51 protein-coding genes, 1 other RNA gene and 2 pseudogenes (2 of these 54 running past the window's edge) are annotated in these 57245 nt (G+C 56.6%); 20 read left to right on the plus strand and 34 right to left on the minus strand.

Annotation, left to right across the window (positions count from 1 at the left end; translation table 11 throughout):
- Window positions 1-323: the final stretch of a 3-mercaptopyruvate sulfurtransferase gene (gene sseA, locus BBB56_RS08340; RefSeq protein ID WP_123800493.1), read on the plus strand. It extends 520 nt beyond the left edge of the window; only the last 323 of its 843 coding nucleotides appear in the window; its start codon lies off the left edge, out of view; the stop codon is at window positions 321-323.
- Between the two features lie 27 nt (window positions 324-350).
- Here the strand turns inward: sseA and sseB are convergent, their stop codons facing one another.
- From sseB to trmJ, 5 genes are all read right to left on the minus strand, one after another.
- Window positions 351-1115 carry an enhanced serine sensitivity protein SseB gene (gene sseB / locus BBB56_RS08345; RefSeq protein ID WP_123800494.1) on the minus strand — a complete coding sequence of 255 codons (765 nt, stop codon included), beginning with the start codon at window positions 1113-1115 and terminating at the stop codon, window positions 351-353.
- A 47-nt stretch (window positions 1116-1162) separates the two neighbouring features.
- Window positions 1163-2449, minus strand: a complete 1287-nt coding sequence (gene pepB, locus BBB56_RS08350; protein ID WP_123800495.1) for an aminopeptidase PepB — start codon at window positions 2447-2449, stop codon at window positions 1163-1165.
- Window positions 2450-2604: 155 nt separating this feature from the next.
- Window positions 2605-3771, minus strand: a complete 1167-nt coding sequence (locus tag BBB56_RS08355; RefSeq protein ID WP_123800496.1) for an IscS subfamily cysteine desulfurase — start codon at window positions 3769-3771, stop codon at window positions 2605-2607.
- Window positions 3772-3859: 88 nt separating this feature from the next.
- A complete protein-coding gene (iscR, locus tag BBB56_RS08360; protein WP_123800497.1) occupies window positions 3860-4357 on the minus strand; it encodes a Fe-S cluster assembly transcriptional regulator IscR in 498 nt (165 codons plus the stop codon).
- 108 nt (window positions 4358-4465) lie between these two features.
- Entirely contained in the window at window positions 4466-5203 is a 738-nt protein-coding gene (trmJ, locus tag BBB56_RS08365; RefSeq protein WP_123800498.1) for a tRNA (cytosine(32)/uridine(32)-2'-O)-methyltransferase TrmJ, read from the minus strand.
- Window positions 5204-5323: 120 nt separating this feature from the next.
- Here trmJ and suhB point away from each other — a divergent pair, with 120 nt between their 5' ends.
- Window positions 5324-6127, plus strand: a complete 804-nt coding sequence (gene suhB / locus BBB56_RS08370) for an inositol-1-monophosphatase (protein WP_123800499.1) — start codon at window positions 5324-5326, stop codon at window positions 6125-6127.
- Window positions 6128-6363: 236 nt separating this feature from the next.
- Here the strand turns inward: suhB and BBB56_RS08375 are convergent, their stop codons facing one another.
- From BBB56_RS08375 to BBB56_RS08385, 3 genes are all read right to left on the minus strand, one after another.
- Entirely contained in the window at window positions 6364-7377 is a 1014-nt protein-coding gene (locus BBB56_RS08375; protein ID WP_123800500.1) for an MFS transporter, read from the minus strand.
- A gap of 209 nt (window positions 7378-7586) precedes the next feature.
- The gene (locus tag BBB56_RS08380; RefSeq protein ID WP_123800501.1) at window positions 7587-8564 is read right to left on the minus strand and encodes a nickel/cobalt transporter; all 978 of its coding nucleotides are present in this window, start codon (window positions 8562-8564) and stop codon (window positions 7587-7589) included.
- The gene (locus tag BBB56_RS08385; RefSeq protein WP_123800502.1) at window positions 8555-9181 is read right to left on the minus strand and encodes a DUF1007 family protein; all 627 of its coding nucleotides are present in this window, start codon (window positions 9179-9181) and stop codon (window positions 8555-8557) included. Before BBB56_RS08385 ends, BBB56_RS08380 begins: the two co-directional genes overlap by 10 nt.
- Window positions 9182-9337: 156 nt before the next feature.
- Here BBB56_RS08385 and csiE point away from each other — a divergent pair, with 156 nt between their 5' ends.
- The gene (gene csiE / locus BBB56_RS08390) at window positions 9338-10606 is read left to right on the plus strand and encodes a stationary phase inducible protein CsiE (protein WP_123800503.1); all 1269 of its coding nucleotides are present in this window, start codon (window positions 9338-9340) and stop codon (window positions 10604-10606) included.
- On the opposite strand, the gene BBB56_RS08395 is transcribed toward csiE, so the two are convergent.
- A complete protein-coding gene (locus tag BBB56_RS08395) occupies window positions 10603-11742 on the minus strand; it encodes a 3-phenylpropionate MFS transporter (protein ID WP_123800504.1) in 1140 nt (379 codons plus the stop codon). The genes csiE and BBB56_RS08395 overlap by 4 nt on opposite strands.
- Window positions 11743-11857: 115 nt before the next feature.
- Entirely contained in the window at window positions 11858-13111 is a 1254-nt protein-coding gene (gene glyA / locus BBB56_RS08400; protein WP_123800505.1) for a serine hydroxymethyltransferase, read from the minus strand.
- 331 nt (window positions 13112-13442) lie between these two features.
- Here glyA and hmpA point away from each other — a divergent pair, with 331 nt between their 5' ends.
- On the plus strand, window positions 13443-14627 hold the full coding sequence (gene hmpA, locus BBB56_RS08405) for an NO-inducible flavohemoprotein (protein ID WP_123800506.1): 1185 nt from the start codon (window positions 13443-13445) through the stop codon (window positions 14625-14627).
- Between the two features lie 271 nt (window positions 14628-14898).
- Here the strand turns inward: hmpA and glnB are convergent, their stop codons facing one another.
- The 5 genes from glnB to purL all read right to left on the minus strand — a co-directional run bounded on the left by glnB (window position 14899) and on the right by purL (window position 23218).
- Entirely contained in the window at window positions 14899-15237 is a 339-nt protein-coding gene (gene glnB / locus BBB56_RS08410) for a nitrogen regulatory protein P-II (protein ID WP_033753971.1), read from the minus strand.
- An 88-nt stretch (window positions 15238-15325) separates the two neighbouring features.
- Window positions 15326-16660, minus strand: coding sequence for a two-component system response regulator GlrR (gene glrR, locus BBB56_RS08415; protein WP_123800578.1), 1335 nt, complete (start codon window positions 16658-16660; stop codon window positions 15326-15328).
- On the minus strand, window positions 16660-17328 hold the full coding sequence (gene qseG / locus BBB56_RS08420) for a two-component system QseEF-associated lipoprotein QseG (RefSeq protein WP_123800507.1): 669 nt from the start codon (window positions 17326-17328) through the stop codon (window positions 16660-16662). The genes glrR and qseG overlap by 1 nt, the downstream gene beginning before the upstream one ends.
- A gap of 3 nt (window positions 17329-17331) precedes the next feature.
- Window positions 17332-18759: a sensor histidine kinase gene (locus BBB56_RS08425; protein ID WP_123800508.1), complete on the minus strand. Its 1428-nt coding sequence runs from the start codon at window positions 18757-18759 to the stop codon at window positions 17332-17334.
- Between the two features lie 568 nt (window positions 18760-19327).
- Window positions 19328-23218, minus strand: coding sequence for a phosphoribosylformylglycinamidine synthase (gene purL, locus BBB56_RS08430; RefSeq protein ID WP_123800509.1), 3891 nt, complete (start codon window positions 23216-23218; stop codon window positions 19328-19330).
- Between the two features lie 265 nt (window positions 23219-23483).
- Between purL and mltF the strand changes: the two genes are divergently transcribed.
- Window positions 23484-24941, plus strand: coding sequence for a membrane-bound lytic murein transglycosylase MltF (mltF, locus tag BBB56_RS08435; protein ID WP_123800510.1), 1458 nt, complete (start codon window positions 23484-23486; stop codon window positions 24939-24941).
- Window positions 24942-25016: 75 nt separating this feature from the next.
- Here the strand turns inward: mltF and tadA are convergent, their stop codons facing one another.
- Together tadA and yfhb are read right to left on the minus strand one after the other, a co-directional pair.
- A complete protein-coding gene (gene tadA / locus BBB56_RS08440; protein WP_123800511.1) occupies window positions 25017-25514 on the minus strand; it encodes a tRNA adenosine(34) deaminase TadA in 498 nt (165 codons plus the stop codon).
- 71 nt (window positions 25515-25585) lie between these two features.
- Entirely contained in the window at window positions 25586-26224 is a 639-nt protein-coding gene (yfhb, locus tag BBB56_RS08445) for a phosphatidylglycerophosphatase C (RefSeq protein ID WP_123800512.1), read from the minus strand.
- A gap of 171 nt (window positions 26225-26395) precedes the next feature.
- On the opposite strand from yfhb, the gene BBB56_RS08450 reads away from it, so the two are divergent.
- Together BBB56_RS08450 and BBB56_RS08455 are read left to right on the plus strand one after the other, a co-directional pair.
- Window positions 26396-27235: a MurR/RpiR family transcriptional regulator gene (locus BBB56_RS08450; RefSeq protein ID WP_123800513.1), complete on the plus strand. Its 840-nt coding sequence runs from the start codon at window positions 26396-26398 to the stop codon at window positions 27233-27235.
- A 50-nt stretch (window positions 27236-27285) separates the two neighbouring features.
- Window positions 27286-27534 (plus strand): YfhL family 4Fe-4S dicluster ferredoxin, encoded by a 249-nt coding sequence (locus tag BBB56_RS08455; protein ID WP_123800514.1) that lies wholly within the window; start codon window positions 27286-27288, stop codon window positions 27532-27534.
- Here BBB56_RS08455 and acpS read toward each other — a convergent pair.
- The 11 genes from acpS to rpoE all read right to left on the minus strand — a co-directional run bounded on the left by acpS (window position 27531) and on the right by rpoE (window position 36882).
- Window positions 27531-27911 (minus strand): holo-ACP synthase, encoded by a 381-nt coding sequence (gene acpS / locus BBB56_RS08460; RefSeq protein ID WP_123800515.1) that lies wholly within the window; start codon window positions 27909-27911, stop codon window positions 27531-27533. The genes BBB56_RS08455 and acpS overlap by 4 nt on opposite strands.
- Window positions 27911-28642, minus strand: coding sequence for a pyridoxine 5'-phosphate synthase (pdxJ, locus tag BBB56_RS08465; RefSeq protein WP_123800516.1), 732 nt, complete (start codon window positions 28640-28642; stop codon window positions 27911-27913). The genes acpS and pdxJ overlap by 1 nt, the downstream gene beginning before the upstream one ends.
- A 65-nt stretch (window positions 28643-28707) precedes the next feature.
- On the minus strand, window positions 28708-29436 hold the full coding sequence (gene recO / locus BBB56_RS08470) for a DNA repair protein RecO (RefSeq protein ID WP_123800517.1): 729 nt from the start codon (window positions 29434-29436) through the stop codon (window positions 28708-28710).
- Window positions 29437-29439: 3 nt separating this feature from the next.
- Window positions 29440-30345, minus strand: a complete 906-nt coding sequence (gene era / locus BBB56_RS08475) for a GTPase Era (protein ID WP_123800518.1) — start codon at window positions 30343-30345, stop codon at window positions 29440-29442.
- 45 nt (window positions 30346-30390) lie between these two features.
- A complete protein-coding gene (rnc, locus tag BBB56_RS08480) occupies window positions 30391-31071 on the minus strand; it encodes a ribonuclease III (RefSeq protein WP_081142359.1) in 681 nt (226 codons plus the stop codon).
- Window positions 31072-31204: 133 nt separating this feature from the next.
- Window positions 31205-32179, minus strand: a complete 975-nt coding sequence (gene lepB / locus BBB56_RS08485) for a signal peptidase I (RefSeq protein ID WP_123800519.1) — start codon at window positions 32177-32179, stop codon at window positions 31205-31207.
- 9 nt (window positions 32180-32188) lie between these two features.
- Window positions 32189-33988: a translation elongation factor 4 gene (gene lepA / locus BBB56_RS08490; RefSeq protein WP_123800520.1), complete on the minus strand. Its 1800-nt coding sequence runs from the start codon at window positions 33986-33988 to the stop codon at window positions 32189-32191.
- A 217-nt stretch (window positions 33989-34205) separates the two neighbouring features.
- Window positions 34206-34670, minus strand: a complete 465-nt coding sequence (gene rseC, locus BBB56_RS08495; protein WP_123800521.1) for a SoxR-reducing system protein RseC — start codon at window positions 34668-34670, stop codon at window positions 34206-34208.
- Complete coding sequence (rseB, locus tag BBB56_RS08500; RefSeq protein WP_123800522.1) at window positions 34667-35623, minus strand: sigma-E factor regulatory protein RseB; 957 nt, start codon at window positions 35621-35623, stop codon at window positions 34667-34669. Before rseB ends, rseC begins: the two co-directional genes overlap by 4 nt.
- Window positions 35623-36276, minus strand: coding sequence for an anti-sigma-E factor RseA (gene rseA, locus BBB56_RS08505; protein ID WP_123800523.1), 654 nt, complete (start codon window positions 36274-36276; stop codon window positions 35623-35625). The genes rseB and rseA overlap by 1 nt, the downstream gene beginning before the upstream one ends.
- Before the next feature lie 27 nt (window positions 36277-36303).
- Window positions 36304-36882 carry an RNA polymerase sigma factor RpoE gene (rpoE, locus tag BBB56_RS08510; RefSeq protein WP_010617748.1) on the minus strand — a complete coding sequence of 193 codons (579 nt, stop codon included), beginning with the start codon at window positions 36880-36882 and terminating at the stop codon, window positions 36304-36306.
- 430 nt (window positions 36883-37312) lie between these two features.
- Here rpoE and nadB point away from each other — a divergent pair, with 430 nt between their 5' ends.
- Window positions 37313-38935: an L-aspartate oxidase gene (nadB, locus tag BBB56_RS08515; protein ID WP_123800524.1), complete on the plus strand. Its 1623-nt coding sequence runs from the start codon at window positions 37313-37315 to the stop codon at window positions 38933-38935.
- Here the strand turns inward: nadB and trmN are convergent.
- Window positions 38920-39669, minus strand: coding sequence for a tRNA(1)(Val) (adenine(37)-N(6))-methyltransferase TrmN (gene trmN, locus BBB56_RS08520; RefSeq protein WP_123800525.1), 750 nt, complete (start codon window positions 39667-39669; stop codon window positions 38920-38922). The genes nadB and trmN overlap by 16 nt on opposite strands.
- A 154-nt stretch (window positions 39670-39823) precedes the next feature.
- On the opposite strand from trmN, the gene srmB reads away from it, so the two are divergent.
- Window positions 39824-41152, plus strand: a complete 1329-nt coding sequence (gene srmB / locus BBB56_RS08525) for an ATP-dependent RNA helicase SrmB (RefSeq protein ID WP_123800526.1) — start codon at window positions 39824-39826, stop codon at window positions 41150-41152.
- A 217-nt stretch (window positions 41153-41369) separates the two neighbouring features.
- On the opposite strand, the gene grcA is transcribed toward srmB, so the two are convergent.
- A complete protein-coding gene (gene grcA / locus BBB56_RS08530) occupies window positions 41370-41753 on the minus strand; it encodes an autonomous glycyl radical cofactor GrcA (RefSeq protein ID WP_123800527.1) in 384 nt (127 codons plus the stop codon).
- Between the two features lie 260 nt (window positions 41754-42013).
- On the opposite strand from grcA, the gene ung reads away from it, so the two are divergent.
- Window positions 42014-42691: a uracil-DNA glycosylase gene (gene ung / locus BBB56_RS08535; RefSeq protein ID WP_123800528.1), complete on the plus strand. Its 678-nt coding sequence runs from the start codon at window positions 42014-42016 to the stop codon at window positions 42689-42691.
- Between the two features lie 60 nt (window positions 42692-42751).
- On the opposite strand, the gene grpE is transcribed toward ung, so the two are convergent.
- Window positions 42752-43333, minus strand: a complete 582-nt coding sequence (gene grpE, locus BBB56_RS08540; protein WP_123800529.1) for a nucleotide exchange factor GrpE — start codon at window positions 43331-43333, stop codon at window positions 42752-42754.
- Window positions 43334-43456: 123 nt separating this feature from the next.
- On the opposite strand from grpE, the gene nadK reads away from it, so the two are divergent.
- From nadK to bamE, 3 genes are all read left to right on the plus strand, one after another.
- Window positions 43457-44335 (plus strand): NAD(+) kinase, encoded by an 879-nt coding sequence (nadK, locus tag BBB56_RS08545; RefSeq protein WP_123800530.1) that lies wholly within the window; start codon window positions 43457-43459, stop codon window positions 44333-44335.
- A gap of 83 nt (window positions 44336-44418) precedes the next feature.
- Window positions 44419-46080: a DNA repair protein RecN gene (recN, locus tag BBB56_RS08550; RefSeq protein ID WP_123800531.1), complete on the plus strand. Its 1662-nt coding sequence runs from the start codon at window positions 44419-44421 to the stop codon at window positions 46078-46080.
- Between the two features lie 193 nt (window positions 46081-46273).
- Complete coding sequence (bamE, locus tag BBB56_RS08555) at window positions 46274-46621, plus strand: outer membrane protein assembly factor BamE (RefSeq protein WP_123800532.1); 348 nt, start codon at window positions 46274-46276, stop codon at window positions 46619-46621.
- Window positions 46622-46678: 57 nt separating this feature from the next.
- On the opposite strand, the gene BBB56_RS08560 is transcribed toward bamE, so the two are convergent.
- A complete protein-coding gene (locus tag BBB56_RS08560; protein WP_123800533.1) occupies window positions 46679-46972 on the minus strand; it encodes an RnfH family protein in 294 nt (97 codons plus the stop codon).
- Window positions 46965-47399 carry a type II toxin-antitoxin system RatA family toxin gene (locus BBB56_RS08565; RefSeq protein ID WP_123800534.1) on the minus strand — a complete coding sequence of 145 codons (435 nt, stop codon included), beginning with the start codon at window positions 47397-47399 and terminating at the stop codon, window positions 46965-46967. Before BBB56_RS08565 ends, BBB56_RS08560 begins: the two co-directional genes overlap by 8 nt.
- Before the next feature lie 159 nt (window positions 47400-47558).
- On the opposite strand from BBB56_RS08565, the gene smpB reads away from it, so the two are divergent.
- The 7 genes and pseudogenes from smpB to BBB56_RS08600 all read left to right on the plus strand — a co-directional run.
- Window positions 47559-48041: an SsrA-binding protein SmpB gene (gene smpB / locus BBB56_RS08570; protein ID WP_033754058.1), complete on the plus strand. Its 483-nt coding sequence runs from the start codon at window positions 47559-47561 to the stop codon at window positions 48039-48041.
- Window positions 48042-48085: 44 nt separating this feature from the next.
- Window positions 48086-48449, plus strand: a transfer-messenger RNA (tmRNA) gene (gene ssrA / locus BBB56_RS08575).
- Between the two features lie 97 nt (window positions 48450-48546).
- Window positions 48547-49622, plus strand: a pseudogene (locus tag BBB56_RS08580) (DNA primase family protein); the annotation flags it as partial.
- A 426-nt stretch (window positions 49623-50048) separates the two neighbouring features.
- Window positions 50049-51152, plus strand: a complete 1104-nt coding sequence (locus BBB56_RS08585) for an ABC-three component system protein (protein ID WP_123800535.1) — start codon at window positions 50049-50051, stop codon at window positions 51150-51152.
- A complete protein-coding gene (locus BBB56_RS08590) occupies window positions 51145-51630 on the plus strand; it encodes an ABC-three component system middle component 2 (RefSeq protein ID WP_123800536.1) in 486 nt (161 codons plus the stop codon). The genes BBB56_RS08585 and BBB56_RS08590 overlap by 8 nt, the downstream gene beginning before the upstream one ends.
- 4 nt (window positions 51631-51634) lie before the next feature.
- Window positions 51635-53485 carry an AAA family ATPase gene (locus tag BBB56_RS08595; RefSeq protein WP_123800537.1) on the plus strand — a complete coding sequence of 617 codons (1851 nt, stop codon included), beginning with the start codon at window positions 51635-51637 and terminating at the stop codon, window positions 53483-53485.
- Window positions 53486-54229: 744 nt separating this feature from the next.
- Window positions 54230-54505: pseudogene (locus BBB56_RS08600) on the plus strand (integrase arm-type DNA-binding domain-containing protein); the annotation flags it as partial.
- 135 nt (window positions 54506-54640) lie between these two features.
- On the opposite strand, the gene mgtA reads toward BBB56_RS08600, so the two are convergent.
- Window positions 54641-57245, minus strand: the 3' portion of a protein-coding gene (gene mgtA, locus BBB56_RS08605) for a magnesium-translocating P-type ATPase (RefSeq protein ID WP_123800538.1). The gene runs 101 nt beyond the window's last position; 2605 of the gene's 2706 nt are visible here — the last part of the coding sequence; its start codon lies beyond the right edge, outside the window; it ends in the stop codon at window positions 54641-54643.

Raw genomic sequence — 57245 nt, forward strand, 5'->3', positions numbered from 1 at the left:
CGCGCGCGGCGAACCGCTTCAAGGCCGAGGTGGATGAGCCGCGCCCAGGCCTGCATCGCGGGCATATTCCCCACAGCCTTAACGTGCCCTGGAACGATCTGGTGGCCAACGGGACCTTAAAACCCGAAGCTGAGCTGCGCGCGATTTTCGCCCGCGCGGGCGTCAGGCTGGATGAGCCGGTGGTGGCGAGCTGCGGATCCGGCGTAACGGCGGCGGTGGTGATCCTGGCGCTGACCGCGCTCGGCGCGCGCAACGTAACGCTCTATGACGGTTCATGGGGAGAATGGGGCAGTCGGGACGATCTGCCGATCGAAAAGCCGTGAAAGGGGCGGCAGAGCGCCGCACCCGATTCAGATAATGCGCGGGCTGCCTTTAAAGTCGCGCAGAAAGCTGCCCCAGCGCCGTTCGTAGAATGGCGTGATATGGGCGGTAAAGAAGTGGCTGATGCCCTTCTCATCCGCCACCACTTCGCAGACGTCCACTGGCGCGTCATCCGCCAGCGTATCCATCGCCACGCTACCGGCGGCCTGAATAATCGCTTCGATATCGCTTTCCGCCTCAATGCCGATCAGCAGGTTCGGCTGCTGATCCGCGCTTTCACGGATGCTGGCGATAAAGGCGCGGCGCACCTGCTTATATTTGCTGAACAGCTGCGTCAGCGAGTCGATCATCTGCGCAGGCGGCGCGGCCACCTCTGACAGCAGCAGCGCATGGCCGCCTTCCAGCACGGTTTGCTGGCTCAGCGCATTGCCCTCTTCGCCTAGCAAATGGGCGATCTCCGCCGGGGAGAACTCTTTGCCGGCAGGCAGTTTAGGATTAAGAAACAGCGTTTCGCCGCGCGTCATCTCAAACAGCGTGCGGACCGGCAGCCGCAGATAAGCCTGCTCGCCCGCGATCGCCTCGCTCATCGCCTCCTGCGAGGTAAAAAACGGAATGACGCTGCGGCCATCTTCTTTTTCCCAGTGCTGCAAATCGACCGGCGTGTCTGCGGCGAATTGCGTTTCCGTGCTCTCGCCCGGCACCCAGACGTCGGCGGCCAACAGCAGCTGAAAAAATTCAGGTCGGTGCGCCGGTTCGGTGGCCGCCAGCTTCAGCACCTCTTCAAGACGGTTCATAGTTTGCCTTTCTCAGTCAGCGACGGCCCGCGCCGTCGCCCGGTCCTTTATTTAAGCAGCAGATTCGCCAGGGTACGCACGCCGATGCCGGTTGCGCCAGCCGCCCACTGATCCACCGCGCTTTTGCGGTAGGTCGCCGAACAGTCAATATGCAGCCAGCCCTCCTGATAGCGCGTAACGAAGTGCGACAGAAACGCCGCCGCGCTGCTTGCGCCCGCTGCGTGCGCCGCGCTGGCGATATTATTGAGATCGGCAAAGTTAGACGGCAGATGGCTGCGATGGAACTCCGCCAGCGGCAAACGCCAGAACGGCTCGTTTTCGCTGGTGGCGCTGCCCATCAGCGACTGCGCCAGCACGTCGTCGAAGGTAAAGAGCGCGTGATAGTCATTGCCCAGCGCGGTTTTTGCCGCGCCGGTCAGCGTAGCCGCATCAATCAGCAGGGTCGGCTGCTGCTCGCTGGCGTCAATCAGACCATCGGCCAGCACCAGACGCCCTTCCGCATCGGTATTCATAACCTCGACGGATTTGCCGTTGCGGTAGCGAATGATGTCGCCCAGGCGGAACGCGTTTCCGCTGACCATGTTGTCCGCGCAGCAGAGAAACAGCTTAACGCGCTGCTTCAGACCGCGTGAAATCGCCAGCGCCAGCGCGCCGGTGACGGTGGCCGCGCCGCCCATGTCGGACTTCATGGAGTCCATAAAAGCGCTCTGCTTCAGGCTGTAGCCGCCGGTATCAAAGGTAATGCCTTTGCCGACCAGACAGGCATACACCGGTGCGCTGTCGTCTCCGGTCGGATTGTAATCCAGCGCCAGCAGCACCGGTGGACGGCTGGAGCCGCGCCCGACGGTGTGAAGGCCGAGATAGCCCTGCTCGCGCAGATCGTCGCCGCGCGTAACGCGATAGCTAACCGCCTCGCCGCCGACTTCAGTAATAAGATCGATAGCGCTGTGCGCTAAATCCTCAGGACCCAGCTCTTCCGCTGGCAGGTTAATGGTGTCGCGCACCCAGTCAATGATGCGCAGGCGACGGGAAAATTCCGCCTGATCCTGCTCATTCAGCGTGGGCCAGGCCACGTTGCGCTGCCCTTTCGCACTGCGGTAGCCCTGCCAGAAGGCCCAGCACGGCTCAAGATCCCAGCCTTCGCCGATCAGCGCGACCTGACGAATCCCCTGAGCGTCGATCTTGCGCGCCGCGCGCTGGATGGTGTTAAGCACATCCGCGCCGTTCAGGTGAATTGTCATACCGCTGTCGTTGCTGGTCAGAATCGCTTTTTCGCCCCAGCGCGCATCCGCGGGCTGGTGGCTCAGCGTAATAGTCATGGGTTGTGTTGTCATCGCGAAACTCCGTATGCGTTATAAGTATCATCCAGCCAGAAGCGCAGGCTTTAGCGGTTAATCGTCAGACCTGATAACAGATATTGTCGGGTGACGCCAGCAGATCCGGCCGGAGGCGCGCCGTTCCCGGTTTATAGTCGGTCACGGCGCAGGCATTAACGTGAGGCGGGCGTCGGCGCGCGCAGGCGGGTTACCACCTTTTTCACCAGCGCAATGGCGTAGTCGATCTCTTCCTGAGTGGTGAAACGGCCAAGCGAGAAACGCAGCGAGCTGTGCGCCAGCGCCTCATCCAGTCCCATAGCGCGCAGCACATAGGAAGGCTCCATGCTGGCGGAGGTACAGGCCGAGCCAGAAGAGAGCGCCAGATCTTTCAACGCCATGATCAGAGACTCGCCATCCACGCCAGCGAAACTGACGTTAAGGATGTTGGGCGCGCTCTGCGCCAGATCGCCGTTGAGCTGGACGCCCTCCAGAACGCTCACGCCCTGCCACAGGCGGTTGCGCAGCGTCGAGAGGCGCGCCATCTCGCTTTCACGCGCCTCGCGGGCCAGCTGGAAAGCCTCGCCCATGCCGACAATCTGATGCACCGGCAGCGTGCCGGAACGCATGCCGCGCTCATGGCCGCCGCCGTGCATCTGCGCGTCGATCTTAACGCCGGGTTTACGCCGCACGTAGAGCGCGCCAATGCCTTTCGGCCCGTAGAGTTTGTGGGCGGAAAAAGACATCAGATCCACCTTCAGCTCGCCGAGATCGATCGGCAGCTTGCCCACGCTCTGCGTCGCATCGACGTGGAAAAGAATGTTGCGTGCGCGGCACAGCTCGCCGATGGCGGCAATATCCTGAATCACGCCCGTTTCGTTATTCACCTGCATCAGCGACACCAGAATGGTGTCGTCGCGCAGCGCGTCGCGCACCGCATCCACAGTGATAATGCCGTTAGCGGGCGGCGTCAGATACGTCAGCGTAAAGCCCTCGCTCTCAAGCTGCCTGCAGCTGTCGAGCACCGCTTTATGTTCGGTCTGACTGGTAATGATGTGTTTGCCGCGCGCGCGCTGGGCATGGGCGGCCCCTTTGAGGGCGAGGTTGTCGGATTCGGTGGCGCCAGAGGTGAAGATGATTTCACGCGGGTCGGCATTGACCAGCTCCGCCACCTGATTACGCGCAACGTCGACCGCTTCTTCAGCCTGCCAGCCGAAGCGGTGCGAGCGGGAAGCCGGATTACCGAAGGTGCCGTCCAGCGTCAGGAACTGCATCATCTTGCTGGCCACGCGCGGATCGGCCGGGGTCGTCGCGGCATAATCCAGGTAAATCGGTAATTTCATTGCGCTAAAGCTCCGTATCAAAAATCATACGTCTTTATAGCAGATTCGGCCCTGACCGCGTTAGCAGTAAGGGCCGCAGGAAAGGGGATTACGAGGCGCGCAGATTGACGTTGATTTCCTGAACGCGCTTGTTCTGGAAACGGCGATTGTCCTGGGCATTCTGACGATCGGCAACGTCGAGAATTTCCTGGTTATTCACCAGCTCGGCCAGCGTAATATTGTTCAGGAACTCGCTGATGCGCACGCTGAGATCGCGCCACAGCACGTGCGTCAGACAACGCTCGCCGCCCTGGCAGCCCTCTTTGCCCTGGCATTTCGTCGCGTCAACCGACTCATCGACCGCGGTAATGACCTCGCCCACGGCAATAGCGCTTGATTCTTTACCCAGCAGATAGCCGCCGCCTGGACCACGCACGCTGGCCACCAGGCCATGCTTGCGCAAACGCGAGAATAACTGTTCCAGATAGGAGAGCGAAATGCCCTGACGCTCGGAAATATCAGCCAGCGGAACCGGCCCTTCATGGGAATGCAGGGCAACGTCCAGCATAGCGGTAACGGCGTAACGTCCTTTGGATGTCAGTCTCATAGCGTACTACCTCAATAGCGTCCGGTTATCGGAGGATTAGCAGAAGATAGCCGGAGTCTGCCATTCCTGAGTATTTTGGTCAACTATTTAACCGAGTAATTTACTCAACTACTCTTTTTCGCCTTTGCGCTTTTCAAACGACGCCAGCATGCCGCGCAGAATATTCAGCTCGTCGCGTTCCGGACGGGCGCGAGTGTAGAGACGACGCAGCTTGCTCATCACCTGGCCCGGATTGCCTTCGCGAATAAAGCCGCTGGTCAGCATCATCTGTTCCATGTGCTGATAGAAGCGCTCAAGATCGTCCACCAGCGGATAAGGTGATTCGGCATATTCCGGCGCAGGCTGCGCCTTCTCCTGCGCGGCCAGCCATGCCATGCGCACTTCATAGGCGATAATCTGCACCGCCATCGCCAGATTAAGCGAGCTGTACTCCGGGTTGGCCTGAATGGCGACGTGGTAGTGGCATTTTTGCAGCTCTTCGTTGGTCAGACCGACGCGCTCGCGGCCAAATACCAGCGCAACCGGCGCCTGCTGGCCCTCTTCCACGCTTTTTACGCCGCATTCGCGAGCGTCGAGCATAGGCCAGGGCAGCGAGCGCGAACGGGCGCTGGTGCCGACCACCAGGCTACAGCCGGCGATCGCGTCGTCGAGCGTATCGACGATTTTTGCGTCGCCGATAACGTCGCTGGCGCCCGCAGCCAGCGAGATAGCCTGCGAGTCAGGCTTGACCAGCGGGTTAACCAGGTAAAGGTTGCTCAGACCCATCGTTTTCATCGCGCGGGCGACGGAACCCATGTTGCCGGTGTGAGACGTTTCAACCAGCACAATTCGAATATTTTGCAGCATAGATTGGCATCAGTCAGGAAATGATGGTCAGCATGCTAACATAAGTCGAGACATTTAAAGAACGCGCTGCTATACTCCGCGCCGTTTTTCCCGTTCTTTAACATCCAGTGAGAGATACCGATGCATCCGATGCTCAACATCGCCGTGCGCGCTGCGCGCAAGGCCGGAAACCTGATTGCCAAGAATTATGAAACCCCGGACGCGGTCGAAGCCAGCCAGAAAGGCAGCAACGACTTTGTAACCAATGTTGACCGTGATGCAGAACGACTGATTATCGAAGTGATTCGCAAATCCTACCCGCAGCACACCATCATTACTGAAGAGAGTGGTGAACTGGCTGGCGACGATCAGGATGTTCAATGGGTTATCGATCCGCTGGATGGCACCACCAACTTTATCAAACGTCTGCCTCATTTCTCTGTTTCTATCGCCGTGCGCATCAAAGGCCGCACCGAAGTGGCGGTGGTTTACGATCCAATGCGCAACGAACTCTTTACCGCCGTTCGCGGTCAGGGCGCGCAGCTTAACGGTTATCGTCTGCGCGGCAGCACTGCGCGCGATCTCGACGGCACCATTCTGGCGACCGGCTTCCCGTTCAAAACCAAACAGCATGCGCCTGCCTTTATCAACGTAGTGGCAAAACTGTTTACCCAGTGCGCCGACTTCCGCCGCACCGGCTCCGCCGCGCTGGATCTGGCCTATGTCGCCGCCGGTCGCGTGGACGGCTATTTTGAAATTGGTCTGAAGCCGTGGGATTTCGCCGCGGGCGAACTGCTGGTGCGCGAAGCAGGCGGTCTGGTAACCGACTTTACCGGCGGTCATGGCTATATGCACTCCGGCAACATCGTGGCGGGCAACCCGCGCGTGGTGAAAGCGCTGCTTTCATCTATGCGTGACGAGCTGAGCGAAGCGCTGAAGCGCTAAGCGTAAAAGAGGCCGGCGTCGCCGCCCTCTTTTGAATGCGTGGCGACGTGCTGATAAGCGATAATCCCGCCGGCAGGCAGCCACAGTCCCGACGGATTGCCTGGCCCGCGCGCTGCATTAGCCTCTGACCGGTTCCGGCCTGGGATGCGCTTCTCTCTCCTCTGTGCTGAACCTGGCGCGCAGACAAAAATAAAGGCGGCTTTTCAGCCGCCTTTTTACTTATTGCTTTATCGATCTTAACGACGTTCGTGGCTCAGAACCTGACGCGGTTGAGTACGACGACCAACGCGTCCCATCACCGCTGCCAGCACAGCTTCAATCAGCAGCATAAAGAAGGCGTACCAGCTCGCTTTAGCAGTGGCGGCCGCAGCCTGATCGGCCGCTTCGCGCGCTTTCTGCTCTGCCTGCTGTTTCAGCTGCTGGTACTGCTGTACCGCCTGCTGATAGCTCTGCTCCGTCTGGCTAACGATCTGCTCGACTTCCTGATCGCTCTTACCGGTGCGCGCTTTAATGATATTTTTCAGCGCGTCACGGTCAGCCGCCTGCAAAGTGTCGGAATGGCGATTCAGCACGCCGCGAACCCAGTTGGTAATATCATTGTCGGCATTCTGGGGATTCTGCGCGGTATTTTTCGCCTGGTTCTCGGCATTATTCGCTTCGCTATTTACGTCCTGCTGTAAATTTTCCGGCTGCAATTCCGGCTTGCCCGTCTGTCGCAGCGTGGTTTGCAATTCATTTTGCAAATCATCAAGGTTGATATTATTTTCCTGGAGTTTCTGTTTGGCATAATCCGTGACTGTCGGCGCCGCCGCAGAAATACCGCTGCCTACCGCCTGAAAACCTGCGCCAATAATATTGAATGCGCCGCCGATCAGGCTGCTGGCCAGAGAGACGGCCAGCCAGATAGTAAATAAGGTGCTCAGACCAAACATCAGCAAACCGTGCAGTGCGCCTTCACGCTGCGCCAGACGGCCAGCCAGATAGCTACCCACGGCCATAGCGATTAACATGCTCAGCCCAGTCCAGACTAAAGCGCCCGTGCCAAGATGCTGTAGAGGGTTTTGTTCCTGCTGCGGATCGATGCTGGTCGCGCCAATCGCCGTTCCGAGCAGTGTGAGTAGAATATGCACAATCAGCGCGCCAATTACGCCAGCGAATACGGCACTCCAGGAAATACGTTTCAATGGTAATCCCGCGTGCGTTTCGGTAATGGTTTCTGTTGTGCCATTATTAATCCGGGTTTCATGCATGGTGGTTCTCCTCGCAACAGACAACGTTAAATAATCAATATAATTAAAAAGAGACATTCAGTTGTTGTTATTTAGCGTAGACGAGAAAATAGGTTTCACCACAGAGATCATTCATATATTTGGCTTAACGAAGCGTAAAAAAGAGAGATAAACAAAGCCGAAAATAGCAAGGCCAGAAGATAATTTTTTATTTCTGGCCGAATAAAGTTTTACCTGAATGGGCGTATGCCGCCGCCAGCGTCAGAGATACCGCTCTGCCATAACAGTATGCCCGTCGCGACCAGCGCCAGACTGCCGAGCAGCGCCAGCAAAGGCATTACCAGCGACGGGGCCGCGCGGCTGTCGCGTCCGAGACGCTGCGCCAGCGCCCGAAAGCGCTGCACCAGCAAACCGATAGCGGAAATGGTTAACGCCGTGCCGAGGGCCATCACCGCCGCTGATAAAACGCCCCACAGATACACGCCGATAACGCGAGAAAACAGCAGCATCATTATCGCGCCGGAACAGGGACGCAGTCCCATTGACGCCACCAGCAGTAGCTGGGTTTTAACGCTTACCGCGTCGGCGACCTGTTGCGCGTCGGGCAGGTGCGCATGTCCGCAGCCGCAGCGCGCATGGTGCTGATGACACGCGCGTACAGCATGAATGCGCATGGCCGGAGGCGGCCGCAGGCGCTGCCAGAGCGCTTTCAGCGACCGGCCGCTAAGCCACACGCCCAGCGCCGTCACCAGCAGATAGCTCGCCTTCTCCAGCCAGTCGCTGCTGAGATGCAACTGACGCGCAGAGGTTTGCAGCAGCACCAGCATCAGCGTAACCAGCCCAATCGCCACCCCGCCCTGCAACAGCGAAGCCAGCAGCGTCAGACGGAGGCTGGTTTTAAGGCGCGTCGGATGCGTGGCGAGAAAGGTCGCGATCACCACCTTGCCGTGGCCCGGACCCAGCGCATGCAGCACGCCATACGCCAGACTAAACAGCACCAGCATGCCGCCCGCCTGATCCGGCTCGGCTTTTACCTGCTGCAACAGCTGCGTCATCTGCTGATGCAGCGCTTTTTGCCAGAGCGCGCTTTGCAGTAACATTTGCGGCCAGTGCAGCCACAGCGCGCATGCCGCCCCCGTCAGCGCGGCAGCCAGCAGCCACAAAGACAGGACGCGACGGTTTCGGGTGGTAGAGAGCATCAGTGACATGTCAGCGTAACCTTTTGCGCGAACTGGCGTCCTAAATCCATCTGCTCCGGCGGCGCATCGGCTTTATCCAGCGACAGAGCATACTGTTTCAGCCCGCTGTCGGGCTCAGGCGTTTGCAGCGCAAACGCACAGCGCGCCTGTAGCGAAGGCGGTAAGCTGAGCGCGCGCGCATCGCTATAGGTCATGTCCACGAAATAGGTCGGATCGAACGTCAGCATCTCAAAACGCTGGCCGGCTAGCTGCGGCGGATCGGCCAGCGGCAGGATAAATTCCAGCACGGCTTTGTTGCCGCTGCGCGCCAGGCTATAGGCTTTTGGCAGGTTAAGAAATTTTACACGCTGCCCGTTGTGCCAGACTTCGGTGAAGTAATGCTGGCCCAGAACGTTCGCCATCACCTCCGCCGCCAGTTTTTTCCACACCTCGCTGCCAGGCTTCGCATCGCCCGCATCGTAGAGCAGATCGGCGGAAGTTATTTCGTCCATCGTCCAGTTCATCTTTAGCCCGGTAAAGGTATCACCCTCGGCGAGCAGTTCGGTTTTCATCTCGATAAAGCTATGAGGATGCGCGCAGGCCGCCGCGCTCACCAGCATAAGTAGAGTTATAAACGCACTTTTCATAATGTTATAAAGTTACATTCCACATTGGCAGCGTTTACAGATACCAAAAAATTGTGACCCGTGCTGAAGCATTGCATTAAAAACCGGACCAGGGACGCGACTTTTTTTACTTTTGGCTATTCTTAGCGCAATACCGGACCGCTGGAATCCAGACTGATGAGTTCTGCTACCTCTTCGGCACCACTCTTCAGCCGAGCACAGCGTCGTTGTCATCTGCTGCTACTGCTTTATCTGCCTACTCCCGCACTCACGCTCGAAAAACTCTGTCAGTTAAACGGCGTTGATGCTGTTGTCGCCCGACAGGATATAGAAGATGTCGGGGATGAGATACAGCGTTATCACCAGCTTGAGCTGCATCAGATGGTGGACGGCAGCTTTCGCATTCATGGCACCGAGCTGGATCGGCGACTTTGCCTGCTGCACTGGCTGCGGCGCGGGCTGCGCCTGTCCGAAGGCTTTGTTTGCGAACACTTCGCCGCCCCGCTGCGCCAGCGGCTGAAAGTGATGAAAATCGAAAAAGCGCTCTACGACGAAATCAATTTGCAGGCGCTGATTCAGCATTGCAGCCTGAAACTGTCGCGCGACTTCAGCGCGCGCGATCGCCTGTTTCTGCAAATTTTTATGAAGTATGGGCTGATGCAGCGCCAGCCGGCGCTGTTTAATGAGCGGCAGCGCGCCTGGCTGGAGCAAAAATTCGAGCGCGAAGCGGCGATGGACGTCATTCTTCACTGGCAAAAACGCTGTCATCTCGCCCCGCATATCAGCGAAGCGGACTTCTGGACGCTGCTGTTCAGCCTGATCCACGCGCCTGGTCCCGATACGCTGCATCATCCCGGCAATCAGCGGCTCATGGAAGCGACGGAGCAGCTTGTCAGCGCCTTTGAGCAGCTTGCGCAGACGCGCTTTGGCGAACCTCAGGAACTGACGTGGCAGCTGTATACCCACCTGGCGCAGGCGCTGGACCGCTGTCATTTCGGCATTGGCATTGATAACAGCGTGGCGCTGGATGTCACTAAGCTCTATCCGCGCCTGCTACGCACCACTCAGCAGGCGCTGGTTGATTTCGAAGCCCGCTACGATCTGAAGCTCAGCCCGGAAGAAGTCAGCCTGATTGCCGTAATTTTCGGCGCATGGCTTATGCAGGAGAGCGCGCTACAGGAAAAACAGGTGCTGCTGCTGACCGGAGACAATGCCCGCCTTGAGCAGCAGATTGAACAGCAAATCCGCGAAATCTCGCTGCTGCCCATCAATATTAAATATCAGGACAGGGCTGATTTTCAGCGCGACGGCGCGCCGCGCGACATCGCGCTGGTGATCTCTCCCTACGCGACGCCGCTGCCGCTCTATTCGCCGCCGCTGATCCACGCCGAGCTGCCGCTGAGCGAGCATCAGCAGCAGCGTATTCGGGCGCTGCTGGAGACTTAGCCCGCGCGCGGCCGTAAAAAGAGCGCAGGTAGCGCGACCAGCGCCATGACCCAGAAGAGATGGCCCTGAAGATGGGCAAACAGCACGCCGCAGATCATGGTCATTACCGCAATGCCGCCCCCCATAGCCAGCGCTGAATAGAGCGATTGCAGGCGGATGACATCTGCGCCGCTGCGTGCGGCAATAAAGCGCATCGCCGCCAGATGGCAGACGGTAAAGCTGCCGCAGTGCAGGATCTGCCCGACAATCAGCCAGGGCAAATCAACGGTGGCGCCCAGCAGCGTCCAGCGCGTCAGCGCGCAAACGCCGGAGAGCAGCAGCAGATCGCGGGCGCGCCAGCGTCGGAACAGGCGGTTGCTGCAAGCGAAAACGATTATCTCCGCCACCACCCCCAGCGACCACAGATAGCCTACCACCGAGGCGGAGTAGCCGCTCTGCTGCCACCAGATGGCGCTGAAGCCATAGTAGGCGGCGTGCGCCCCCTGCATCAGGGTAACGCACAGCATAAAGCGCCATACGCTATTTTCCCGCAGCAGCGTGCGCCATGCCTGCCAGCCGCCGCCTGCCGCGCTGTGTCGCTCTTCGCCTTGCGGAGCAGTACGCGGCCGCAGCAGCATCCCGCCGAGCATGCAGAGCACGCCCGCCGACAGCAGCGCCAGAATCGCCTGCGACGACCAGTGATTGACCAGCATCCCCGTCAGCGCCGAACTGATAACAAAGGCCAGCGATCCCCACAGGCGCACCGGCCCGTACTTCAGCCCGATTTGCTGCGTCCAGGTTGCGGCCAGCGCATCGCTGAGCGGCACCAGAGGCGAGAAAAACAGGTTAAAGCCGATCATCACCAGCAGCAGCCACAGCCACTGCTCGCCTGCCCAGTATCCGACGGCAAACAGACAGGTCATCAGCGCCAGTATCCGCAGCGCGTTAATAAGCTGCGTCGGGTGTTTGACCTGCGACGCGATCAGCAGGCTGCCGACAAAGCGCGCCACCATACCGCAACCCAGCAGCAGGCCGATTTTTTCCGCATCGAGTCCGGCGCCTTTTAACCAGACGCCCCAGAAAGGCAGGTAGATGCCGTAGCAAAAAAAGTAAGTGAAATAGGCCAGACCGAGCCATTTCGCCGAGCCGATTGCCATTGTCCCTCCAGCAATACTTATCCGTTCGCGTCGTTGCGCGTTACCTTAGCGAAAATAAGACAATAAAAAAGGATGGCGGCTGCCATCCTTTATCGTTGTTGCACAGGATTAATGCTTAAGCGTAAACCGGCAGGCGCGCGCAGACATCCAGCACTTTCTGCTTGATGCGCTCGATGGTCGCTTCGTCATTGACGTTGTCCAGCACGTCGGCGATCCAGCCAGCCAGCTCGCGCACTTCCGCTTCTTTAAAGCCGCGACGGGTAACTGCCGGGGTGCCGATACGCACGCCAGAGGTAACGAACGGGCTTTTCGGATCGTTCGGCACGCTGTTTTTGTTCACGGTGATGTTGGCGCGGCCCAGCGCGGCGTCGGCCTCTTTACCGGTCAGGTTTTTGCTCACCAGATCGATCAGGAACAGATGGTTATGGGTGCCGCCTGACACGATGTTGTAGCCGCGCTCGATCAGCACTTCTACCATCGCTTTCGCGTTTTTCGCCACCTGCTGCTGGTAAGTTTTGAACTCCGGCTCCATCGCCTCTTTAAACGCCACCGCTTTACCGGCGATGACATGCATCAGCGGACCGCCCTGCCCGCCAGGGAAGACGGCAGAGTTCAGCTTCTTGTAAAACTCTTCGTCGCCGCCTTTTGCCAGGATAAGACCGCCGCGCGGGCCGGCCAGCGTTTTATGCGTCGTCGAGGTGACGATATGCGCATGCGGCACCGGAGTCGGATAAACGTCAGCCGCGACCAGACCCGCGACGTGCGCCATATCCACAAACAGATAAGCGCCGACGCTGTCAGCGATTTCACGCATTTTTGCCCAGTCGCAGACGCCGGAATAGGCCGAGAAGCCGCCAACGATCATCTTCGGCTGGTGCGTTTTCGCCAGTTCAGCCAGTTCGTTGTAGTCAATTTTGCCGCTCTCATCAATGCCGTATGGCACGACATTGTAGAGTTTGCCAGAGAGGTTTACCGGCGAACCGTGAGTCAGGTGACCGCCGTGCGCCAGGTTCATCCCCAGAATGGTGTCGCCCGGTTGCAGCAGCGCGGTATAGACGGCGAAGTTAGCCTGAGAACCAGAGTGCGGCTGTACGTTGGCGTAGTCAGCGCCAAACAGCGCTTTAGCGCGGTCGATTGCCAGCTGCTCGACGATATCGACATATTCACAACCGCCATAGTAGCGTTTGCCCGGATACCCTTCCGCGTATTTATTGGTGAGCTGTGAACCTTGCGCCTGCATTACGCGTGGGCTGGTGTAGTTTTCTGAAGCAATCAGTTCGATGTGCTCTTCCTGACGCACCTTTTCTTGCTCCATCGCCTGCCACAACTCGGCATCATAATCGGCAATGTTCATTTCACGCTTTAACATCCGCATCTCCTGACTCAGCTAACTTTTTAACGGCAGTTTAAACTCCCTGAGGGAGCAAAGGCCCACAGTGTAAACCGTTTTGCCAGGTGAAGGTAGCGCCATTTCCGCAAGAGACGCAAACGATTGGCATGACACTGGCAAAGGATTTTTACGCTTTCCTGACTGGTTGCGCCGACATGATTTTTCCTCAGGCTGCGACGCTATTTTTTTCAAGTTGTATTCAAAGCTTGCCACCTGCCGCTCACCGAAGCCGCACCGGGTTATTTACAACCTCTGATGCCCGATCATAACATGCATTTAAAATGCAACTTTACAACACCAGGGGTATCCCATGCTTGACGCACAAACTATCGCTACCGTGAAATCCACCCTTCCCGCGATTGCCGCCGTGGGTCCGGCGCTTACCGCGCGCTTTTATGACCGCATGCTGACGCAGCATCCGGAATTAAAAAATGTCTTTAATATGAACAACCAGCGTAGCGGCGCTCAGCGCGAGGCGCTGTTTAACGCCATCTGCGCATATGGCGCGAATCTGGACAATCTGGCCGCGCTGCTGCCTGCGGTTGAAAAAATCGCCCAGAAGCACGCCAGTCTGGCAATTAGTCCTGAACAGTACGCCATCGTCGGAGAGAACCTGCTGGCCACCATTAAAGAGCTGATGGATCCGGGCGAGGAGGTACTGGCCGCGTGGGGACGCGCGTATGGCGTGCTGGCGGACGTCTTTATCCAGCGCGAAGAGGCGATTTATCAGGAAACCGAGCAGCAGGAAGGCGGCTGGCGCGGCATGCGCGCGTTTCGCATCAGCGCGATTGAAAAACAGAGTTCGGTGATCAAAAGCTTTACCCTGGAGCCGGTCGACGGCAAGCCGGTAGCCTCCTTCAAACCCGGCCAGTATATTACCGTGCATCTTCATCCTGCCGGGTTCACATTTCAGCAGCATCGCCAGTATTCCCTGACCCATACCCCGAACGGTAAAACCTATCGCATTGCGGTGAAGCGCGATACGCAGGGCGCCGTTTCCGGCTGGCTGCATGATAAAGCGCAGCCCGGCGCCGTGGTGGAGCTGACCGCGCCGCACGGCGACGTCTTTCTTGAGGTTGCGACGGATACGCCGGTGGCGCTGATTTCAGCAGGCGTCGGCGTGACGCCAACGCTGGCAATGCTGCACGCCCTGGCCGAGCAAAATCATGCTGCGCCGGTGACCTGGCTTCACGCGGCGGAGAATGGCGCTCAGCACGCATTTGCTGATGAGGTCGCCGAGACAGGCGCGCGCCTGCGCGATTTCAGCAAGCGCGTCTGGTATCGCGTGCCGGAAGCCGGTGACGCGGGCCGCTTTGATGCCGCAGGCGTGATGGATTTAGCCAGCGAATCTGTACGCTTGCAGGATGCGCGCACGCATTTCTGGCTGTGCGGACCGGTAGGTTTTATGCAGTTTATCGCTGGTCAGCTGCGCGATGTCGGCGTGGAGGCGTCACGCATTCACTATGAAGTGTTCGGCCCGCACAAGGGACTGTAGGCCGTGATGGCGGGTTCAGCTGACGCTGAACCCTCGCCAGCGGGCGATACGGCCCGCCGGGCGCGGCGTTTCGCCTCAGCGGCGATATGCCGCCAGAGAGTGAATCCGCGTTTGCGCGAGGGGAACTAAGGCGAATCTCACAGAAGGCCGCGCCTGGCCGGGCTGACGGGGATGCCGCTTTACCGCTTTGCCATCAGGCAGCCTCGCCTGCGCTGGCGATTAGCCAACAGATAAAGCCGGCAAACCGGCTTTATCTGCTGTCGACAGACGCTTAAATCGCCTCTTCGTCCTCTTCGCCGGTACGGATACGCACCACGCGCGAAACATCGAAAACGAAAATCTTGCCGTCGCCGATTTTACCGGTCTGCGCGGTTTTCATAATGGTTTCCACGCAGGTATCAACAATATCGTCGCCCACGACCATTTCGATTTTCACTTTCGGCAGAAAGTCGACCATGTATTCCGCGCCGCGATACAGCTCGGTGTGGCCCTTCTGACGGCCAAACCCTTTTACTTCAGAAACCGTCATGCCGGTGATGCCCACTTCGGCTAACGCTTCGCGCACATCGTCGAGTTTGAATGGTTTGATAATCGCATCAATCTTTTTCATGTCAGACCCTTTTCTCACTCCCTCCGTGGCCGGATGGGGTGCTGTAAGTATATAGCCGCAACCTCAGGCGCTGCTCCGCGCCAGAAAGCTACTCTTTAAAATCGCTGGCGTCCAGTTCATGTCGGGACAACAGCTTATAAAACTCGGTGCGATTGCGGCCAGCCAGCCGCGCAGCATTGGTGACGTTGCCTTTGGTCATCTGCAACAGCTTACGCAGGTAGTTAAGCTCAAACTGATTACGCGCCTCAACAAAGGTTGGCAGAGCGCTGTTTTCTCCGCTGAGCGCCTGCTCCACCAGCGCATCGCTGATAACCGGCGACGAGGTCAGCGCCACGCACTGCTCAATAACGTTTACCAGCTGGCGCACGTTCCCCGGCCAGGCGGCGGCCATCAGACGCTTCATCGCATCGACAGAAAAGCTGCGTACAAAGGGTTTGTGCCGCTCCGCCGCCTGTCGCAGCAGATGGCTGGCGAGCAGCGGGATGTCTTCAGTACGCTCGTGCAAGGCGGGCAACTTAAGATTCACCACGTTAAGGCGGTAAAAGAGATCCTCGCGGAACTCCTTTTTCTCCATTGCTTTAGGCAGGTCGCGATGCGTTGCCGAGATAATACGCACGTTAATGTCGATGTCGTTGTTGCTGCCAAGCGGACGGATCTTGCGCTCCTGCAACACGCGCAGCAGTTTAACCTGAAGCGAGGGCGGCATATCGCCAATTTCATCCAGGAACAAGGTGCCGCCTTCCGCCGCCTGAAATAATCCCTCGCGCGCGCTTACCGCGCCGGTGAACGCGCCTCTGGCGTGGCCGAACAGCTCCGACTCCAGCAGCTGTTCCGGCAGCGCGCCGCAGTTAATCGCGATAAAAGGCTGCGCCGCGCGCGGACTGGCCGCATGGATCGCCCGCGCCAGCACCTCTTTGCCGCTGCCGCTCTGGCCGTTAATCAGTACGCTGACGTCGGATTGCGCCACCATGTGCGCCTGCTCCAGCAGCCGCAGCATCACGGGGCTGCGCGTCACAATGGCCTCGCGCCAGCGATCGTCGCTCACCGGCGCATGCTGCGCCAGCGCATCATCGATCGCCTTATAGAGCGCGTCACGATCGACCGGCTTGGTCAGAAAGCTGAACACGCCCTGCTGGGTTGCGGAAACCGCATCAGGAATCGAGCCGTGCGCCGTAAGAATAATTACCGGCAGGCTGGGATTGCGTTTCTGAATCTCCGCAAACAGCGTCAGCCCGTCCATCTCATCCATACGCAAGTCGCTGATCACCAGATCGATCTTCTCTTTGTGCAACAGGCGCAGCGCGTCCGGGCCGCTGGGGGCGGTGGCCACCTGATAGCCTTCGCTGCTCAGGCGCATGCCTAACAGCTTTAACAGGCCTGGGTCGTCATCCACCAGCAATAAACGTGCGGGTTGTCTGGCCATCATGGCTCCTCATGCTGCGGCGCGTCCGGCCCATGACCGCTCTCGGTGACATCCGGCGCTTTGCGGGACGAAAGCTGGCGCTCAATATCGGTCAGACGTTCCAGCTTGTGCTGCGTGTCGTTAAGGGTTTTGCGCATCTGGGTCTGCTGCTGGCGCAGCGCATCAAGCTGGGCATCGCTGCTCTGCTGTAAATGCGCGAAGCGCGAGCGCGTGTCGCTGAGATCAAGCTGAGCAACCTGGTTGCTGCGCCATAGCTGGATCAGCGGACGCACCGCGTTCGGGAAACGGCTGCTGTACTCATCAAGCGACTCGACGTAATCACGCCGCTCTGGCGGCGTAACGTTGCCATTAGCCATTAAAATGGCGTGCTTAAAGGCGCGCGCCCAGCCCTCTACCGGCCAGCGATGCGCCTCTGCGCGCGCCTCGGCAGGCGACAGCCGCTCGGCGCAGTCGATGGCGCGCAGCCAGTAAAGCGGATTGCCCGTCGCCGTTGCGCTTTCATTGCGCCAGACGATGCTACAGTCAGTCGCCAGATAATCCGGAAGTCTGACCTCCGGTTCGGCAACGCTGGCGTCGCGGTGCGCGGAGGAGACGGCCGGGGAAACGCTACAGCCGCTGAGAGACAGGCTTAGCAGCGCGGTAAAAAGTGAGGCGAAGATGATTTTCATCTGTCAGGCATTCCCGGCTGTGTGATTCAGTACGATACGAAAACAAACGTCGGCGTCTTTGCTGTCAATCAGCTGCAAATCCCCTTGCATACGACGCAGACAATCTTTAGCAATGCTTAATCCCAGCCCGCTGCCTTTAACCGGCCCTTTGCGCTGCCGGCTGCCCTGATAAAAGGGTTCGAATATCATTTCACGTTCTGCGGCGGGGATCGGTCTGCCGCTGTTCGCGACCTCGATCCACACCTTATCGCCGCGCAGCTCACTGCGCAGCCAGATGCTACCGGATTCATCGCCATAGTTCACGGCGTTAGAGTATAAGTTATCGATCACCCGCATCAGCAGCATCGGTTCGGCGAGACAGAGTGTTTCCTGAAGATCGCGGTGAATATGCATCAGCTTAGCGCGTGCCGGAAGCGCATGCGCGCTGACCACCATATCGATCAGCTCGGCTATATCTACCGCTTCCAGCGTGGTCGGCCCTTCCGCCAGTTTGCGGTTGTAGTCGAGAAGCTGTTCGATCAGACGTTGCAGGTGGCGGCTGCTGGCGTCCAGAATCGCCACCACCTCTTTTTGTTCGCCGTTGAGCGTGCCGGCGACCTCATCCGCCAGCAGTTCGGTGCCTTCGCGCAGGCTGGCAAGCGGCGTTTTTAGCTCGTGCGACAGATGACGCAGAAACTCGTGGCGCTGCGCCTCCAGCCAGGCCAGCCGCTCGCTCAGCCAGACAATGCGCTGCCCCAGCGAGCGCAGCTCGCGCGGGCCGCGAAACGCCACGCTCGCGCCCAGTTCCCGGCCTTCGCCAAGCCGGTTAATCATCCGCTCGACGCTCTTTACCGGGCCGATAATCATGCGGGTAAAAAGCAACACCAGCGCCAGGCTGACGATAAACAAACCGAGCGCCTGCCAGCCAAAAAACTGGCCGCGATCGGCAATTTCGCGCTGTAGCTGTAGCCCGCGCGCGAACACGACTTCACGCGTCTCCTGCACCAGCTGCGCATTGGTGGCGGAAAAGCGCTCCAGCGCCTGCGACGCGGCGGCAACGGGATTGCCATTGTCGCACTGCAATTCGCTTAGCTGCGGCAGCGTGGCGCGCAGCGCCTGCAAAGCCGCCAGCGCGGGCAGACTGGAGGCGTGGGAGTTAAGTATCTGATTGTAGCGTGCGCGCTGGGTCTGATAGAGACGCGCCAGACTGGCATCGCCCAGCACGCAGTACTGGCGATAGCTGCGCTCCAGCTCCAGCGCAGTTCGCGCCATCGACTCGCTGCGCCTTACATCGGTAAAGGTATTGCGGTTAGTATCGGCGGCCTGATCGCTTAACGCCGACAGGCTTTCCCAGGCCTGCCATGCCAGCACCAGCAGCGGCAACAGCACCAGTAAAAACGCCATCAGCACCAGCTGGCGCAACGATCGGGGAAATAAACGCCATCTTCTCACGCGGTCGCTTCCATCAATAAACGCTGTAAGGATGCTAGCGAAGTCCGCCAGCGGAAGATAGAGCAGAAACGAAAACGGCAGACCTTTCGGTCTGCCGTGAGAGCGACGCCGCAGCATCGCCTGAAAAAAGGTGGAGCCTAACTCAACGTTGCGCCCGATGCTTGATAACGTTGCAAAGCAAGCGATTATCGGTTGGTGGACGGCAGGCTCCGTTTGGTGCGTCATTCAGTTTTTATGAGCTCAGCCGCAAATTTGCGGGGCAATCATAAACAGGAGAATGAGCCACGTCCTGATAGTAGCAAACTTCGTGCCAGAAAATAAATAACATTCTTTTTCAGACAGTTGCCAGCCTTAGGCGCCAGGGCGAGCGTGTCAGGCCCTTTCAACAGACTGATATTGTCGCCATAAACCAACACTTAAACGCACCTGGTGAGAAAGGATTACATATCAACAGGATAAATGTCTCTTTTTGGAGACAGTCTTTACGCCGCTTTGTCGCTGTTTCCCAACACTCATAAAAAAAAGGAGACATCACTGTCTCCTTTATCGTCAAATCGCCAGAAATAAATTAACCCAGCTGTTTGCGCGCATTGCGGAAAATACGCATCCACGGGCTGTCTTCGCCCCACTCTGCCGGATGCCAGGAGTGGCTTACGGTACGGAAAACGCGCTCCGGATGCGGCATCATAATGGTGACGCGACCGCTTTCGTTGGTGACCGCCGTAATACCGTTAGGCGAGCCGTTCGGGTTGGCCGGATAGGTTTCTGTTACCTTGCCATGGTTATCGACAAAGCGCAGCGCAACCAGACCTTTCGCCTCCAGCGCGGCCAGATGCGCACCGTCGCGCACCTCGACAAAGCCTTCGCCGTGAGAAACGGCAATCGGCATATGTGAGCCCACCATGCCGTCCAGCAGCAGCGACGGACTGGCTTCGACCTCAACCAGGCTGAAGCGCGCTTCAAAACGCTCGGACTGGTTGCGTACAAAGCGCGGCCAGAGTTCGCTGCCTGGGATCAGTTCGCGCAGGTTCGACATCATCTGGCAGCCGTTGCACACGCCCAGCGCCAGCGTTTGCGGACGATGGAAGAAGTTTTCAAACTCGTCGCGCACGCGGTTGTTGAAGAGAATGGATTTTGCCCAGCCTTCGCCCGCGCCCAGCACATCGCCATAGGAGAAGCCACCGCACGCCACCAGCGCCTGGAAATCGTCCAGGCCGCGGCGACCCGCCAGCAGATCGCTCATATGCACGTCAACCGCCGTAAATCCGGCGCGGTGGAAGGCTGCCGCCATTTCAACGTGCGAGTTAACGCCCTGCTCACGCAGCACCGCCACGCGGGGACGCGCCCCGGTAGCGATCATCGGCGCGGCCACATCCTCCTCCAGATTAAAGGTGAGGTGCACGTTCAGGCCCGGATCGTTATCGTCTTTGCGCGCCTCATGCTCCTGGTCAGCGCAGAGCGGGTTGTCGCGCAGGCGCTGCATCTGCCAGCTGGTTTCACCCCACCAGGTGCGCAGCGTGGTGCGGCTTTCGCTGTACACGGCGCTGTCGCCGGAACGGATAACAAAACGGTCGCCGCGCTGCGCGCTGCCCAGTACGTGACTACAACCGGCCAGTCCGTGATCCGCCAGCACCTGCTCAACGGCTGCGCGATCTTCGGCTTTGATCTGAATGACAGCGCCCAGCTCTTCGGTAAAGAGCGCGGCCAGCGCATCGCCGCCCAGCGCCGCAATGTCCACTTCAATGCCGCAATGGCCGGTGAAGGCCATTTCAGCCAGCGTCACCAGCAGGCCGCCGTCGGAGCGGTCGTGATACGCCAGCAGCTTCTGCTGCGCCACCAGCGCCTGAATCGCGTGATAAAAGCCGGCCAGCTGCTGCGCATCGCGCACATCGGCCGGTTTGTCGCCCAGCTGACGATAAACCTGCGACAGCGCAGTCGCGCCCAGCGTGTTAGCGCCATTGCCCAGGTCGATCAGCAGCAGCAGGTTCTCCACGTCGGGTTGCAGCTGCGGCGTGACGGTGCGGCGGACATCTTCTACGCGCGCGAAAGCGGTGATCACCAGCGACAGCGGCGCGGTCATTTCACGCTGCTCAATGCCCTGCTGCCAGCGGGTTTTCATCGACATCGAGTCTTTGCCTACCGGAATCGTGATGCCCAGCGCCGGGCAAAGCTCTTCGCCCACCGCCTTCACCGCTTCGTACAGGCCGGCATCTTCGCCCGGATGACCTGCGGCCGCCATCCAGTTCGCGGACAGCTTCACGCGCTTGAGGTCGCCAATCTGCGTCGCCGCAAGGTTGGTCAGCGCCTCGCCGACCGCCAGGCGGCCTGAGGCGGCAAAATCCAGCAGCGCAACCGGGGCGCGTTCGCCCATGGCAAAGGCTTCGCCGTGATAGCTGTCGAGACTGGCGGTGGTTACCGCACAGTTCGCCACCGGGATCTGCCACGGACCGACCATTTGATCGCGCGCCACCATACCGGTCACGCTACGGTCGCCGATGGTGACGAGGAAAGTCTTCTCAGCCACGGTCGGCAAGTGCAGTACGCGGTTTACGGCGTCTGCAAGCGTAATGCCGTCGCGCAGCAGCGCCTCGCCTTTGGCCTGCTGCGTGACGACATCGCGCGTCATTTTCGGCGTTTTGCCCAGCAGCACATCCAGCGGCATGTCGATTGGCGTATTGTTGAAATGGCTGTCGCTGAGGCTCAGATGCTGCTCTTCCGTCGCCTCGCCAATAACCGCATAAGGCGCGCGCTCGCGCTGACACAGCGCGTCGAACTGCGCCAGTTTCTCTGGCGCAACCGCCAGCACATAGCGCTCCTGCGATTCGTTACACCACACTTCCAGCGGACTCATCCCCGGCTCATCGCTGAGAATGTCGCGGAGGTTGAAACGGCCGCCGCGCCCGCCGTCGCTCACCAGCTCCGGCATGGCGTTCGAGAGACCGCCTGCGCCGACGTCGTGGATAAACAGAATCGGGTTCTCGTCGCCCATCTGCCAGCAGCGGTCAATCACTTCCTGACAGCGACGCTCCATTTCCGGGTTATCGCGCTGCACCGACGCGAAGTCGAGATCGGCGTCCGACTGGCCTGAAGCCATAGACGAAGCCGCCCCGCCGCCCAGACCGATATTCATCGCCGGGCCGCCCAGCACAATCAGCTTTGCCCCGACGGTGATTTCGCCTTTCTGCACATGGTCGGCGCGAATATTGCCGATGCCGCCCGCCAGCATCACTGGCTTGTGATAGCCGCGCAGCTCAACGCCGTTGTGGCTGTTGACCTGCTCTTCATAGGTACGGAAATAGCCGTTTAACGCCGGACGGCCAAACTCGTTGTTAAAGGCCGCGCCGCCCAGCGGGCCTTCGGTCATGATCTCCAGCGCGCTGACAATGCGGTCCGGTTTGCCGAAGTCCTCTTCCCAGGGCTGCTCAAAGCCCGGAATGCGCAGGTTCGATACCGAGAAGCCGACCAGGCCGGCTTTCGGCTTGGCCCCGCGCCCGGTGGCACCTTCATCGCGAATCTCGCCGCCAGAACCGGTAGCCGCGCCAGGCCAGGGCGAAATAGCGGTGGGATGGTTATGGGTTTCTACCTTCATCAGGATATGCGCCGCTTCCTGATGGTATTCATATTCGCCTTTCTCCGCGTCAGCGAAGAAACGGCCTACTTCCGATCCCTCCATGACCGCCGCATTGTCTTTGTAAGCTGACAGCACATAATCCGGCGTGGTCTCGAAGGTGTTTTTAATCATTTTAAACAGCGACTTCGGCTGTTTTTCGCCGTCGATAATCCAGTCGGCGTTAAAAATCTTATGGCGGCAGTGCTCGGAGTTGGCCTGCGCAAACATATAGAGTTCGATGTCGTTCGGGTTGCGTCCGAGCCGCTGAAAGGCGTCCAGCAGATAGTCAATCTCGTCGTCCGCCAGCGCCAGCCCCAGCGTGCGGTTAGCCTCATCCAGCGCCTGACGGCCGCCGTTCAGCACGTCGATACTCTTCAGCGGCTGCGGCTCATGATGCGCGAACAGCGCCTCGGCCTGCGTCAGATCGCTGAACACCGTCTCCATCATGCGGTCATGCAGCAGCGCCGCCAGCGTCTGCCACTGCGTTTCGGTCAGCTGCGTCGCCTGCACATAGAAAGCCAGGCCGCGCTCCAGACGACGCACCTGCGGCAGATCGCAGTTATGGGCGATGTCGGTCGCCTTGGAAGACCAGGGCGAAATCGTGCCGGGACGCGGCGTTACCAGCAACAGGCGGCCCTGGGGCGCGTGTTCGGCGAGAGAAGGACCGTATTTCAGCAGGCGTTGTAAACGCGCTTTTTCATCAGCGTTCAGCGGTGTGCTGACATCGGCGAAATGGACGTACTCGGCGTAAATGTCACTCACCGGCAGGTGAGCGTCCTGAAAGCGGGTCAGCAGTTTGTTTACACGAAATGCCGACAGGGCGGGCGAACCACGCAGAATTTCCATCATTTAATCTCTCGTCAGAGCGCCGGGCGACGCTTCATGGGGCACAACAGCAGAAAACGGGCGGTATTATAGAGAAACACCCCGCCCGACGAAACCGTTTGCGCATAATTTCTCTGCCCTGGAATTTGCCTGAATTTTGCGCAAAACCTGCTTTATAAGTTGCTCTACGCTGCTGAGTTGCGCAAAATGCCCCTCGCTCTGGGAGTAAAAATAAGATCAATACTGCCTTTAAAAGACAGAGGCCTGAGAGCCAGCGAGAGACAACTATTTGAAACGCCTAAAATTAAACTATCTGTTTATCGGTCTTGTCACCTTGCTGCTGGCAATGGCGCTATGGCCATCAGTACCATGGTATGGCAACGGTCAGGACGCGATATCGCAGATAAAATCACGGGGAGTGCTGCGTATCAGTACCATCAATTCCCCGCTGACTTACTACACCATCAACAAAGCGCCCGTCGGCATGGATTATGAACTGGCGAAACGCTTTGCCAACTATCTGGGCGTGAAGCTTAAGGTGACGGTGCGTCCAAATCTCAGCGACCTGTTTGACGATCTGGACGACGGCAAAGCGGATTTGCTGGCGGCAGGCCTGATTTATAACGATGAAAGGCTGATGCGCTACCAGACCGGGCCGAGCTACTACTCGGTTTCTCAGCAGCTGGTTTATCGCGTTGACAAGCCGCGCCCGAAGAACCTGGGCGATTTGAAAGGACAGCTGCGGGTTGCCTCCGGCTCGGCCTATCTCTCATCGCTTAAAACGGCGCGTGATAAACAGTATCCCGATCTTAACTGGGTGGTCTCCACCGATCAGGCGCCGAAAGCGCTGCTGGAAGCGGTGGCGGAGGGCAAGCTTGACTACACCATCGGCGACTCGGTAACCATCGCCTTGCTCCAGCGCATTCATCCGCAGCTGGCGGTGGCATTCGACGTGACGGATGAAAAGCCGGTTACCTGGTATGTGCCGCACAGCGAAGACGACAGCCTTAACGCCGCCATGCTCGACTTCTTCAACTCTATGGGCGAAGAAGGCGCGATGGCGCGCCTGGAAGAGAAATACCTCGGCCACGTAGGCACCTTTGACTATGTCGATACCCGCACGTTTTTACGCGCTATCGACGTGACTTTGCCAGAGATCAAGCCGCTGTTTGAGAAATACGCGGCCAGTATCGACTGGCGGCTGCTGGCGGCAATCTCTTATCAGGAGTCGCACTGGAATCCGCTGGCGACCTCTCCTACCGGCGTGCGCGGCATGATGATGCTGACGCGCAATACCGCCGATAGCGTTAACGTCGAGGATCGTACCGATACGGAACAGAGCATTCGCGGCGGCAGCCTCTACCTTCAGCGCATGATGGAAAAGGTTCCCTCGACCATTCCTGATGAAGAGCGCATCTGGTTCGCGCTGGCCGCCTATAACATGGGGTACGCCCATATGCTGGATGCGCGTAAGCTTACCGCTAAGCAGGGCGGCAATCCCGACAGCTGGGCCGACGTGAAGCTGCGGCTGCCGATGCTGAGCCAGAAGCGTTATTACGCGCAGACCACCTATGGCTATGCGCGCGGCCACGAGGCCTACAACTACGTTGAAAATATCCGCAAGTATCAGCTCAGTCTGGTGGGCTATTTGCAGGAGCAGGAGAAACGTCTGGCGCAGAAATCGGCGCTCGAAGCCGAACTGGGCAGCGGTTATCCGGCGGTCACGCCGGAAATCGCCATGAACTAGCGCCGCCGGGCCGAGCAGGCCTGGCGACAAAGAGGAAAAGGACGTCGCGCCTGCCCGGCCCTGTCCAGCGCCGAATCAGTCGATTCCGCGCTGCGCCTGGCGCAGCGCTTTTTTCTGCTCGCGCCGCATGCGGAAAAAATCGCTCAGCATGGCCGCGCACTCTTCCGCCAGCACGCCGGCGTGAAGCGCAACCTGATGGTTCATGCCGGGATGGCCAAGCACGTCGATCAGCGACCCCGCTGCGCCGGTCTTTTCGTCGCTGGCGCCGTAGACCAGTCGCGTAATGCGGCTGTGCACCATCGCGCCGGCGCACATCACGCAGGGTTCCAGCGTTACGTAGAGGGTGGTATCCAGCAGACGGTAATTTTCCAGCACCTTGCCTCCCTGACGCAGCGCCATAATTTCGGCGTGCGCCGTGGGATCGTGCTGACCGATAGGTCGGTTCCAGCCTTCGCCAATCACGCGATCGCCTTGCACCAGCACCGCGCCAACCGGCACTTCGCCCTGCTCCCAGGCGATACGCGCCAGCCGCAGCGCATGGCGCATCCAGTATTCATCTTGAGATTGATTCACGCAGGCCCACTCCCGGCAGCAGCAAAGCGGCGCATTATAGCCATCCCGCGCGCAGATTCGAAGATGAAAGCTTACTCCAGCTGCTGAAGTTCGCCGCGCGGCGTCACGCGCCAGCGATGCTGGCAGAAAAACAGCAGCGGGTTATCCTGCTTGCTGTCGCTGTAGCCGCTGTAGAGCTGAAGCGGCGTACCGATTTTCTCCTCCAGCTGGGCCACTTTCTCATGACCGAGACAGCGCATGGCCAGCACGCGACCGCCAAATCCGCGCCGCATCTGGCTGGCGATCAGCTTAACGCGCGGCAGAAAAGCCGAATCGTAATAAACCTGCTCCACCAGCGACTGCGGCGAGCCGGTAATCAGCCAGACGTCGGCATTGTCGCTGCTCAGATAGTCGGTCAGCCGCTGCTGCACTACGGGAAAGGCGGTCACGCGCTGGCGAAACCACTGGGCAAAGGCCGCCTCGCGCCGCAGCAGCGCGCGTTCCGTTCGACCAAAGGTAATGGACCAGAGCAGCAAACTCATCGGCCAGCGCGCCGCCCGCCCTTTAATCAGCAGGCCCAGCCCCACAACCGGCAGCAGCGGCACCACCAGCAATATATTGAGCGGCTGACGCCACAGCAGATAGCGCATAAAGGTGCCGAACATATCCTGCTGATGCAGCGTGCCGTCCAGGTCAAAAAACACCACGCGACGTTGTGTACCTTTCGTCAAAAAACGCTCCTTTTTTGCGTTGTTGCCTACTCTGCTCCTTATTGTAGCCATCAACCGCCGTAGCGGCGACGGCGACTATTTTTAATTCCATTGGCTACAATGCCAGATGAATAGTTTATTCTTCAGCAGGCAGAGATATTTTACCGCAGGTTATTTAAACGAGGACCAGGCATGAGTTCATTGCTGCGCATCCGTCAACTCTATCCGCGTCTGGCGCTAAATGAGCGTCGGCTGGCAGACTTTTTGCTGTCGCAGCCGGATCGGGCGCGGCATCTTAGTTCGCAGAAGCTGGCGGAGGAAGCCGGCGTTAGCCAGTCGAGCGTGGTGAAATTCGCGCAAAAGCTAGGCTACAAGGGATTTCCGGCGCTCAAGCTGGCGCTAAGCGAATCGCTGGCGGATCGTGACGCTATCACCGTGCATAACCATATCCTCAGCGACGACTCGTTAAAAGTGGTCGGCGAAAAGCTGCTGACGGAAAAGCTGTCCGCCATTCGCGCGACGCTGGACATCAACAGCGAAGAGAAACTGACTGAAACGCTGCACCTGCTGAAAAACGCCCAGCGTATCGTGCTGGTGGGTATCGGCGCATCGGGGTTAGTGGCGAAAGATTTTTCGTGGAAGCTGATGAAGATCGGCATCAACGCGGTGGCCGAACAGGATATGCACGCGCTGCTGTCGAGCGTACAGGCGATGCGGCCCGGCGATGTGCTGCTGGCCATCTCCTACACGGGCGAGCGCAAAGAGATTAACCTGGCGGCGCAGGAAGCCGTACAGATTGGCGCCTGGGTGCTGGCCTTTACCGGCTTTACGCCTAACAGCCTGCAACAGATCGCGACGCACTGTCTCTATACGGTGGCGGAGGAACAGAGCACGCGCAGCGCCGCCATCTCTTCTACCGCCGCGCAGCTGGCGCTGACCGACCTGCTGTTTATGGCGCTGGTGCAGAACGATCCCGAACGCGCAGCCAGCCATATTCGCCACAGCGAGGCGCTGGTGAAAAAGCTGAACTAAGAGATGAAGCGGAGTATAATATCGCCGTTTTTAGCTTATCAGGTGACGAAATGGCGCTGCTGATTACCGCCAGATGCATTAATTGCGATATGTGCGAACCCGAATGCCCTAACCAGGCGATTACCCTCGGCGCGGAGATCTATCAGATCGATGCCAGCCGCTGCACCGAATGCATCGGCCATTATGACGCCCCTACCTGCCAGAGCGTCTGCCCTATCGATAACACCATTATTCCCGATCCACAGCACATCGAATCGCGCGATGCGCTGTGGGAAAAGTTTGTGGTGCTGCACCACTAGCTCTCGATAATCACCGTTGCGCAGGCGTAGTGCCGCTCATCCGCCAGCGTAACGTGGACCTGCCTGACGCCAAGCTTTTCCGCCACCTCACCGGCGTGGTTGAAAAAGCGCAGTCCGGGCTTGCCCAGCGCGTCGTTATAGACTTCAAACTGATTAAAGGCCAGCCCGCCGCGGATGCCGGTGCCAAAGGCTTTGGCCGCCGCCTCTTTAACGGCGAAGCGTTTCGCCAGAAAGCGCACCGGCTGTTGATGGCTCTGATACTGTTGCCATTCGGCTTCGCTCAGCACGCGACGCGCCAGGCGGTCGCCGGAGCGTTCAATAACGCCGGCAATGCGTTCGATCTCAACGATGTCGGTGCCCAGTCCGAGAATAGCCATTAGCGACGCGCTTCCCGCATCAGCAGCTTCATCTCCCTTACCGCATCGGCCAGCCCGCTAAACAGCGCGCGCCCGATAATCGCGTGACCGATATTCAGCTCATGCATCTCCGGCAGCGCGGCAATCGGCTGCACGTTGTGATACGTCAGGCCGTGACCGGCGTTGACCTTTAACCCCAGGCTGGCGGCGAAGGTGGCGGCGTGGCGAATACGCGCCAGCTCGGCCTCGCGCGCCAGCCCTTCCGGCGCCTCTGCATAGGCTCCCGTATGAATTTCGATATAGGGCGCGCCGCTGGCGACCGCCGCTTCGATCTGACGATGGTCGGGATCGATAAACAGCGAAACCTGAATGCCCGCTTCGCTCAGCTGCTTCACCGCCATGTTGATCTTATCCTGCTGCCCTGCGACGTCGAGACCGCCTTCGGTGGTCACTTCCTCGCGCTTTTCCGGCACCAGACAGACAAAGTGCGGTTTAATGTCACAGGCGATACCCACCATTTCGTCGGTTACCGCCATCTCCAGATTCATGCGCGTCTGGATGGTGTCGCGCAGGATGCGCACATCGCGATCGGTGATATGACGGCGATCTTCCCGCAGGTGTACGGTGATCCCCTCTGCCCCCGCCTGTTCGGCGACAAACGCCGCCTGCACCGGATCAGGATAGTGCGTGCCGCGCGCGTTACGCACCGTGGCGATATGGTCGATATTGACCCCTAACAGCAACTCAACCATGACAATCCTCAGTTTAACTATGTCGAAAATCAGAGTGTACCGCGCCGCACGACACGGGCACAGCGCTATTGGCTGGCCGCATCCGGTCGCTTTTTCGGCACGAACTGGCGAAACAGCTCGGTGCTTTTCAGCGGCTTTCCGCCCAGGTAGGGCTTAAGCGCAATACGCGTAAAGCGCTTGGCGGCCCGCAGCGTGTCCGCATCAGGAAAATCGCGTTCCCACAGCGCCCGCAGCTGCCGACCGGTGAAGCTGCGCTGACCGGTCACCAGGCTGGCAATAAAGCCTTTTTCTTCACGGTAGCTGTAGGTCATCGAATCGGTAACGGGTTCGCCGCTGCCCGCGCAGTGCAGAAAGTCGACGCCGTAGCCGAGGTGCCCCAGCAGCGCCAGCTCGAAGCGGCGCAGCGCCGGTTCAGGAGAGCTGTTTTCCGCCGCCAGGGTTTGCAGGCAGTTCAGGTAATCAAAGAAGAGTTCTGAGAAGGGAAATTCCTGCTCCAGCACGCGCGACAGCAGTTCGTTAACGTAGAGACCGCAGTAGAGCGTAATACCGCTGAGGGGCAGCGCCAGCGAGACCGCTTCGGCCTTAGTCAGCGTTTTGACTTCGCCACGGCCGGTCCAGCGCACCAGCAGCGGCGTAAAGGGTTGCAGCGTTCCTTTTAGCTGCGAGCGGCGCGCTCGCGCGCCTTTCGCCAGCACCCTGACCCGACCGTCGCTTTCGCTAAACAGATCGAGCAGCAGGCTGGTTTCGCTGTAGGGGCGACTATGCAGCACAAAGGCGCGTTGCCAGCCTTCCATCGGTTAAAGGTCGTCTACATAGCCCAGACTGCGCAGCGCACGTTCGTCGTCGGCCCAGCCGGATTTTACTTTAACCCACAGTTCGAGATGGACTTTGGCTTCAAACATCTCTTCCATGTCTTTGCGCGCTTCAATGCCGATGGTTTTAATTTTGGCGCCCTTGTTGCCAATCACCATTTTTTTCTGCCCTTCGCGCTCCACCAGGATCAGGCCGTTGATGTCGTAGCCGCCGCGCTCGTTCGCGACAAACTGCTCGATTTCAACCGTGACCGAATAGGGCAGCTCAGCGCCGAGAAAACGCATCAGCTTTTCGCGGATGATCTCTGACGCCATAAAGCGCTGCGAGCGATCGGTGATGTAATCTTCCGGGAAATGGTGATCCGCCTGAGGCAGACGTTTACGCACGATGGCCGCAATGGTATCGACGTTTTTTCCGTTCTCTGCTGAAATCGGCACGATGTCGAGGAAGTTCATCTGCTGACTCAGAAATTGCAGGTGCGGCAGCAGGATGCTTTTATCCTGGATGTTGTCCACCTTATTGATGGCCAGCACCACCGGCACTTTGCCGTCGCGCAGCTTGTTGAGCACCATTTCGTCGTCTGGCGTCCAGCGCGTACCCTCTACCACGAAGATCACCAGCTCTACGTCGCCGATAGAGCTGCTGGCCGCGCGGTTCATCAGACGGTTGATCGCACGTTTCTCTTCCATATGCAGGCCGGGCGTATCCACATAGATAGCCTGATACTCGCCTTCGGTATGGATGCCCATGATGCGGTGGCGCGTGGTTTGCGGCTTACGCGAGGTGATCGACACCTTCTGCCCCAGCAGCTGGTTCAGTAAGGTGGATTTGCCGACGTTGGGTCGGCCGACAATCGCGACAAAGCCGCAATAGGTATTCTGTTCGCTCATTCGAGTCCTGACGTTTTCAGCGCCTGTTCAGGCGCCGGGATATTGCTATTCGAGACCAAGCTTAATTAACGCCTGTTCGGCGGCAGCCTGTTCTGCTTTACGGCGGCTGGAGCCTACGCCCACCACCGGTTCAGCCATGCCACTCACCTGACAGTGAATGGTAAATTCCTGATCGTGGGCTTCGCCACGCACCTGCACCACCAGATAAGACGGCAGCGGCAGATGACGCCCCTGCAAATACTCTTGCAGGCGGGTTTTCGGATCTTTTTGTTTATCGCCTGGGCTAATCTGCTCAAGGCGCGTCTGATACCAGTCAAGGATCAGTTTTTCCACCGTCTGGATATTACTGTCGAGGAAGATGCCGCCAATCAGCGCCTCCACCGTATCCGCCAGAATGGATTCGCGGCGAAATCCGCCGCTTTTTAATTCGCCCGGTCCCAGACGCAGGCACTCGCCGAGGTCAAACTCCCGCGCCATCTCGGCCAGCGTGTTGCCACGCACCAGGGTTGCGCGCATGCGGCTCATATCGCCCTCGTCAACGCGAGGAAAGCGATGATAGAGCGCATTGGCGATAACATAGCTGAGAATAGAATCGCCCAGAAATTCGAGACGCTCGTTGTGCTTACTGCTGGCGCTGCGGTGCGTTAGCGCCTGTTGCAAGAGTTCCGGATGAGTAAAAGTGTAGCCCAGTTTACGCTGAAGCTTATTAATAAGGATGGGGTTCATGCGATTCCAGTTCTTTTGTGCGTCTGTGACTCTGCATACGAAACAGGGCTGGCTTTCCAACGCAATCTGTTTCGTGTGCAGTGGCCTCCCGCAGGAGGCCAACCGTTTTGCCCGTTAATCCGGGCCAGATAAATCAGTGAATCCCGCCGATGCGACTCAGGCGGACGCCGGTCGGCCACTGGCCTTCCTGCTTATCGAAGCTCATCCAGATGGCGACCGCTTTACCTACCAGATTACGCTCCGGGACAAAGCCCCAGTAGCGGCTGTCGGCGCTGTTGTCGCGGTTATCGCCCATCATGAAATATTGCCCCTGCGGCACGATCCAGGTCGCCTGTGGCTGGCCCGGCTGCTGATAATACATGCTTGCCTGACTCTGCGCTTCGTTTACCAGCAAAATATCGTGCGTGACGTTGCCCAGCGTCTCTTTACGCGTCCCCAGACGCAGCCCGCCGCGCATGGTTTCGCCCTGCGGCACCTGATAAAAACCATTGCCGGTTTCATTGCCGTCAAACCCGCTGAAGGTCTGAATAAAGTTGCTCGGCTCGACGTTGGTGTAGGTAATCGGCAGCGCGCTGGCGCAGCGCTGACCGGCGGCGCAGTTCGGGCTGACGGTCAGCGTTTTGCTGTATGGATCAAACACCACTTTGTCGCCCGGCAGGCCAATAACGCGCTTGATGTAATCCAGGCTGGGATCTTTCGGGTATTTAAACACCGCGATGTCACCGCGCTGCGGATGCCCGGTTGGGATCAGCGTCGTCTGGGTGATAGGGTCCTTAATGCCGTAAGCGAATTTCTCGACCAGAATAAAATCGCCAATCAGCAGCGTCGGCATCATCGAGCCAGACGGGATCTGGAACGGCTCATAGATAAACGAGCGCACCACAAACACCACCAGCAGGACCGGGAAAACCGACGCGGTGGTCTCAACCCAGCCCGGCTGCCCGGAGACTTTCGCCAGGGTTTTACTGTCCAGCGAGTGACCTGCCGCCGCCTGCGCTTCCGCCCGTTTGGCCCGGCGCGCCGGCGCCCACTTAAAACGATCGATACACCAGACAACGCCGGTAATCAGCGTCGCTATCGCCAGAATCAGGGCGAACATATTAGCCATGGTAAATCCTTATTTGCTGTCCTTACCGACATGCAGAATGGCGAGGAAGGCTTCCTGCGGCAGCTCGACGTTGCCCACCTGCTTCATGCGCTTCTTACCTTCTTTCTGTTTCTGCAACAGTTTCTTCTTACGGCTGACGTCGCCGCCGTAACACTTGGCGAGAACGTTTTTACGCAGCTGTTTCACCGTTGAGCGAGCAATGATGTGGTTGCCGATCGCCGCCTGAATCGCAATATCGAACTGCTGACGCGGAATGAGATCTTTCATCTTCTCAACCAGTTCGCGGCCGCGATACTGTGAGTTATCGCGGTGGGTGATCAGCGCCAGCGCATCGACGCGCTCCTGGTTGATCAGAACGTCAACGCGCACCATGTCAGAGGCCTGAAAACGCTTGAAGTTGTAATCCAGAGACGCATAGCCGCGCGAGGTGGACTTCAGGCGGTCAAAGAAGTCGAGAACCACTTCGGCCATCGGAATATCGTAGGTCAGCGCGACCTGATTGCCGTGGTACACCATGTTGGTCTGCACGCCGCGCTTCTCGACGCAAAGCGTTATGACGTTGCCCAGATACTCCTGCGGCAGCAGCATATGACACTCGGCAATCGGCTCGCGCAGCTCTTCGATGTTGTTGAGCGGCGGCAGCTTGGAAGGGCTGTCGACGTAGACGATTTCGCCGCCGGTGGTTTCCACTTCATACACGACGGTTGGCGCGGTGGTAATCAGATCGAGATCGTACTCACGCTCCAGACGCTCCTGAATGATCTCCATGTGCAGCAGACCCAGGAAGCCGCAGCGGAAGCCAAAGCCCAGCGCGGTCGAGCTTTCCGGCTCATAGAACAGGGAAGCATCGTTCAGGCTCAGCTTGCCCAGCGCGTCGCGGAAGGCTTCATAGTCGTCAGAGCTGACCGGGAACAGGCCGGCATAAACCTGCGGTTTGACTTTCTTAAAGCCTGGCAGCGCTTTGTCCGCCGGGTTGCGCGCCAGCGTCAGGGTATCGCCCACTGGTGCGCCGAGGATGTCTTTGATGGCGCAAACCAGCCAGCCTACCTCGCCGCAGTTCAGCTCGGTGCGGTCGACCTGCTTGGGCGTAAAAATACCGAGGCGATCGGCATTGTATACCTGGCCGGTGCTCATCACCTTGACCTTGTCGCCTTTGCGCAGAGTGCCGTTTTTCACGCGGATCAGCGAGACAACGCCCAGGTAATTGTCGAACCAGGAGTCGATGATCAGCGCCTGCAACGGCGCATCCGGGTCGCCTTCCGGCGGCGGAATATCGCGCACCAGGCGCTCCAGAACTTCAGGTACGCCGACGCCCGTTTTTGCCGAGCAGCGCACCGCATCGGTGGCATCAATGCCGACGATGTCTTCAATCTCTTGCGCCGCGCGTTCCGGGTCGGCGGCAGGCAGGTCGATCTTGTTCAGTACCGGCACGACTTCCAGATCCATCTCAATCGCGGTGTAGCAGTTTGCCAGGGTCTGCGCTTCTACGCCCTGTCCTGCATCCACCACCAGCAGTGCCCCTTCGCAGGCTGCCAGCGAGCGCGAAACTTCATAGGAGAAGTCAACGTGCCCTGGGGTGTCGATGAAATTGAGCTGGTAAGTTTCGCCGTTGAGCGCGTTGTAATCGAGCGTCACGCTTTGCGCTTTGATAGTAATGCCGCGCTCACGTTCCAGGTCCATTGAGTCGAGTACCTGTGCCGCCATCTCGCGATCGGTCAGGCCGCCACAGATTTGGATCAAACGGTCAGAGAGCGTCGATTTACCGTGGTCAATGTGCGCGATGATGGAGAAGTTTCTTATGTGCTTCATTTATATGAATATCTTCACGTAGAAAAACAGTTGAAAACCTGAGCACAGACACATTCAGGAAGATCGCTCTTTACCTATAATCCTGTCAGCCTCATTAATGACGACGCATATTACACTGTTAAGGCCGCGCATAAAAGAATGGAACGTTGCGGAATCACAACACTTTTTGACGGGAAACAGAGAGCAAAAGGCCGCGATGTACGCGGCCTGGCAGAGGTCATGCTTCGCTTTTGACGCGCAGCGCATCAGGGGGCAGCGCAACGCTCAGGATAACGGGCTGGAAAGCCTCGCGCTCGCCGACTTTTAGCGACACGCCTTTAGCGACGATAAAACCGCCGATGCCGCCGAGCAGCGCGCCACAGGCCGCCGCCAGATCGCTGTGAAACAGCGCCTGAAACAGGCCGGCCAGCAGAAATAACCCGAACAGCGGCGTCATATAGACCAGCAGCGCTGAACCGAGCAGGCTGCTTTCTCTGATGCCCAGCTCGACGCGCTGGCCCGGCTGCAACGGCTTCTCGCTGACGATTTCCATCACGTGCGCGTCTTTCGGTCCCAGCTTGTTCAGCATGTGGCTGCCGCAGCCTTTACGCGCCGAGCAGCTATTGCAGGATGTTTTCGCCTCTGTATGCAGCGTGGCGATGCCGTCACGCCATGCCACCACCGTGGCCCATTCTCTCATCATCGTTGTGACCCCAAATCAATGCTGTCCGCTATGCGTTTTGCCGTTGCGGGCGGCAGCTCGCCTACCACGGTAATCTCGCTATTATTGCGCACTTCGGTCTGTACCGTACGACGCCCCGTGCGCAATGTCTGCGTGACGCTGTTTTTATCGGCCGGCGTAATATTTATAGCGAAGCTAAACAGTCCGTCGCTGTAGAGGCGCGACTCCACTGTTTTATTCATAGTCGGAATGGCGCGACGATTTTGCGACACCAGCGACATCCCCGCAGGCACCCATGTCGGCTGCCAGCTGAGGCTGACTTTTTCGCCTTCCGGCACGGAAAGCGTCGGCGGCAGGTTGGCTTTTTGCAGCCCCTGCATTAAATTGCGCACGCCTTCATCCACCGCAAAGCTGATCACGCGGAACTGCTCCAGCGTCTCGCCGTCGCGATCCAGCAGATCGATACGCAGCGGCAGTTTGGTTTCAACATCCAGCCATACCACGTAGCTGTAACGCGTGCCGTCGCGCGAGACGATGCGTATTACCTCGCACAGCTGATCGGCAATGCGCGAACGTCCCACCGGAATAAAGTCCCAGGCGCTGGCAAGCTTAGAGAAATCGGCAAAGATAGGCGACGGCAAGGCATCAATGATGTGATTGCCCGGCAGAGAAAAAGGATCGAGTCCGGGTTCAAAATAGCTAATATCGGTGCCGCGCTGGATGACTTCTCGTCGCGGCCCATCCATCTGCAACAGCTGCGCATAGACGCGGTTATCGATCACCGCATGGCGATAGCGCAGCGACTCGATGCCCATGCGCGAGACGTTGATATAAGCAAATTCGTAGTTGAGGGTCTGGCTCGCCTGCTCCATCTGCTGTAACAACGCCCCGGACGCAGAGTTCTGCGCCGGGGCGGGAGATGACCAAATCAGGCTGCCTGCCAGCAGGCTAACGGCACACCAAAGCTGCTTCATTACTGCTGTTGAACACCTAATGTCTGGTTACCGGGAACGTTCGCCTGCGCCTGCTGCGGGGCATTACCTTCAAACTGCAAACGATCGGCATGCAGGCGGCGTTGCAGCTCATAATCCTGCAACATCGCGTTAACGCGACGGCGCTGTTCCTGCACCTGCTGATTCGCGCCGCCCGTATCAAATGCATCGGACGGAACGCCCAGGCTGACCGGCGACGCTTTGCCCATCATCGGCAGCGTGTTGAACACCGGCGAATCAGACGGCTCGGCGGTGGTGCCGTTCGGCTGGTTGTAGTGCTGTACGCCCACGATTACCGCCAGCGAGACGCACGCCGCTACGCCGACCTGCGTCAGCTGCGCCGCCCAGGGACGCATTTTGCGCCAGAATGGCATTTTTTCAACGCTGGCCGGTTCAGGCTGCGCTTCCGGAATCAACGCCGTGACGTGACGAGCAGGCTCCTGCTCAAGGGCTGCTGCGACGCGCTCAGAAATATCGAAGTGCAGCACATCGCCCACATCGCCGCGCATGGTATCGCGAATAAGGTGGTAGCTTTTCCAGCGCTGTTGCAGTTCTGCATCCTGAGATAGTTCTGACAACAGCGCGCTATCGAGCGCTTCGCCATCCATCAAAGCGGAAAGTTGTTCTTTCTGCATGCCTTAGTACCCTTCCAGTAGCCGTTATCACTGACGTTGGATAAGCGGTTGAACTTTATTATCAATGGCCTCTCGCGCACGGAAGATACGGGAACGTACTGTACCGACCGGGCAATCCATAATGGCGGCGATCTCTTCGTAGCTCAGCCCGTCAAGTTCCCGGAGGGTAATTGCCATACGCAAATCCTCAGGGAGCGCCTCAATGGTACGAAAGACAATTTGTTTCAGTTCATCTGACAACATTAAGTTCTCAGGGTTCGAAATTTCTTTTAGCGCGCCAGCACTTTCGAAATTTTCCGCGTCGATGGCATCCACATCGCTGGATGGCGGACGGCGCCCCTGGGCAACCAGATAATTTTTTGCGGTGTTAACCGCGATACGATAGAGCCAGGTATAAAATGCGCTATCGCCGCGGAACGATTCCAGCGCGCGATACGCCTTAATAAAGGACTCCTGGACGACATCAGGAACGTCTCCCGACGGAACATAGCGAGAAACCAGGCTCGCCACTTTATGCTGGTAACGAATAACCAGTAAATTGAATGACTTCTGATCTCCCTTTTGTACGCGCTCTACGAGTACCTGATCCGTTAACTGCTCGCTCATCCGAGGTAATGTCTCCCCAAATTTTTTTAAATGCGTAAAGGAACTGCCGGCACATCTTCATAGTTCTGAGCAAGCATGCGCTTAGAGTGGTAGCACGGCAAAAGGTTCACTTAACGCGCTGATGATAATTCCGCCAGACACATCGTCATTTGTTTTTCATTCTCAAGACAGTGTAATCCGGACTGCGATGATCAACGCTGAATCGCAGGCAGAGTACCCTATGATAGCGGCTTTTTCATCTTTAAATCCCGCGCCGCCGCCAGGTTTTATATAAAAAACAGGCTTTTTATACCTGACTCTGTAAGGCATTGAATTACCGTATAACTGCCGGTTAAGCCAGCTTTTACTGGTCAATTTATGTTTAAAATACTTCACAACGTTGGGTTAAGCCCTTATTCTCTCCTGACTCTTGTTTAGTAAATTAAACGCAATGACACCATTAACCCCTCCGGATTATCAGTGCGACGTTTTAATTATCGGCAGCGGCGCGGCAGGTTTGTCGCTGGCGCTGCGGCTGGCGGCGCATTATGACGTGCTGGTGCTGAGCAAGGCGCACATCAGCGAAGGGTCGACGCTTTACGCGCAGGGCGGCATTGCCGCCGTGTTCGACGAAGCCGACAGCATTGAATCGCACGTAGAGGATACGCTGATCGCGGGCGCAGGCCTGTGCGATGCTGAGGCCGTCTCCTTTGTAGCCAGCAACGCGCGCCACTGCGTGCAGTGGCTGATCGACAATGGCGTGGACTTCGATCGCGACGCGCAGGCAACGGGCAATCAGCCCTACCATCTTACGCGCGAAGGCGGCCACAGCCACCGGCGCATTCTTCACAGCGCCGACGCCACCGGACGCGCCGTCGAGACCACGCTGGTCAGCCAGGCGCTAAGCCATCCTCGCATTCGTATTTTTGAACGCGCCAACGCCGTCGATCTTATCCTGTCCGACAGGCTGGGGCTTTCAGGTCCACGCCGTGCCGTGGGCGCGTGGATCTGGAATCGCAACCGCGAACGGGTTGAAACCTGTCGCGCACGCGCGGTGGTGCTGGCGACGGGCGGCGCGGCGAAAGTTTACCAGTACACCACCAACCCTGACGTGGCGTCCGGCGACGGTATCGCCATGGCCTGGCGCGCCGGCTGCCGCGTCGCCAATCTGGAATTTAACCAGTTTCACCCGACATCGCTGTTTCATCCCGACGCGCGCAGCTTTCTGCTGACGGAGGCGCTGCGCGGCGAAGGCGCCTGGCTGCTGCGGCCGGACGGCACCCGATTTATGCCGGAGTTTGATCAGCGCGCCGAACTTGCTCCGCGCGACATCGTGGCTCGCGCGATTGACCACGAAATGAAGCGGCTCGGCGTTGATTGCCTTTATCTGGATATTAGTCATCAGCCGCCCGACTTCGTGCGCGCGCACTTCCCCGGCATTTATGAAAAGCTGATGACCTTCGGTCTCGACCTGACCCGCGACCGCATTCCAATCGTGCCGGCGGCGCACTACACCTGCGGCGGCGTCATGGTGGATGCGCACGGGCGCACCGACGTCGCCGGACTCTATGCGATTGGCGAAGTGAGCTATACCGGGCTGCACGGCGCTAACCGCATGGCGTCCAACTCGTTGCTGGAGTGCCTGGTTTATGGCTGGTCGGCGGCGGAAGACCTGCTGCGGACGCTACCGCAAACGGTCGCCGTCGCTCAGCTCCCGGCCTGGGATGAGAGCCGCGTAGATGATGCGGACGAGCGTGTGGTTATCCAGCATAACTGGCACGAGCTGCGGCTGTTTATGTGGGACTATGTCGGGATTGTTCGTACCACGCGCAGGCTGGAGCGCGCCCTGCGGCGCATTAACCTGTTACAGCAAGAGATTAGCGAGTACTACGCCAATTTCCGTCTCTCCAGCGATCTGCTGGAGCTGCGCAATCTGACCCAGGTGGCGGAATTGATGGTGCGCTGCGCGCTGATGCGCAAAGAGAGTCGCGGGCTGCATTTTACCCGCGATTATCCTGACCTGCTGCCTGAAGCGAAGCCCTCGATTTTGACCCCTTCTCACATAAAGAGGTAAAAGTCGCGCGTCAGGCTGCACCAGGCTTCTGAGTAGCGGGTGTCCTGATTGCGTATCGCCATGCGCTCCAGCAGGGTTTCGCCCGCGCTGGGCGAGAAGCCGAGCAGTACGCGATGTGGCGGACGATGGGCATATTCCGCCACATCGATGCGAAAGCGCAGATGCCAGCCCTCTTTCTGCGCCAGCGCCGCCATTTCCTGCCCTACCGCTTCCGGCAGTACCACGCAGAAAAACCCCTCTTCCTCGATCAGGCGCGCCGCACAGCGGAGCAGGCCAGGGTGATCCAGCGTCGAGGTCGATCGGGCGATGTCCCGCTCCGGCGTGCCGCAGGCGACATCAGGCGGGTAATAAGGCGGATTGCTGACAATAAGCGAATAACGCTGTTCGCAGCGGTCGGTAAACGCCACAATATCCTCTGCATGCACGTCGATACGCGTCGACCAGGGCGACTGCGACACGTTCTCCTGCGCCTGCGCCGCCGCCACGGCATCCAGTTCTACCGCGTCGATCGGCACCGTATCGGGCGTGCGCTGCGCCAGCATCAGCGCAATCAGCGCGCTGCCGCTGCCAATATCCAGGATGCGACGCGCATTGGCGATCGGCGCCCAGGCGCCCAGCAAAATGCCGTCGGTGCCTACTTTCATGGCGCAGCGATCGTGGGCAACGAAAAATTGTTTGAAGGTAAAACCGTTTCTTTTTAATACTGGCCGCCCGTGCGGCTTTTCCTGCGTCATACTCAGCAACCGTTACTTTTTTCCTGCCGTACAGCAGCGCATCAGTGTAACGTGACAGCGTCAGGAATACACGCAGCGGGCTTGCCGGCCAGGATAAAGAGATGAAGATTGCGTTTGATCTGTCTATAATCAGCGCCCCAAACTGAGGTAGACCATGACCGTAACCACATTTTCCGAACTCGAACTCGACGAAAGCCTGCTGGAAGCCCTGCAGGACAAAGGCTTTACGCGCCCGACAGCTATTCAGGCTGAGGCGATCCCGCCAGCGCTGGAGGGCCGCGACGTTCTGGGTTCGGCACCTACCGGAACCGGGAAAACCGCCGCCTATCTGCTGCCGGTATTGCAGCATCTGATCGATTTCCCGCGCAAAAAATCAGGCCCGCCGCGCATCCTGATCCTGACGCCCACGCGCGAACTGGCGATGCAGGTTGCCGATCAGGCGCGCGAGCTGGCAAAGCACACCCATCTGGACATCGCCACCATTACCGGCGGCGTGGCCTATATGAACCACGCAGAGGTCTTCAGCGAGAACCAGGATGTGGTGGTCGCCACCACCGGGCGTCTGCTTCAGTATATTAAAGAAGAGAATTTCGACTGCCGCGCCGTCGAGACGCTGATCCTTGATGAAGCCGATCGCATGCTGGACCTGGGCTTTGCGCAGGATATTGAAACCATTGCAGGCGAAACCCGCTGGCGTAAGCAAACCATGCTGTTCTCCGCCACCCTGGAAGGAGAGGCGATTAAAGATTTTGCCGAGCGTTTGCTGAATGACCCGGTGGAAGTCGAAGCCGATCCGAGCCGTCGCGAGCGTAAAAAGATCCAGCAGTGGTACTACCGCGCTGACGATCTGGAGCACAAGACCAAACTGCTTATCCATCTGCTGAAGCAGCCGGACGTTACGCGCTCGATTGTTTTCGTGCGCAAGCGTGAGCGTCTGCACGAGCTGGTGAACTGGCTGCACGACGCCGGGATCCGCTGCTGCTATCTGGAAGGCGAGATGGTGCAGGCCAAGCGTACCGAGGCGATCAAGCGCATCACCGATGGCCGCGTCAACGTGCTGGTGGCAACCGACGTCGCCGCGCGCGGTATCGACATCGAGGATGTCAGCCACGTGATTAACTACGATATGCCGCGCACCGCTGATACCTATCTGCATCGTATCGGTCGTACGGCACGCGCCGGCCGTAAAGGCACCGCCCTGTCGCTGGTGGAAGCGCATGACCATCTGCTGTTGGGTAAAATCAGTCGCTATCTGAACGAGCCGCTGAAGCCGCGCACCATTGACGAACTGCGTCCGGTTACGCGCGCGCCGAGCGCCAAAACCACCGGAAAACCGTCGAAAAAGGTACTGGCGAAGCGTAAAGAGAAAAAAGAGAGCGAAGCGGAAAAACCACGCGTGAAGAAACGCCATCGCGATACGAAAAACATCGGCAAACGCCGTAAGCCGGCCGCAGCCGCGCCAGCCGGAAACGATGCGGAATAATTCATCGTCGCTATAAAAAAATCGCCTCAAATGAGGCGATTTTTTATTAATAAGCTTTGTAAAAGGGAGACTGTTGGGGCGAAACGGCTGTCACGGCCGAAGTGTGCGCATAACCTCTAAAGCAGCCTGCCCGAAACAGGTTAAATAAAACCGTATATCAGCAACATAGGCTTAGCTGCTTCACGGGTGTTTTTTCTACACCTTCTACCTTTATCGGTTACAGGCTTTCGGTGAAAGTACGGGTGATGACGTCACGCTGTTGTTCCGGCGTCAGCGCATTGAAGCGCACCGCATAGCCAGACACGCGAATGGTCAGCTGCGGATATTTTTCCGGATGCTTAACCGCATCCTCCAGCGTTTCACGACGCAGCACGTTAACGTTAAGGTGCTGACCGCCCTCTACGCGAACCTGCGGCTTAATCTCCATCGGCACTTCGCGCCAGGCAAATTCCCCCAGCTCACTCACCGCGACGACCTGATCTTCTTCATAGCCTGCTTTCGCGCACAGGCAGCGAGCTTCGGCTTTCTCATCATCCAGCAGCCAGAAAGAGTTCATCAGGCCGGGGTTATTGGTTTGGGTAATTTGGATGCCAGTGATCATAATTCAGTTCTCCAGAACATAGCGCCAACCGCGTCAGCGCGGTGAGTAAATTGACTTAGCACCCTGATATAGCACCGGCATTCAGCAGAAGTTTTGACCTTAATCAATTTATCTGGCCCAGCGATTCGCTGCTAATTTCAATTAATTGATTCAGATAAATTTTCCCCTGAAAAAAATTTGTATTTTTTCAACTATTTTTTACCTTCAACCCGATGCGCTGAGCAGTTAAGCTAACGCCATCGACATCAAGGGAGCTAATCATGACGGATAAACTGACGTGGCATGACGTACTGGCCGAAGAGAAAGAAAAACCCTATTTCAAGGAAACGCTCAGGTTAGTGGCAGAGGAGCGTGCGGCTGGCGTGACGGTTTATCCGCCGCAAAAAGATGTGTTTAACGCTTTTCGCCTGACGGAGCTGGGCGACGTTAAGGTGGTTATCCTTGGGCAGGACCCTTACCACGGTCCGAATCAGGCGCACGGCCTGGCCTTCTCTGTGCTGCCCGGCGTGCCGGTGCCGCCGTCATTGCAGAACATGTATAAAGAGCTGGAGCAGGAATACCCCGACTTTACGCGTCCGCAGCACGGCTTTCTGGAAAGCTGGGCGAAACAGGGCGTGATGCTGCTCAATACGGTGCTGACCGTGGAAGCGGGCAAAGCGCACTCTCACGCGCGTTTCGGCTGGGAAACCTTTACCGACAACGTTATCGCCGCGATCAATCAGCATCGGGAAGGCGTGGTGTTTTTGCTCTGGGGATCGCACGCGCAGAAAAAAGGCAGCATTATCGACCGTCAGCGGCATCATGTCTTGCAGGCTCCGCACCCCTCGCCGCTGTCGGCGCATCGCGGATTCTTCGGCTGCGGGCATTTCGCTCAGGCGAATGAGCTGCTGGTTCAGGCGGGCGAGACGCCCATCGACTGGATGCCGCAGCTGCCCTGACGCAGGGCGCAAATAAAAACGGCCGCGTCACTGCGCGGCCGTCTGATCTTCTCGTACTACTTAGCTTTTGGCTTTTGCCACCGCCACCATGGCCGGACGCAGCAGGCGGCCATTCAGGGTGTAGCCGCGCTGCATCACCATCATCACATGGTTCGGCGCAACCTCATCAGACTCCATCATCGACATCGCCTGATGGATTTCCGGGTTGAACGGCACGTTGGTGTCGCCTACAACCTCAACGCCAAACTTGCGCACGGCGCCCAGCAGCGATTTCAGCGTCAGCTCAATGCCTTCAATCATTGACGCCAGCTCTGGGTTTTCTTTGTCGGCAACTTCCAGCGCGCGCTCCAGGCTATCAATCACCGGCAGCAGCTCATTGGCAAATTTTTCCAGCGCGAATTTGTGCGCTTTTTCGATGTCCATTTCGGTGCGGCGACGAATATTTTCGATTTCCGCCTGCGCGCGCAGCTGGGCATCGCGCACGCCAGTCTGAGACTGCGCCAGTTCAGCTTCCAGTTGGGCAATACGCTCATCACGCGGATCCACCTCAACTGCCGTCTCCGCTTCCTGAGGTTGTTGCTGATCCTGTTGAATTTCGTCTGAGACTTGCTCGTTCGGGGTGTTCTGTTCTTTACTACTCATGAATTTCTCCGCGTTTTGCACATTCATCTCGCCAGTCCGCTTATTATGGGGATCGGTTTGACGGTTTCAAGGGAACCCATCACATTGCCTTGCCGTTTTGGCTTATGAGGAAAGACCCACCAAATGAACAAACACTTTAACTGCATTGGTATTGTAGGCCATCCGCGTCACCCTACCGCTCTCACCACGCATGAGATGCTGTGGCGCTGGCTGACGTCCAGAGGTTATCAAGTGATTATCGAGAAGCAGATCGCGCAGGAGCTGAAGCTGCATGACGCGCAGACCGGCACGCTGGCGGAGATTGGGCAGCAGGCGGATCTTGCGGTCGTGGTCGGCGGCGATGGCAATATGCTCGGCGCGGCGCGCGTGCTGGCGCGCTATGACATCAAAGTGATCGGCATCAACCGCGGCAATCTGGGCTTTCTGACCGATCTCGATCCGGACAATGCCCAGCAGCAGCTGGATGAGGTGTTGCAGGGAAATTATTTTGTCGAGAGCCGCTTTCTGCTGGAAGCGCGCGTCTGTAAAGACGAATGCTCGCCGCGTCTCGGCCTGGCGATTAATGAGGTGGTCCTCCATCCCGGCAAAGTGGCGCATATGATCGAGTTCGAAGTCTATATCGACGAGGTGTTTGCCTTCTCGCAGCGTTCTGACGGGCTGATTATCTCGACGCCGACCGGCTCAACGGCCTATTCGCTCTCCGCAGGCGGGCCGATTTTGACGCCTTCGCTGGACGCCATTGCGCTGGTGCCGATGTTTCCCCATACCCTGTCGGCGCGTCCGCTGGTAATCAACAGCAGCAGTACCATCCGCCTGCGCTTCTCCTCGCGCCGCAGCGACCTGGAGATCAGCTGCGATAGCCAGATCGCCCTGCCGATTCAGGAAGGCGAAGATGTTCTGATTCGCCGCAGCGAAAACCATCTGAACCTGATTCACCCTAAAAATTACAGCTATTTCAATACGCTGAGTTCTAAGCTGGGTTGGTCGAAAAAGTTGTTTTAATTTCAACGCGCCCTCTTTACTGGATAAAAAACCAGTTTATACTGTATGAAAAACCATATCTGTTTTTCCATACAGGTGATTCTATGCTGGCACAGTTAACCATCAGTAACTTCGCTATCGTTCGTGAACTTGACATCGATTTCCAACGCGGTATGACGGCGATTACCGGTGAAACCGGCGCGGGTAAGTCTATTGCTATCGACGCGCTCGGACTGTGTCTTGGCGGCCGCGCCGAAGCAGATATGGTGCGTCAGGGCGCGTCCCGCGCCGATCTTTGCGCCCGTTTCAATCTGAAGTTTTCTCCTTCCGCGCAGCGCTGGCTTGAAGAGAACCAGCTTGACGATGGCAACGAGTGTCTGCTGCGCCGCGTCATCAGCGCTGATGGCCGCTCGCGCGGCTTTATCAACGGCACGGCGGTTCCGCTGTCTCAGCTGCGCGACCTGGGTCAGCTCCTGATCCAGATTCACGGGCAGCATGCGCATCAGCTGTTGCTTAAAGCCGATCATCAGAAGCACCTGCTTGACGCCTATGCCGGTCATGACGATCTGTTGCAGCAGATGCGTCGCGATTATCAGGCATGGCATCAGAGCTGCCGCAATCTCGCCCAGCATCAGCAGCTGTCGCAGGAGCGAGAAGCGCGCCGCGAACTGCTGCAATATCAGCTTAAAGAGCTTAACGATTTCGCGCCGCAGGCGAACGAGTACGAGCAGATCGATGAAGAGTATAAGCGTCTGGCTAACAGCGGACAGCTGCTCTCCACCAGCCAGCAGGCGCTGCATCTTCTCGCCGACGGCGATGACAGCAACCTCAACAGCCAGCTCTATACCGCGCGTCAGATGCTTACGGAGATCGTGACGCTGGACGACAAGCTGAGCGGCGTTCTGAACATGCTGGAAGAGGCGGCCATCCAGCTGAGCGAAGCGAGCGACGAGCTGCGCCACTACGTTGACCGACTCGATCTCGACCCCAACCGCCTGTACGAGCTTGAGCAGCGTCTTTCCCGCTATATCGCGCTGGCGCGCAAGCATCACGTTGCGCCAGAGGGACTCGCAGAGCTGCACCAGCAGCTGCTGGCGGAGGCGGAGCTGCTGTCGCAGCAAGAGAGCGATCAGGAGAGCCTTCAGGCGCTGGTAACGGAACACTATCAGTCGGCGCTGCGCAGCGCCGAGCGGCTGCATCAGCAGCGCCAGCAGTATGGCGCGGAGCTTGAGCAGCTGATTACCCACAGCATGCATCAGCTTTCAATGCCGCACGGCCGCTTTACGATTGCGCTGACCTTCAACGCCGATCAGCTGACCGCTGAAGGCGCCAGCCGCATCGACTTCCAGGTGACCACTAACCCAGGCCAGCCGTTGCAGCCGCTGGGCAAAGTCGCTTCCGGCGGCGAGCTGTCACGTATTGCGCTGGCGATTCAGGTGATTACCGCGAAGAAAATGGAGACGCCCGCCATGATTTTCGACGAAGTGGATGTGGGCATCAGCGGTCCGACCGCCGCTGTGGTAGGCCGCTTGCTGCGTCAGCTGGGCGAATCGACTCAGGTTATGTGCGTAACGCACCTGCCGCAGGTTGCCGGCTGCGGCCATCAGCACTTCTTTGTCAGCAAAGAGACCGATGGCGCGATGACGGAAACCCATATGCAGGCGCTGGACAAGCGCGCGCGCTTGCAAGAACTGGCGCGCCTGCTCGGCGGCAGCGAAGTCACGCGTAATACCCTGGCTAACGCCAAAGAACTTTTAGCGGCCTAATGCCGCACTTTTTTCCTGCTGCGTGGTCATATGCTTGCTCTGTCGATGTAGAGGTTCCCAATAGCGAAAAGGTCTATTATCATCGGCAACTTATGTCGCCTGAATAATAAAGCCTGCCGCAGGCAGAGTTCAGAATTTGATGGCAAAAAAACAGCCTGCAAAAGGCGTTTGGCCCCAGAAAAGGAATGTAGAGATGCGCTGTAAAACGCTGACTGCCGCGGCAGTGGTAATGTTGATGATGACCGCCGGATGCTCCACCCTTGAGCGCGTGGTTTACCGTCCAGATATCAACCAGGGCAACTATCTGGTTGCCAATGATGTAGCGAAAATCCACAACGGCATGACGCAGCAGCAGGTCGCTTATACGCTCGGTACGCCGATGATGCGCGATCCCTTTGGCAGTAACGTCTGGTATTACGTGTTTCGCCAGGAGCCAGGCCATGAGAATGTGAAGCAGCAGACGCTGACCCTGACCTTCGACAGTAACGGCATCCTGACTAATATCGACAACAAGCCGAATCTGACTGCCTCGAATAACTAATTCGACCGTCAACAAAAAAGGTGCCGCTGGCACCTTTTGTTTTTTCTGGCCTGACGGCTATTTTTTGCCGCTGGCGGAGCGTTCGGCGCGCTGGCGACGCAGCTCTTTGGGGTCGGCAATCAGGGGTCGATAAATTTCCACTCGATCGCCTTCCTGAAGCGTATCGCTCAGCTTCACCGTGCGGCTGAATATGCCGACCTTGTTACGGCTGAGGTCGATATCGCGACGTAGTTCAAGCAGGCCCGACGCGACGATCGCCTGCTCGACGGTGCTGCCCTCTTCCAGCCTGACTACGCGCTGATACTGCTTTTCCGGCAGCGCATAAACCACTTCAACTGAAATCTCAGGCACTGTAAACCTCTTTGGCACGCTGGGTAAACGCCTGCACCATGCTGTTGGCCAGCTCTTTGAAGACGCGGCCAAACGCCATTTCCACCAGCATATTGGTGAACTCAAAATCGAGGCTCAGCTCAACCTTGCAGGCGTCATCGCCCAGCGAAATAAACTGCCATCCGCCGGTAAGCTTGCGGAACGGACCGTCTACCAGCTGCATATGAATGCGTTGATTGTCGGTAAGGGTATTACGCGTGATAAATGTCTTACTGATGCCCGCTTTTGAGACGTCTACAGAGGCGGTCATCTGATTTTCAGACGATTCCAGCACGCGACTGCCGGTACAGCCCGGCAAAAATTGTGGATAGGCATCCACATCGTTGACCAGTTGGTACATTTGCTCAGCGCTGAAGGGCACCAGCGCCGAACGACTAATCTGAGCCATAATGGTTCCTGTTCATCATAAAACCGCTGAATTGTAGCATTTCCAGCGATCAAACAAAAATTCCCCGCATTGAGAGGTGTGCTAGAATATCCCGTTTCCCGGTGCCCCGCTGGACAAGGGGTGCGATGGCCGCCTAAGTGATGTAAAATACGCCGCACTATGACAAAGAAAAAAGTACATAAACCCGGTTCTGCCACTATTGCCCTTAACAAACGCGCCCGTCATGAATACTTCATTGAAGAAGAGTTCGAAGCGGGATTGTCGCTACAAGGATGGGAAGTCAAATCACTCCGCGCGGGTAAAGCCAACATCAGCGACAGCTATATTTTGCTGCGCGATGGCGAAGCTTATCTGTTCGGCTCAACCTTCCAGCCGCTGGCGGTAGCCTCAACGCACGTGGTCTGCGATCCGACGCGTAACCGCAAGCTGTTGCTGAACCAGCGCGAACTCGATTCGCTTTATGGCCGCGTCAACCGAGAAGGCTACACCGTTGTGGCGCTGTCGCTTTACTGGAAAAACGCCTGGTGCAAACTGAAGATTGGCGTGGCGCGCGGTAAGAAAGAGCATGACAAGCGAGATGACATCAAAGAGCGCGAGTGGAAGCTCGATAAAGCGCGCATCATGAAAAATCGCAACCGCTAATCGCTGGATAGTTTTAAAGATTTTTGCTAGAGTAGTTAGTTCCTGGGGCTGATTCTGGATTCGACGGGATTTGCGAAACCCAAGGTGCATGCCGAGGTGCGGTAGGCCTCGCTAAAAAACCGCAAAAAAATAGTCGCAAACGACGAAAACTACGCACTAGCAGCTTAATAACCTGCTTAGAGCCCTCTCTCCCTAGCCTCCGCTCTTAGGACGGGGATCAAGAGAGGTCAAACCCAAAAGAGATCGCGTGGATGCCTTGCCTGGGGTTGAAGCGTTAAATCTAATCAGGATAGTCTGTCAGTGGCGTGTCTGTCCGCAGCTGCCAGGCGAATGTAAAGACTGACTAAGCATGTAGTACTGAGGATGTAGGAATTTCGGACGCGGGTTCAACTCCCGCCAGCTCCACCAAAATTCTTCAAGGGTGATTACCAGAGTCATCTGTAGAAGTCCTGAAAGCCCGCACGGTGAAAGCCTTGCGGGCTTTTTTGTGCCTGTGACCTTCCGCTTCCGTAACGGCGTGTATGACACCACGACAGGCACCTTCAGCCCACACCGCCGCGAGCACTGGCTGCGCACCGTCAACAGTGTGGACTACACCGCTCCACGTCCGGGTGAAAACCTCGCAGACCACGCCCCGGCATTCTGGCGCTGGTTAACGCGGGCTGCCGGACACAATCACGACAAGCAGGAGCGCATCCTCGCGGCGTTATTTATGGTGCTGGCAAACCGCTACGACTGGCAGATGTTTCTTGAGGTCACCGGCCCGGCGGTAGCGGTAAAAGCGTGATGGCCTCAATAGCCACTCTGCTGGCCTGAAAAGACAATACCACGTCAGCCACTATCGACACGCTGGAATCCTCACGCGAGCGGGCCAGCGTGGTGGGCTTCTCACTAATTATTCTCCCTGACCAGGAGAAATGGAGCGGCGACGGCGCGGGCATCAAGGCGATTACCGGCGGCGATGCCGTGGCAATCGATCCGAAATACCGTGACGCCTATTCAACGCACATCCCGGCGGTGATTCTGGCGGTGAATAACAATCCTATGCGTTTCAGCGATCGCAGCGGCGGCGTATCACGTCGCCGGGTAATCCTGACGTTCCCGGAAGTGATACCGGCAAAAGAGCGTGACCCGCAGTTGCTGGACAAAATCAGCACCGAGCTGGCCGTGATTGTTCGACATCTGATGCAGCGCTTCGTGTCGCCAGATGAAGCCCGCGAGCTGTTGCAGGCGCAGCAATCATCTGGCGAGGCGCTGGAGATTAAACGCCAGGCTGATCCGCTGGTCGATTTCTGCGCCTACCTGATGCCGATAAGCACCGCGACCGGGCTGTTTATGGGTAACGCCAATATCCGCCCGCTGAACCCGAAGCGCTACCTCTATCACGCCTACCTGTCCTTTATGGAGTCACGCGGCCATCAGCACCCGCTTAGCCTGACGGCTTTCGGGCAGGCTGTCCCGCAGACGCTGAAGGAGTATGAACGAGTGCTGCTCAAACGCAGAACAAATAACGGCGTCCAGACCAATCTCACGCTACATGAAGATAGTGAAGCAGATTGGCTGCCAGCATGTATTGCCTAATAATGACGTTTCACATAAACCGGCTTAGGCTGGTTTTTAATGCCTGATGGAATCACTAATCTTACTAAATGTCAGCAAGGGCATGAGTTGGAAAATGCACGTTAACTTTTAGTTCGATTATCGGGCGAGCACTCACCTTAATGACTTGATAGTTATAGCATTGCTCCTTTACTGACTCTTCAATTTTTAGCAAAATCTTCTGTTACTCATAATTTATGCAACTTCATCAAATTCAGTGCTTGTCAAGCCTACTAATAAAGCGCTATAACAACATCAGTGTATATGGACTGTGCAGTTATCAAGAACTATGACCGCGGAATGCTTCTGGCTGTTTAAAACTCACAAAACTATGATTAGATAAAAACAGCATAACTTTTATTTATAACGGAAATTCATACTAATTTAATTAACAATTAAATATGAAAAATGATGAGTGAAGATAATTTCAAAGAGCTATCCCCTAACCCTCAAAAAGGTTTATATAGTTCAGCACATGTTGTTTCTGGCATTCCTATCCCCAAAACACAACGTGTACAGCTATTTAATTCAGATGAATGGGAGGAATTCACAGAAGAGTGGGCATCCTCTCTCGAAAGTTCATACCATTCTGTCAGGCGATTTTCAGGTTCGGGGGATAAAGGACTGGATGTTGCAGGATTTGTGTTATCCAACCAGTTTAGTGACGGGTGGGATAACTACCAATGTAAATTTTATGACCATCCATTAACCCCCTCCGATGTTTGGGTTGAGTTAGGTAAAGTCATTTATTATACATATCGCGGCGATTACACAACGCCTAGAAAATATTACTTTGTTGCACCAAAGCAAGTTGGCACCAAGTTAGGAAACTTACTTTCAAATGCCGTTAAATTAAAAGAAGAGCTCCAAAATAATTGGGTTAAATATTGTGAGGATGGAATCACCTCCACATCAAAAATCAAACTTGAAGATGGCCTACTTAAGCATTTAGATAGCTTTGATTTCACAATTTTCGACTCGATTTCACTTGTCAAAATGATTGAACAACATGCTTCAACCAATTTCCATGTAGTAAGATTTGGCGGTGGTTTAGGGGTCCGTCCTGAACCTGTAATTCCACTTGAAGATACTGTTTCGTTGAATCATAGATACATCAGGCAACTCTTACACGTTTATGCAAAATCAAAAGGATTAGACACTCAATGTGTAGATTTAAAATTAATAAATAATGATGATGACTTGCTGATGAATTTTAGAAGGCAGCGCGAGCGCTTTTATCATGCAGAATCCTTGCGTAACTTTTCTCGTGACACGCTCCCTTCGGGGGTTTTTGAAAATCTTCAAAATGACATTTTCGACGGAGTCGTGGACTCTTATGAAGCTTCACATAAATGCGAGATGAGTCGTTTAAGAGTTATAATGGCTCAAGCCGCTGTAATTACCATCGATGCAAACCCACTTTCAAGCGTCACACGACCAAGAGATAAGCAAGGAATTTGTCATCAGCTCGTAAATGATAGTCGCTTGAATTGGAGTGAAAGTGATGAGTGAGCAACTTCAACCTGGAGTGACTATATTTAATAGCGCCCTAGAGGCTGGCGTTCGTTCCTTAGTTATTCTGACCGCTAACTTTCCTGCCACTTTGGATTTACAGCGACTGGTAGATTCGGACTATTTAGTTGTTCATTCTGGAGACGTTAATGGCCCAGAAAGTATTCATCCTCCCGTCCCACTTAGACAAGGTGAACTTCTTATAAGACGTAAAATTATTGAGTCAGGTCTCACATTGATGTTGAGTAGAGGTCTTATAAACAGAATAGTTTCCTCTGAAGGAATTACTTATCAAGCCAGTGATTACGCGAAACCATTCGTCGATTCATTAACTACACCTTATATTCACCTATTAGTTGAAAGAGCACGCTGGGCAGTTGAAACCTTTGGTAATATGGACTCAAAAGAATTTCAAAATCTTATTAGCAGTTTTTTTGATAAATGGACTACGCAGTTCCACGGCTTAGGAAAAAAATAAAAAAATGAATAAAACACTTAAAATAACCAATGTTTGTTTTTTGGGTGCTGGTATCAAGCCTTCCATCATAGAGTTTAAAAAAAATTTAAACGTTATTTGTGGCGCATCCGATACGGGAAAGTCTTTTCTCATCGAAGTTATTGACTTTCTTCTCGGAGGGAGTGACTTGAGAGATATTCCGGAGCTTCATGGATATGAAAAAGCCCGAATAACCATCGATTCTTCCGAAAAAGGAACCTGGACATTTGAGCGTAGTATAGCAGGAGGGAATTACAAAATATTCCAAGGGGATATTCAAATTTCGACAAACGTTCAGCCAAACGGCATGCTCAAAATGAAACATGCAGCAGGTCGAGAGGATAATATATCTGGTTGGCTTCTTGGCGCTTTAGGTTTGCTCAGTCAAAATATCCGAAAAAATGCGCAGGGAGATTGCCGCTCTCTTAGTTTTCGTGATATAGCTCGATTAGTCATTGTTGATGAAAGAGAGATTATTCGCCAAAATTCACCTTATTTAACAGGCCAATATATTTCCAAAACAGCTGAAAAGTCTACGTTGAAATTATTATTAACCGGATTAGACGATAGCTCCATCGTGCCATTTGAAGTTAGCTCACAAGAAGAAAAAAATGACCAAGCAAAAGCAGAACTGATTGAGCAGTGGATAAGTGATTTAAACGATGAAATTTTAGAAAATGGTTATGAACGTGAAGAGCTCAACCAACAGATTGATAAACTTAACTCATCTATTACTTTAACTAGAGAGAAAATTGATCTAGCTCTACTGAAATTCAAAGAAATGACGAACAGTAGGCGTGTCATCGTTCAAAAGCGCGAAGAAATAAAAGATAGAATTGCTGATATTGATAGCATGCTTGGTCGCTTTGATTTATTAAGGCAACAATATTTATCAGATTTGAATCGTTTGATGGCTATAGAGGAGTCAGGATCACTTTTTGTGCATTATGAACGGTTATCCTGCCCTCAATGTGGCGCGCCACCACACGCCCAACACAGTGTCGAAACTTGTAATGAACATGTTGAATTGATAGTCATTGCAGCGTTGGCAGAAATGGAAAAGATAAAAATCCTCGCCAGTGATCTTGATTCTACAATCACGGCTTTAAAAAATGAATATTCGAATAATTTAGATAAGCTTAATGACGTCGATGAGCAATTTACTCTCATTGATAATGAGATAAGAAATGCAAGTGCGCCTGAGATTGCTAATGTACAATCAGATTACGCTCTTTTTGTTGATGCACGTAGTAAAGCCTTATCTTACCTTTCTTTGTTTACACGATTGGACAAGCTTCTATCCCAAAAGGAAAATTTATTCGGAATTGAAGGTGCTTCTGATACTGACAATAAGAAAATTTTGACAAATCTACCTATTAAAATCCTGCACGAATTTTCAAAAACGGTTGAAAAAATACTTGAAGCTTGGGATTTTCCTGATACAGGTGATGTCTATTTTGACGAAGTTACAATGGATTTTGTTATTAATGGTAAACTTCGTGGTAACAGAGGTAAAGGCCTCCGTGCAATAACACACGCTGCTGTTACTTTAGGATTACTTGAATTTTGTAAGGAACGCTCACTTCCTCATCCAGGTTTTGTAGTCATTGACTCGCCATTGCTTGCATATTATGAACCAGAAGGAGAAAGTGACAGCTTGAAAGGTTCGGCACTTAAGAAAAACTTCTATAAATACTTGCTCGAAGAGCACTCCGACAGCCAGATCATTATTATTGAAAACGAGCACCCACCAGAACTATTCGAGGATCAGCTTGGGCTAACTGTATTCACCAAAAATCCTCGACATGGACGCTTTGGTCTATTTCATCCTAAGTAAGCCTTAAACCACTGAGCTTAAATTAGCTACTGATAACTAGTTATTTCGCAATAATTAGTTATCAATGCTATACACCAAAATACTTATAAAATATTGATCCGTTACATTTGGAATATTAGCACTATTTAAGCAATATGTTAGAGTTCTGACTATCATTTACGCACATTGTAAAATATCTTCTACTTTCAACATACTGCTGAATATTCCATTATACAAAGCTTGATAACGCCACATTATGTATACCATCTTCGGCCATTTTTTATCATTTCGGCTAAGGTGATCACTTTAGTACACATCCCTTGCCTTACCCTTCATCATCTAACTCAATGAATTTAAAACATAAAAACCAAAAGTGAACAGTGTGAACACTTTTACTTAAAATCATTTTATTTTGGATTTAGCTCCGGGCATTCGTTATCCTTGCCAAGCCGTTACGGAGTGTGAGATCCAATAATTGGTACACGTTTAGGTACACGGTACAAAGTTGAATTAGATAAAACCACTTAAATACATCATTTTGCGATATTTATTCAGATTCCGCAAGCCCACCAAAATTCTTCAAGGGTGATTACCAGAGTCATCTGTAGAAGTCCTGAAAGCCCGCACGGTGAAAGCCCTGCGGGCTTTTTTGTGCCTGTAAACTTCCGACACGAGCCCCCTGAATCCAGTGTTAACTGGTACACGTTTAGGTACACGCTGTAATGTGGGCCAATAACGTGTATCAGTTATGGACGGAAACCAGGCATGGCGCGGATTACCCGCCCCCTCATCAATAACGAAATCCTCAAAGCTAAGCCTCTAGTAAAAGACTTCACGCTGCACGATGGCGACGGCCTTTTCCTGCTCATCAAATCGTCGGGTAAGAAGCTATGGTGTTTCCGTTACCAGCGGCCAGCAAGTAGCAGCGGTACAAATCTCAGTCTTGGCTCCTACCCTGCCCTAACGCTCGCTGCTGCACGTCAGATGCGTGACCAATATCTGTCGCTGCTTGCTAAGGGGCTCGTTCCACAGAAGCAGCTAAACGCTAAAAAGCAGCGAGTCGCCCCGCTGCCTGTTGATTACCGCATCACCACCGTCAGCAATATCAGCGCAATCGCCATCGCGGCTATACCGATAAAGGCCTGGTCGAGTTTTCTTCTTTTCACTGCCGCCTCCTCAGAACCACCGCCCAAACCGGCGGATATAGAGCGTCTTCATCCCCTGCGCAAGCAGGCAGTAGCCGAACAGCGTCGCCGCCAGCCAGGGAAAGTAGGCGAGCGGCAGCGGCACCAGCCCCACCGTTGCGCCGAGAGGCGAAAAGGGAATGGCGATACCCAGCGCCATAATGGCGAAGGTGGTCAGCATCACCGGCAGCGCCGCGTGGCTCTGGATAAAGGGAATCTTCTGGGTGCGCAGCATATGGACCACCAGGGTTTGCGACAGCAGCCCTTCAACAAACCAGCCGGACTGGAACAGCGACTGCGCGCCCGCATGATTTGCGCCAAAGACAAACCACATCAGCGCAAAGGTGGTGATGTCGAACAGTGACGAGGTAGGTCCCATCCACAGCATAAAGCGGCGGATATTGCTGGCGTCCCACTTACGCGGCTTGCGCAGAAACTCCGGATCCATCCTGTCCCAGGGCAGCGCCAGCTGGGAGAGGTCATACATCAGGTTCTGCAACAGCAGGTGAATCGACAGCATGGGCAAAAACGGAATAAAAGCGCTGGCGATCAGCACGGAAAACACGTTGCCGTAGTTAGAGCTGGCGGTCATGTTCAGGTACTTGATGATATTGCCGAAGGTTTCGCGCCCTTTCCGCACGCCCGCTTCCAGCACGCGCAGATCCTTCTGCAGCAGGATAATGTCAGAGGACTCGCGGGCGATGTCCGCCGCGCTGTCCACGGAAATCCCTACGTCAGCCGCGCGCAGCGCGGACGCGTCGTTGATGCCGTCGCCCAGAAAACCCACCGTATGACCGTTTTGCTGGAGCAGCCCCACCAGGCGCGCTTTCTGCGGCGGCGTCAGTTTGGCAAACAGGCTGCTGCGCTCAGCGGCCGCCGCCAGCTCGCTGTCGCTCATCGCCTCAATCTCGTCGCCTGTGAGTATGGCGCTGGCGTCCAGCCCGACGTCATGACAGATACGCGCGGCGATCATGGGGTTATCGCCGGTCAGCACTTTAACCGTCACGCCGTCAGCGCGCAGCGCCTGAATAGCCTCGGCTGCGCTCGCTTTCGGCGGATCGAGGAAGGTCAGAATCCCCTCCAGCGTCAGCTCGCGCTCGTCCGCCTGGGTAAGCGGCAGCGCCATCTCGCCCACGCGCGTCGCTACCAGCAGCACGCGGAACCCCTGCTGGTTGTAGCTTTCGGTCAGCGCCTGTAAAGCTGCGCGTCGTTCAGCGCACAGCGGCAACGCTTCGCCGTTAACGCGGATGGAGGTGGAGACCGCCAGCATCTCTTCCACCGCGCCTTTGCACACCAGCAGCGAATGATTCTGCTGTAGATCATCGACCCAGACTGAGGCCCGACGACGCGTAAAATCAAACGGCAGAAAATCGCCCTGATGATAGCGACTCTGCTGCGCCGCGGCGATCTGCCCTGCGCCAGCCTGGAGCACGGCACGATCCATCAGGTTTTTCGTGCCGCTCTGGCTGCTGCTGTTCAGCCAGGCGAGCAGCAGCACGCCCGCGTCCTGCTGGCCGACGCAGTTCAGCGCCTGCGACAGCCGAATCTCATCCTGCGTCAGCGTGCCGGTTTTATCGGTGCAAAGCACATCCATCGCGCCGAGGTTCTGAATCGCGTTCAGGCGCTTAACGATAACCTTGCGCTGCGCCAGCGCCATTGCGCCTTTCGCCAGGTTGGAGCTAACGATCATCGGCAGCATTTCCGGCGTCAGCCCCACGGCAACCGCCAGGGCGAACAGCGTCGCGTCGATCCAGTCGCCTTTGCTGAAGCCGTTAATCAGCAGCACCACCGGCACCATAACCAGCATAAAGCGGATCAGCAGCATGCTGACGCTGTTCACGCCGCGATCGAACGCGTTCTGCGCGCGGCTGCCGATCAGCGATTTCGCCAGCGAACCGAAATAGGTCTGACTGCCGGTCGCCACCACCACCGCGCGCGCGGTGCCGCTGGACACGGTCGTGCCCATCAGGCAGATATTGCTGCGCGCCAGCAGGCTTTTATCCTGCTGATCCGGGCGTTGCAGGTCACCCCCCTTCTCCACAATCCGCGTGGTAAAGTCGATTTTTTCCACCGGCAGGGATTCGCCGGTCAGGGCCGCCTGGCTGACGGCAAGATCGCGCGCGCTAAGCAGCCGCACGTCGGCCGGAATCAGGTCGCCCGCGGCGAGCAGAACCACATCGCCGGGCACCAGCTGGCGCATGGCAATCTGCTGCGCTGCGCCGTCGCGCATCACTGTCGCCGTAGTCTGCACCAGTGACTTCAGCGCCTGGGCGGCGCGGTTGGTACGAAACTCCTGCCAGAAGCGCAGTAAGGCGCTGAGCGTCACCATGGTGCAAATAATAGTCACGCCGGTCAGATCGCCCGCCTCACCCGCGCGCAGCGGCAGCCAGTAGTCGGTGAAAAAGCTGACCAGCGCCAGCGCCAGCAAGACGTAAATAAAGGGGTTATGAAACGCCATCAGCAGCTGCGCCAGCACGGGAGGCGCTTTCTCATGGGCGACTTCGTTAGGACCAGACCGCGCCTGACGGCGTTGCGCTTCCTGTGAGGACAGCCCGTCCCAGGTGCTGCGCAGGTGTTGCAGCGTGGCTTCTGCCGAA

Source organism: Candidatus Pantoea deserta (genome assembly GCF_003813865.1).
GTDB lineage: Bacteria > Pseudomonadota > Gammaproteobacteria > Enterobacterales > Enterobacteriaceae > Pantoea > Pantoea deserta.

What these genes read in the sequence shown, in the direction of transcription:
- sseB (WP_123800494.1), bottom strand. Translation starts at nt 1,115, where the DNA reads ATGAACCGTCTTGAAGAGGTGCTGAAGCTGGCGGCCACCGAACCGGCG.
- pepB (WP_123800495.1), bottom strand. Translation starts at nt 2,449, where the DNA reads ATGACAACACAACCCATGACTATTACGCTGAGCCACCAGCCCGCGGAT.
- BBB56_RS08355 (WP_123800496.1), bottom strand. Translation starts at nt 3,771, where the DNA reads ATGAAATTACCGATTTACCTGGATTATGCCGCGACGACCCCGGCCGAT.
- iscR (WP_123800497.1), bottom strand. Translation starts at nt 4,357, where the DNA reads ATGAGACTGACATCCAAAGGACGTTACGCCGTTACCGCTATGCTGGAC.
- trmJ (WP_123800498.1), bottom strand. Translation starts at nt 5,203, where the DNA reads ATGCTGCAAAATATTCGAATTGTGCTGGTTGAAACGTCTCACACCGGC.
- suhB (WP_123800499.1), top strand. Translation starts at nt 5,324, where the DNA reads ATGCATCCGATGCTCAACATCGCCGTGCGCGCTGCGCGCAAGGCCGGA.
- BBB56_RS08375 (WP_123800500.1), bottom strand. Translation starts at nt 7,377, where the DNA reads ATGCATGAAACCCGGATTAATAATGGCACAACAGAAACCATTACCGAA.
- BBB56_RS08380 (WP_123800501.1), bottom strand. Translation starts at nt 8,564, where the DNA reads ATGTCACTGATGCTCTCTACCACCCGAAACCGTCGCGTCCTGTCTTTG.
- BBB56_RS08385 (WP_123800502.1), bottom strand. Translation starts at nt 9,181, where the DNA reads ATGAAAAGTGCGTTTATAACTCTACTTATGCTGGTGAGCGCGGCGGCC.
- csiE (WP_123800503.1), top strand. Translation starts at nt 9,338, where the DNA reads ATGAGTTCTGCTACCTCTTCGGCACCACTCTTCAGCCGAGCACAGCGT.
- BBB56_RS08395 (WP_123800504.1), bottom strand. Translation starts at nt 11,742, where the DNA reads ATGGCAATCGGCTCGGCGAAATGGCTCGGTCTGGCCTATTTCACTTAC.
- glyA (WP_123800505.1), bottom strand. Translation starts at nt 13,111, where the DNA reads ATGTTAAAGCGTGAAATGAACATTGCCGATTATGATGCCGAGTTGTGG.
- hmpA (WP_123800506.1), top strand. Translation starts at nt 13,443, where the DNA reads ATGCTTGACGCACAAACTATCGCTACCGTGAAATCCACCCTTCCCGCG.
- glnB (WP_033753971.1), bottom strand. Translation starts at nt 15,237, where the DNA reads ATGAAAAAGATTGATGCGATTATCAAACCATTCAAACTCGACGATGTG.
- glrR (WP_123800578.1), bottom strand. Translation starts at nt 16,660, where the DNA reads ATGGCCAGACAACCCGCACGTTTATTGCTGGTGGATGACGACCCAGGC.
- qseG (WP_123800507.1), bottom strand. Translation starts at nt 17,328, where the DNA reads ATGAAAATCATCTTCGCCTCACTTTTTACCGCGCTGCTAAGCCTGTCT.
- purL (WP_123800509.1), bottom strand. Translation starts at nt 23,218, where the DNA reads ATGATGGAAATTCTGCGTGGTTCGCCCGCCCTGTCGGCATTTCGTGTA.
- BBB56_RS08450 (WP_123800513.1), top strand. Translation starts at nt 26,396, where the DNA reads ATGAGTTCATTGCTGCGCATCCGTCAACTCTATCCGCGTCTGGCGCTA.
- BBB56_RS08455 (WP_123800514.1), top strand. Translation starts at nt 27,286, where the DNA reads ATGGCGCTGCTGATTACCGCCAGATGCATTAATTGCGATATGTGCGAA.
- acpS (WP_123800515.1), bottom strand. Translation starts at nt 27,911, where the DNA reads ATGGCTATTCTCGGACTGGGCACCGACATCGTTGAGATCGAACGCATT.
- pdxJ (WP_123800516.1), bottom strand. Translation starts at nt 28,642, where the DNA reads ATGGTTGAGTTGCTGTTAGGGGTCAATATCGACCATATCGCCACGGTG.
- recO (WP_123800517.1), bottom strand. Translation starts at nt 29,436, where the DNA reads ATGGAAGGCTGGCAACGCGCCTTTGTGCTGCATAGTCGCCCCTACAGC.
- era (WP_123800518.1), bottom strand. Translation starts at nt 30,345, where the DNA reads ATGAGCGAACAGAATACCTATTGCGGCTTTGTCGCGATTGTCGGCCGA.
- rnc (WP_081142359.1), bottom strand. Translation starts at nt 31,071, where the DNA reads ATGAACCCCATCCTTATTAATAAGCTTCAGCGTAAACTGGGCTACACT.
- lepB (WP_123800519.1), bottom strand. Translation starts at nt 32,179, where the DNA reads ATGGCTAATATGTTCGCCCTGATTCTGGCGATAGCGACGCTGATTACC.
- lepA (WP_123800520.1), bottom strand. Translation starts at nt 33,988, where the DNA reads ATGAAGCACATAAGAAACTTCTCCATCATCGCGCACATTGACCACGGT.
- rseC (WP_123800521.1), bottom strand. Translation starts at nt 34,670, where the DNA reads ATGATGAGAGAATGGGCCACGGTGGTGGCATGGCGTGACGGCATCGCC.
- rseB (WP_123800522.1), bottom strand. Translation starts at nt 35,623, where the DNA reads ATGAAGCAGCTTTGGTGTGCCGTTAGCCTGCTGGCAGGCAGCCTGATT.
- rseA (WP_123800523.1), bottom strand. Translation starts at nt 36,276, where the DNA reads ATGCAGAAAGAACAACTTTCCGCTTTGATGGATGGCGAAGCGCTCGAT.
- rpoE (WP_010617748.1), bottom strand. Translation starts at nt 36,882, where the DNA reads ATGAGCGAGCAGTTAACGGATCAGGTACTCGTAGAGCGCGTACAAAAG.
- nadB (WP_123800524.1), top strand. Translation starts at nt 37,313, where the DNA reads ATGACACCATTAACCCCTCCGGATTATCAGTGCGACGTTTTAATTATC.
- trmN (WP_123800525.1), bottom strand. Translation starts at nt 39,669, where the DNA reads ATGACGCAGGAAAAGCCGCACGGGCGGCCAGTATTAAAAAGAAACGGT.
- srmB (WP_123800526.1), top strand. Translation starts at nt 39,824, where the DNA reads ATGACCGTAACCACATTTTCCGAACTCGAACTCGACGAAAGCCTGCTG.
- grcA (WP_123800527.1), bottom strand. Translation starts at nt 41,753, where the DNA reads ATGATCACTGGCATCCAAATTACCCAAACCAATAACCCCGGCCTGATG.
- ung (WP_123800528.1), top strand. Translation starts at nt 42,014, where the DNA reads ATGACGGATAAACTGACGTGGCATGACGTACTGGCCGAAGAGAAAGAA.
- grpE (WP_123800529.1), bottom strand. Translation starts at nt 43,333, where the DNA reads ATGAGTAGTAAAGAACAGAACACCCCGAACGAGCAAGTCTCAGACGAA.
- nadK (WP_123800530.1), top strand. Translation starts at nt 43,457, where the DNA reads ATGAACAAACACTTTAACTGCATTGGTATTGTAGGCCATCCGCGTCAC.
- recN (WP_123800531.1), top strand. Translation starts at nt 44,419, where the DNA reads ATGCTGGCACAGTTAACCATCAGTAACTTCGCTATCGTTCGTGAACTT.
- bamE (WP_123800532.1), top strand. Translation starts at nt 46,274, where the DNA reads ATGCGCTGTAAAACGCTGACTGCCGCGGCAGTGGTAATGTTGATGATG.
- BBB56_RS08565 (WP_123800534.1), bottom strand. Translation starts at nt 47,399, where the DNA reads ATGGCTCAGATTAGTCGTTCGGCGCTGGTGCCCTTCAGCGCTGAGCAA.
- smpB (WP_033754058.1), top strand. Translation starts at nt 47,559, where the DNA reads ATGACAAAGAAAAAAGTACATAAACCCGGTTCTGCCACTATTGCCCTT.
- BBB56_RS08585 (WP_123800535.1), top strand. Translation starts at nt 50,049, where the DNA reads ATGATGAGTGAAGATAATTTCAAAGAGCTATCCCCTAACCCTCAAAAA.
- BBB56_RS08590 (WP_123800536.1), top strand. Translation starts at nt 51,145, where the DNA reads ATGAGTGAGCAACTTCAACCTGGAGTGACTATATTTAATAGCGCCCTA.
- BBB56_RS08595 (WP_123800537.1), top strand. Translation starts at nt 51,635, where the DNA reads ATGAATAAAACACTTAAAATAACCAATGTTTGTTTTTTGGGTGCTGGT.